This is a genomic window from Helicobacter sp. NHP22-001, from assembly GCF_030270165.1.
In the GTDB taxonomy this organism is placed as follows: domain Bacteria; phylum Campylobacterota; class Campylobacteria; order Campylobacterales; family Helicobacteraceae; genus Helicobacter; species Helicobacter gastrofelis.
This window is the reverse complement of the sequence record NZ_BSWS01000001.1, coordinates 1-57671: the sequence shown is the minus strand read 5'-3', so window position 1 is coordinate 57671 and position 57671 is coordinate 1. Positions and strand designations below refer to the sequence as shown.

Sequence of the window (57671 nt, the reverse complement as noted above, 5' to 3'; positions counted from 1 at the left end):
TTGTAGGGGGTGGCCGAGAGCAAGCCGGCTAGGATGAGGCTAAGTGAAAAAAAGCGCATAGTGTTCCTTTGTGTTAAAAATGGGGCTTACTATAACATTATTTGGCCTTAAGCGAGAGGGCTTGACAAGGGGGAGTTAAATTAGCTATAATAGCAGCTTATTTTGCGCTGGCTTAGCTCAATTGGTAGAGCAGCTGCCTTGTAAGCAGCAGGTTGGGGGTTCGATTCCCTTAGCCAGCTCCAGTAGGTGAGATACTCAAGTGGCCAACGAGGGCAGACTGTAAATCTGCTGACTTTCGTCTTCCGTGGTTCGAATCCACGTCTCACCACCAGTGCGGGAATAGCTCAGTTGGCTAGAGCATCAGCCTTCCAAGCTGAGGGTCGCGGGTTCGAGCCCCGTTTCCCGCTCCAGTGTAGGGAGAATGCCCATATAGCTCAGGGGTAGAGCACTTCCTTGGTAAGGAAGAGGTCGGCGGTTCAATCCCGCTTATGGGCTCCAGTTTCCCCCTTAACACAATGCTTTAAATTCTATAAGAGGAGTTAAAACAATGGCAAAAGCGAAGTTTGAACGAAACAAACCCCATGTCAATGTGGGTACCATCGGGCATGTGGACCATGGCAAAACCACTTTGAGCGCGGCGATCTCTGCGGTGCTCTCTTTAAAAGGTCTAGCTGAACTGAAAGATTATGACAACATTGACAACGCCCCAGAAGAAAAAGAAAGGGGCATCACCATCGCCACTTCTCACATCGAGTACTCTACAGAAAACCGCCACTATGCGCATGTAGACTGCCCCGGCCACGCCGACTATGTCAAAAACATGATCACCGGTGCCGCCCAAATGGACGGCGCGATTTTAGTCGTGTCTGCCGCTGATGGCCCCATGCCCCAAACCCGCGAACACATTCTACTAGCCCGCCAAGTGGGTGTGCCCTACATCGTGGTGTTCTTAAACAAACAAGACATGGTCGATGATCAAGAGTTGTTAGATCTTGTAGAAATGGAAGTGCGCGAACTTCTAAGCACTTATGAATTCCCCGGCGATGACACCCCCATTGTGGCGGGTTCTGCCCTAAAAGCCCTAGAGGAAGCCAAAGCGGGCAACATCGGCGAGTGGGGCCAAAAAGTGCTTAAACTCATGGAAGAAGTGGATAAATACATCCCCACTCCTAAGCGTGACATAGAAAAAGCCTTCTTAATGCCCGTAGAGGATGTGTTCTCCATTGCCGGGCGGGGCACCGTGGTGACCGGTCGTATTGAGCGTGGCACTGTGAAACTCCAAGATGAAGTGGAAATTGTGGGCATTAAACCCACCCAAAAAACCACTGTGACCGGTGTAGAAATGTTTAGAAAAGAGCTTGAAAAAGGCGAAGCCGGGGACAATGTGGGCGTGCTTTTGCGTGGCACTAAAAAAGAGGAAGTCTTTAGGGGCATGGTGCTTTGCAAACCCGGCTCCATCACTCCACACAAAAAATTTGAGGGCGAAGTGTATGTGCTCTCTAAAGAGGAAGGCGGCCGCCATACCCCCTTCTTCAACGGGTATCGTCCCCAATTTTATGTGCGCACCACCGATGTAACCGGCTCTATTACCTTGCCTGAAGGCACTGAAATGATCATGCCCGGGGACAACACTAAAATCGTGGTAGAGCTCATCAGCTCTATTGCCCTAGAACTTGGGACAAAATTTGCGATCCGTGAAGGCGGTAAAACCGTGGGCGCGGGTGTGGTTACCAAAATCATCGAGTAGGACGCATTGTGAAAGTTAAGGTAGGATTGAAGTGTGCGGATTGTGCTGAGATCAATTACAGCACAACCAAAAATGCCAAGACAAACACAGAGAAACTGGAGCTCAAAAAGTTCTGCCCTAGAGAGAATAAGCACACGATCCACAAGGAAGTGAAGCTTAAAAGCAGCTAGGCAATAGGAGGGGGGTTGTAGGTCAGTAGCTCCAATGGTAGAGCACCGGTCTCCAAAACCGATTGTTGGGGGTTCGAGTCCCTCCTGGCCTGCCAGGGGTGAAATTTAAAGTAGGTGGCATGGATAAGTTAATAGCACAATACAAGCTGACAAAAGAAGAGCTATCAAAGGTGATCTTTCCGCTCAAAGAGCAGATCAGAAACGCTTTGGTGTCCGTACTCATTGTCGTAACCATCATTACGCTGTTTTTGACTTTGATCGATTTTGTTTTGTCGTCTTTTGTTGCGAGCATCCTTTAAGGGGTTAGCGTGGGTATGGAGTGGTATGCGATCCAAACTTATTCAGGCAGCGAGCAGTCCGTGAAAAAAGCCATTGAAAACATGGTGCGTGAAAACAATATCAGCGATCGGGTGCAAGAGATCATCGTGCCCACCGAGGATGTGATCGAGCTGTCTAAAAAGAGCAAGAATAAAGTAACCGAGCGTAGCCTATACCCCGGCTATGTGTTCATTAAAGTGGATTTAGACACCGTGCTTTGGCATAAAATCCAATCTCTGCCCCGTGTGAGCCGTTTTATCGGCGAGAGCAAGAAACCTACGCCTTTAAGCGATGCGGACATCGGCAATATCCTAGAGAAAATGACGAACCGCGCCGCCCCCAAACCCAAGATTTACTACGAAAAAGGCGAAGTGGTGCGCATCATTGAAGGTCCCTTTGCAAACTTCACCGCCACGGTGGAGGAATACGATGTGGAGCACCGCAAGTTGAAACTCAATGTGTCCATCTTTGGGCGCAACACCTTGATCGAAATTTTATATTCTCAAGTGGAAAAAATCATTTAAGGAGAGTGCATGGCAAAGAAAGTTGTCGGGCAGATTAAATTACAAGTCCCCGCCGGTAAGGCAAACCCCAGCCCGCCCATTGGTCCTGCTTTAGGCCAAAGGGGCGTGAATATCATGGAGTTTTGTAAGGCGTTTAATGAGAAAACCAAGGACATGGGAAGCTTTAATATCCCCGTCATCATCACGGTTTATCAAGATAAAAGTTTCACTTTTATCACCAAAAAGCCTCCTGTTACAGACTTGATTAAAAAAGCCAGTGGGGTGGCTAAAGGTTCAGACAACCCCCTAAAAAATAAAGTGGGCAAGCTCACCATGAAGCAAGTGGAAGAAATCGCCCAAACTAAAATGGAAGATCTCAACACCACCACCCTCGAGGCGGCAAAAAAAATCGTCATGGGGAGTGCGCGCAGTATGGGGATTGAGGTAGAAGGATAACTATGGCAAAGCTGGCAAAACGGGTAGAAAAGTTAAACTCTCAGTTTGACAGAGAGAAAGTGTATAGCCTTGAAGAAGGCATTAGCGTAGCAAAGTCTTTAGCGTCTGCGAAATTTGATGAAACCGTGGAAGTGGCTTTGCGTTTGGGCGTGGATCCAAGGCACGCCGATCAAATGGTGCGTGGGGCGGTGGTTTTGCCCCATGGCACGGGTAAAAAAGTGCGTGTGGCGGTCTTTGCCAAAGATGTCAAATTAGATGAGGCGAAAGAAGCCGGGGCCGATGTGGTCGGGGGCGAGGATTTGGCTGAAGAAATTAAAAACGGCAACACGAATTTTGACATGGTGATCGCCACGCCAGACATGATGGCGATCGTGGGTAAAGTGGGGCGTATTTTAGGGCCTAAGGGGCTGATGCCTAATCCAAAAACCGGCACCGTAACAATGGATGTCAAAAAGGCGGTTGGCAACGCTAAAAGCGGACAGGTGAATTTCAGGGTGGATAAAAAGGGCAATTTGCACGCCCCCATTGGCAAGGCGAGTTTCAAACAAGAGCAACTCCAAGATAACATGCTAGAGCTTGTAAGAGCGATTAACCGCTTGAAACCCAGCACTTCTAAGGGCAAGTATATCCGCAACAGCGTGGTGTCCTTGACGATGTCGCCCGGGGTGCGTTTGAATTCTCAAGAACTTATGGATGTGAAATAGTTTATCTTTAACTGAAGAAACAAGGGCTTTAGGGCTTAATCGCTTTGCGCCTTGTGGAAGTTAGTTGGAAAGGAGGAAACATGCATAAAGAACAAAAACGAGAGCTGGTTTCTAAGCTCACCGATGCCTTTAGCCAAATGCAAGCCCTTGTGGTGTGCGATTACAAGGGTTTGCAAGTGCAGCATTTAGAAAAGTTGCGTAACGCCGCGAGAGTGCAGGGCATCAGCGTCCAAGTGATTAAAAACACCCTTGCGTCTTTGGCACTAAAAGGGGCGAATCTAGAGCCCTTAGAACTCAAAGAAACCAATGTCTTCATTTGGGGCGCGGATCAAATCGCGTTGTCTAAATTAGTCATGGGCTTTGCTAAGGAGCATAAAGAACGCTTCATTGTCAAAATGGGGCTGTTTGAAAAGCAAGCGGTGGATACAAAGCACATTGAAGCGGTGTCTAAGCTGCCCAGCAGAGAAGAGCTTATTGGCATGTTGCTGTCTGTTTGGACGGCACCGGCGCGCTACTTTGTGACGGGCTTAGACAATTTGAGAAAAGCAAAAGAACAAGAATAAAGGATTTGCATGGCAATTAGTAAAGAGGATGTATTAGAGTACATTGGTGGTTTGAGTGTTTTAGAACTCAGCGAACTTGTGAAAGCCTTTGAAGAAAAATTTGGCGTGAGTGCCGCCCCCACTGTGGTGGCCGGTGCTGCTGGTGCTGCCCCTGCAGAAGCGGTTGAAGAGAAAACCGAATTTAGTGTGGTGCTCGCTGAAACCGGGGCGGAAAAAATCAAAGTCATTAAAGTCGTGCGTGAAATCACCGGCTTAGGGCTTAAAGAGGCAAAAGAAGCCACCGAGAAAACTCCCCATGTGCTCAAAGAGGGCGTGAATAAAGAGGAAGCCGAAACCATTAAAAAGAAACTTGAAGAAGTCGGGGCGAAGGCTGAGATTAAGTAAAGATTTTTAAAAAAGGAGGGGACAAGGAGGGGTAAGCGTGTATTAAGGGGAACACCGCCAAATGGATTTAAATTGAACTTAATTTTTATGTGTGTGTCGTTTCCAGCCTCCAATCTCCATCAAAAAGGTTTATTGACATGAAAACTTTAAGAAATCGGTTGCGTGCAGATTTTACAAAAATGCCCCAAGACTTGCAGGTCCCTAATCTCTTGCTCCTACAAAAGGACAGCTATGAGGCGTTTTTATACGCCAAAGAGGGCAGAGAAAGTGGGATTGAGCGGGTGTTTAAATCCGTCTTTCCCATCCACGATAGCCAAAACCGCATCACCTTAGAATACGGGGGCTGTGAATACGGCGAGCCCAAATACACCGTGCGCGAGGCGATGGAGCGGGGCATCACTTATTCTGTCTATCTTAAAATCAAAATCCGCCTCATTCTTTGGGAGAAAGACCCTAAAACGGGCGAAAAACTAGGTGCGAAGGACATTAAAGAACAGAGCATTTTTATCCGCGAAATCCCTTTAATGACCGATCGCACTTCCTTTATTATTAATGGAGTTGAGCGGGTTGTGGTCAATCAACTGCACAGAAGCCCGGGGGTGATTTTTAAAGAGGAAAAATCCACCACCAGTGCGAATAAACTCATTTACACCGGGCAAATCATCCCCGATCGCGGCTCTTGGCTGTATTTTGAATACGATGTCAAAGACATCTTGCATGTGCGCATCAACAAACGCCGCAAGGTGTCTGCCACTATTCTTTTTAGAGCCCTAGGCTATAGCAAACAAGACATCATCCGTATTTTCTATCCCTTGCTCAAAGTGCGCTACAAACCCGAAGGAGAAGAGGGGCGTTACTTCATCTCCTTTGAAAGCATCGCCACAGATAGCCGCTTGGAGTTTGATTTAAAGGATGAAAAAGGGCAGGTGCTTTTAGCCGCCAGCCGCAAACTCACCGCTAAAAAAGCCAAGGAAATTAGAGAAAGTGGGGTTGAGTGGGTAGAATATCCCACTAAAATTTTACTGAGCCGTTACCTAGCCGAACCCATTTTAGACAAGAACAAAGAAACCCTTTTAGACGCTTTAACCCTCTTAGAACAACCCAAACTTGACAAACTCAAAGAAGCGGGCGTGAAAGAGTTTGTCATCGCCAATGACCTAGCCCTAGGCCATGACGCCTCCATCATTAGATCCTTTAGTGCTGACAACGAGTCGCTTAAAAGCGAATCGCAAAAACTTTTGAAACAAAGCGAAAAAGTGGAGGATGAAAACGCTTTGGCGGCGATTCGCATTTATAAAGTCATGCGCCCGGGCGATCCCGTTACAGCCGAAGTCGCCCAGCAGTATGTGCAACAACTCTTCTTTGATCCTGAGCGCTACGATTTGACAATGGTTGGGCGCATGAAAATGAACCACAAATTGCATTTAAAGGTGCCTAACTATGTTACGGTGCTCACCCACGAGGACATCATTGAGACCGTGAAATACCTCATTAAAATCAAAAACGGGCAAGGCCGCATTGACGATCGCGACCACTTAGGCAACCGCCGTATCCGCGCCGTGGGTGAGCTTTTAGCCAATGAGTTGCACGAGGGCTTGATGAAAATGCAAAAGACCATTAAAGACAAGCTCACCACCATGAACACCAACCTAGATGCGCTCATGCCCCACGACTTGGTGAATTCTAAAATGATCACCAGCACCATTTTAGAGTTTTTCATGAGCGGGCAACTCTCCCAATTCATGGACCAAACCAACCCCTTATCTGAAGTTACCCACAAACGCCGTTTATCCGCTTTGGGTGAGGGCGGTTTGGTGAAAGATCGCGTGGGCTTTGAGGCGCGCGATGTGCACCCCACGCACTACGGGCGCATTTGCCCCATTGAAACCCCAGAGGGGCAAAACATCGGGCTCATCAATACCCTATCCACTTTCACAAGGGTGAATGAACTAGGCTTCATTGAAGCCCCTTATAAAAAAGTGATAGAAGGGCAGGTGAGCGGGGATGTGGAGTATCTCACCGCCATTCAAGAGGAGGGGCATGTCATCGCGCCCGCCAGCACCGCACTAGACGCCAAAGGGCATATCCAAGAGGACTTGGTAGAAACGCGCGTGGGTGGGGAAATTGCGCTCAATGAAAAGAGTAAAGTAACCCTTATGGATTTAAGCTCTAGAATCTTAGTGGGTGTGGCCGCCTCTTTGATCCCCTTTTTAGAGCATGACGATGCCAACCGCGCGCTGATGGGGACGAACATGCAACGCCAAGCCGTGCCCCTGCTTAAAGCCGAAGCCCCCATTGTGGGCACGGGCATTGAAAGCGTGATTGCCAGGGATTCTTGGGGGAGCGTGAAGGCGGAGCGTAGGGGCGTTGTGGATGAAGTGGATTCAGAGAACATCTACATCGTGGAAAAAGACCCTGAGAAGGGACCGCACATCAGCTCTTATTTATTGCAAAAAAACCTACGCACCAACCAAAACACCTGCTTTAACCAAGTTCCCATCGTGAAAGTGGGCGATGTGGTGGAAGAGGGGCAAATCATCGCCGATGGACCAAGCATGGATCAAGGCGAACTAGCCCTAGGTAAAAATATCCGCGTGGCGTTCATGCCCTGGAACGGCTACAACTTTGAAGACGCGATCGTGGTGAGCGAAAAAATCACCAAAGACGATGTCTTCACCTCCGTGCACATCTATGAAAAAGAGATCGAGGCTAGGGAGCTTAAACACGGGATTGAGGAATTCACCGCCGATATCCCCGATGTCAAGGAGGAGGAAGTCGCTCACTTGGATAACGGGGGGATCGTTAAAATTGGGACTTATGTGAGCGCAGGGATGATCTTAGTCGGCAAGGTTTCGCCCAAGGGTGAAATGAAAAGCACACCTGAAGAGCGGCTACTACGCGCCATTTTTGGGGACAAAGCCGGGCATGTGGTGAATAAGTCGCTTTATTGCCCTCCTTCTTTAGAGGGCGTGGTGATCGGGGTGAAAATTTTCACCAAAAAAGGCTATGAAAAGGATGCACGCGCCACAAGTGCCTATGAAGAGGAAAAATGGGTCTTAGACGATCGCCACGATAAACATTTTAAAATGCTAGATAAAGAAGAAGCCCTACAAATCAGTGCGATTTTCTCCCAAGAGCCTTTAGAGGAAGAAGTTACCTTAAACGATGTTACCTACCCCAAAGGGAGCAAAATCCCCAAAGAAGTCGTGGAAAGCACTAACCGCTTTGGCTTGATCTCTTTGTCTAAAAAGTTCAGCAAGGAAGTGCAAGAACGCTTCGAGCAAATCAAGCTCAACATTTTAGAGCAGAAGAAACTTCTAGGGCAAAGCCACGAGAAAAAGCTCTCTATCCTAGAAAAAGACGACATTTTACCCAATGGGGTGATTAAGCAAGTCAAAATTTACATCGCCACGAAGCGCAAGCTCAAAGTGGGGGATAAAATGGCAGGGCGGCACGGGAATAAAGGCATTGTGTCTAATATCGTGCCCATTGCCGACATGCCCTACACTGCCGATGGCGAGCCCATCGACATTGTGCTAAACCCCTTAGGCGTGCCAAGCCGCATGAACATCGGGCAGATTTTAGAAGTGCATTTAGGGCTTGTAGGTAAGGAATTAGGCAAACAAATCCAAGCCCTTTTGGCAGAGCACACCGCCGACATGCTAAAAAAACTGCGCACTAAAATGCTAGAGATTGCCCATGTGGTAAATGTCCATAACCACGACTTGGCAAAAATGCTTGAAAAATGTAGCGATGAGCAACTTTTAGAATACGCCCGTGATTGGCAAAATGGTGTGAAATTTGCCATCCCCGTCTTTGAGGGCATCAGTCAAGAGCAATTCATGGAACTTTTCAAGCTTGCCAAGATCGATCTAGATGGCAAAACCGAGCTGTTTGACGGGCGCACGGGCGAGAAAATGAAAGAGCGCGTCAATGTGGGCTACATGTATATGTTAAAACTCCACCACCTCGTGGATGAAAAGGTGCACGCCAGAAGCACGGGACCCTACTCTTTGGTAACCCACCAACCTGTGGGCGGGAAGGCACTTTTTGGGGGGCAACGCTTTGGGGAAATGGAGGTGTGGGCTTTGGAGGCTTATGGGGCGGCGCACACTTTAAAGGAAATGCTGACCGTGAAATCCGATGACATCAAGGGCAGAGAGAATGCCTACCGCGCGATCGCCAGAGGCGAGCATGTGGGCGAGAGCGAAATCCCCGAAACCTTTTATGTGCTCACCAAAGAGTTGCAATCTTTGGCTTTGGATGTGAATATCTTTAATGAGGAAGTGGATGAATTTGGCATGCCAAAACCCATTGTCATTAAAGAGGACGAGCGCCCCAAAGACTTTAGCTCGTTCCAGCTCACTTTAGCCAGCCCGGATAAAATCCGCGAGTGGAGCTATGGGGAGGTGAAAAAGCCAGAGACCATCAACTACCGCACGCTCAAACCCGAGAGGGACGGGCTCTTTTGTATGAAAATCTTTGGACCCACGAAAGATTACGAGTGCCTGTGTGGCAAGTATAAGAAACCCCGCTATAAAACCATTGGCACTTGCGAAAAATGCGGCGTGGCGATCACCAGCTCTAAAGTGCGTAGTTTTAGAATGGGGCACATTGAGCTAGCCACCCCTGTGGCGCACATTTGGTATGTCAATTCTTTGCCTAGCCGCATTGGCACGCTTTTAGGCATTAAAATGAAAGATTTAGAGCGCGTGCTCTACTACGAAGCCTACATTGTGAAAGACCCCGCCAGCGCGTGTTACGACATCGAGGGTACAAAACCCGTGTTGAAATACGACATTTTAAACGAGGAGCAATTCCAAAGCATCCAACGGCACAACTCCGATCCCGACTTCAACGCACAAATGGGCGGGGAGGTCATTAAAGAGCTCTTGGAGGAATTAGACCTTGTCGCCTTGCTTGAGGCGTTAAAAGAAGAGGTGAAAAACACCAATTCGGATGCTAAGAAAAAGAAACTGGTAAAACGCCTCAAAGTCGTGGAAAGCTTCATCAATTCAGGCAACCACCCCGAGTGGATGATGCTAACAGCCTTGCCCGTGTTGCCCCCAGATTTACGCCCCCTTGTGGCGTTAGATGGCGGTAAGTTTGCCGTGAGCGATGTGAATGAGCTTTACCGCCGCGTGATCAACCGCAACCAACGCTTGAAACGGCTTATGGAGCTGGGTGCGCCCGAAATTATTGTGCGTAATGAAAAGCGCATGTTACAAGAAGCCGTGGATGCCTTGTTTGACAATGGGCGCAACGCCAATGCCGTGAAAGGCGCAAACAAACGCCCCTTAAAATCCCTAAGCGAGATCATCAAGGGCAAACAAGGGCGTTTCCGCCAAAACTTGCTGGGTAAACGGGTGGATTTCTCGGGCCGCAGCGTGATCGTGGTGGGGCCCAATCTCAACATGGATCAATGCGGGTTGCCTAAAAATATGGCATTGGAGCTCTTTAAGCCCCATTTGCTCTCTAAGTTAGAGGAAAAGGGTTTTGCGACTACATTCAAACAAGCCAAACGCATGATTGAGCAGAAAACCAACGAGGTTTGGGAGTGCTTAGAGGAAATTGTGGAGGGCTATCCGGTGCTCTTAAACCGCGCGCCCACACTGCATAAACAATCCATCCAAGCCTTCCACCCTAAACTCATCGATGGCAAGGCGATCCAACTGCACCCGCTGGTGTGCTCTGCCTTCAACGCCGACTTTGACGGCGACCAGATGGCTGTGCATGTGCCCCTAAGCCAAGAGGCGATCACCGAATGCAAGGTTTTAATGCTAAGTTCCATGAATATCTTGCTACCAGCTAGCGGTAAGGCTGTGGCTGTGCCTAGCCAGGACATGGTGCTTGGAATTTACTACTTATCCTTAGAAAAAAACGGGGTGCTGGGCGAGCATAAACTTTTCTCTAGCGTGGCGGAAGTTTTAATGGCAGTGGATGCCAAAGAATTGGATGTGCATGCCAAGGTGCGGGTATTACAAGAACGCCACATTTTGCAAACCACTGCCGGGCGGCTGGTGATTAAATCTATTCTACCTGACTTTGTGCCCACTCACTTGTGGAATAAGGTCCTTAAGAAAAAAGACATCGGGGCGTTGGTGGATTTTGTTTATAAAGAGAGCGGGATCGGGCAGACGGCTAAATTCTTAGACAATCTTAAAAACCTAGGCTTTAAATACGCCACCAAAGCGGGGATCTCTATTTCCATGGAGGACATCATCACTCCCGCTAATAAAGTGCATATGGTGGAGGTGGCTAAAGGGCGGGTCAAAGACATCCAAGCGCAATTTGAGGGCGGGCACTTGAGCGAGCAAGAACGCTACAATAAAATCATTGACATTTGGACCGAAGTCAATGACGCCATGAGCCAAGAGATGATGGCAGCCATTGCCAGCGATAAGCAGGGCTTTAACTCCATTTATATGATGGCTGATAGCGGGGCTAGGGGTTCAGCCGCGCAAATCCGCCAACTCTCTGCCATGCGTGGGCTGATGACTAAACCCGATGGCTCGATCATTGAAACCCCCATCATCTCTAACTTTAAAGAGGGGCTAAATGTGCTCGAGTATTTCAACTCCACACACGGGGCGCGTAAAGGGCTAGCCGACACCGCTTTAAAAACCGCCACCGCCGGTTACCTCACCCGCAAACTCATCGATGTTGCCCAAAATGTTAAGGTCGTGCAAGAGGATTGCGGCACACACGAGGGCATTGAGATCACCGACATCACCGTGGGCAGCGAGCTCATCGAGCCACTAGAAGAGCGCATTTTTGGGCGAGTGCTGGTCGAAGACATCATCGATCCGCTCACAAACGAAGTGTTGTTAAATGCCGACACGATGGTGGATGAAGAGAAAGCAAAACGGGTTGTCGAAGCTGGGATTAAATCCGTAACCATCCGCACGCCAGTAACTTGTAAGGCGCAAAAGGGCGTGTGCGCCAAGTGCTATGGCTTGAATCTAGGCGAGGGCAAAATGGTTAAGCCGGGCGAGGCTGTGGGCGTGGTGGCGGCGCAATCCATTGGCGAGCCGGGCACGCAATTAACTTTGCGCACCTTCCATGTGGGCGGGACGGCTTCAAGGAGCCAAGAGGAGCGCGAGATTGTGGCAAGCAATGAGGGCTTTGTGCGCTTTTTCAATGTCAAAACCTACCAAAACAAAGAGGGCAAGAACATCATCGTGAATCGCCGTAACGCCGCGATCTTGGTGGTTGAACCCAAGATCAAAGCCCCCTTTGCCGGCACGCTTAAAATCGACAGCGCGCACGAAGAGGTGGTCTTAAGTGTGAGCGATGGCGACAAAAAAGCCAAGTTTGTGTTGCGTAAAAGCGATGTGGCTAAACCTAATGAACTTGCCGGCGTGAGCGGTAAAATTGAGGGCAAAATTTACCTGCCCTATAGCAATGGGCATGTTGTACATGAGGGGGGCAGCATCGCTGACATCATCAAAGACGGCTGGAATGTGCCAAATCGCATCCCCTACGCCAGCGAGATCGCCGTGCAAGACAACGACCCCATCACCCAAAACACCCTTGCCAAAGAAAAAGGCGTGGTGAAGTTTTATAACCTCGTGGGCGATCACTTAGAGCGCGCGCGGGGCATTAAAGCCGGCGATATCGTGGAGGAAAAGGGCTTATTTGCCGTGGTTGCCGATGAAAACGACCAGGAGGCGATCCGCCACTACATCGCGCGCAACTCTTTGGTGCAAGTGGACGACAACAGCCCCGTAAAAGCCGACACGCTTTTAGTCAAACCCAGCACTGAAAGTAAAAATGTCATCGCCAGCTGGGACCCCTACAACACCCCCATCATCGCCGACATTGCCGGCGTGGTGCGCTTTGTGGACATTGTGGCGGGGGTGAGCGTGACTGAGACCGAGGATGAAAACACGGGCGTGCACTCTTTAGTGGTGAATGAATACATCCCTACGGGCTTTAAACCTAGCTTAATGATCGAAGCAGAGGGCCAAGAACCCCTTCACTACCCCCTAGAGCCTAAAACTTCGATCACCATTGCCGATGGTGCGCAAGTGGAGATTGCCGATGTGCTCGCCAAAATCCCCAAAGCCACCGCCAAATCTAAAGACATTACAGGCGGCTTGCCCCGCGTCTCCGACATCTTTGAAGCACGCAAAAGCAAACCTAAAGACTTAGCGATTTTAAGCGAAATTGACGGGCAGGTGAGCTTTGATAAACCCGTGCGTAATAAAGAACGGGTGTGTATCACCGCAATCGATGGGCGCAAAGCTGAGTATTTCATCGACAAGGGCAAGCAAATTTTGGTGCACCCGGGCGAGTTCGTGCATGCCGGCGAGGCGATCACCGATGGCGTGGTGAGTAGCCATGACATTTTGCGCATCAGTGGGGAAAAAGAGTTGCATAAATACATCGTGAGCGAAGTGCAACAAGTCTACCGCCGTCAAGGGGTGAATATCGCCGACAAGCACATCGAGATCATCGTGTCGCAAATGTTGCGCCAAGTGCGGATTTTAGACAGTGGGAGCACAAAATTCATTGAGGGCGATTTGGTGAGCAAAAAGCACTTTAAAGAGGAAAACCAACGGGTGTTGCACTCTGGGGGCGAGCCGGCCATTGCTGAGCCCGTGCTCCTTGGCATCACCCGTGCGGCGATTGGTAGTGATAGCATCATCTCTGCGGCTAGCTTCCAAGAAACCACTAAGGTGCTCACAGAGGCGAGCATTGCCATGAAAAAAGACTTCTTAGAAGATTTAAAAGAAAATGTTGTCCTAGGGCGCATGATTCCTGTAGGCACCGGGCTTTACAAAGATAAAAAAGTGGGTGTAAAAGTAGATAATTCACCGCACCATTTGGGTTAAACGATGTGCTCACTCAAGGCTTGACTTGTGGTTCCGATGTGGGCTTTGGTGGAAAGAGTCTTGATATAGCGGTGAGTTTGGAAATGAGAGAGGGCACCCGTTAGACTTGGTTGGGTGCACAATCCTCACCCGATTTAAGGTATAAGTTGGGTTTTTTGAGCGGAATTTAGGGCTGTTGGTGCTGTAATGCAGCTGGGGTTATCTGGTTTAGCGCAACAAGGATCACAAGCGGCTTAACAGCTTGGGGTCTGTTGTGGGTGCTAGCTAGCTGCTGGTTTAGGCGTTGTGGCTACTAATCCACCTTGAGGATCGCTAAAAACGCCTCTTGGGGTAGGTGGACCTTGCCGATCGCCTTCATGCGTTTTTTCCCCTCTTTTTGCTTTTCTAAGAGTTTGCGTTTTCTAGTGATGTCGCCCCCATAACATTTCGCCGTAACATTTTTTCCCACCGATTTGACCGTCTCTCTGGCGATGATTTTATTGCCGATGCTCGCTTGGATCGCCACCTCAAAAAGTTGGCGTGGGATCAAGGTTTTCATGGTTTCGACCAAAGCCTTACCCTTTTCATAGGCTTTAGAGCGATCTACAATGATAGAGAGCGCATCCACAACTTCATTAGCCACCCGTATATCTAGCTTAACCAACTGCCCCTCTTTGTAGCCGATAGGCTCGTAGTCAAAGCTGGCATAGCCCTTCGTGCAGGATTTGAGTTTGTCGTAAAAGTCCATGACAATTTCATTGCTCGGCAAATCGTAGGTGAGCAAAACGCGGTTTTGGTTTAGATATTCCATTTTATCTTGCACCCCCCGTCTGTTGTTAAGTAAGCTTAGTAAATTGCCTAGATATTCGCTAGGGGAGATGATGCTCGCGCGCACATAGGGCTCGTCAATGTTCTCTATCGTGCTCTCAGGCGGCAGCTGGCTAGGGTTTTGCACGGCGATCACCTGCCCATCTGTCAAATGCACTTCATACACCACCGTGGGCGCGGTGGCAATGAGGTTTAAATTAAACTCCCTTTCTAAGCGTTCTTTAATGACCTCCATATGCAACAAGCCCAAAAAGCCCACCCGAAAACCAAAGCCCAAAGCCACGCTGCTTTCTGGCTCAAATTGCAAAGACGAGTCATTGAGTTGGAGTTTTAGCAGGGCTTCTCTTAGCTCTTCAAATTGGTCGCTTTCAATGGGGTAAAGCCCGGCAAAGACAAAGGGTTTAGCGGGTTTAAAGCCCTCTATGGGCGTGGTCGTAGGGGCTTTTGCGTCTGTGATAGTGTCGCCCACAGCGATGTCGGTAAGGTTTTTAGAGCCCAAAGAGATGATGCCGATTTCTCCGCATTCAATGGAGTTTGTGGGGATTTTGTGTAGGGGGTTTGGGTAGTAAAGCCCTAGCACTTGGTGGGTTTTTGCACTGCCCATGACTAAAACCTCTTGATTGATACACAAGCGCCCCTCTTTTAAACGCACCAACGCCAAAGCCCCCAAATAGTTGTCAAACCACGAGTCGTAAATCAGTGCCTTTGTGGGGGCTTGTTTGTCGCCTGTTGGGGGGGGGATTTTGGTGATGATCGCCTCTAAGAGTTCGTTGATGCCTATTTGTGCCTTTGCGCTTACGCAATTTGCCTCAGCGCAATCTAGCCCGATGGTGTCTTCAATGTCTTCTTTCACCGCCTCTACCTCAGCGTTAGGCAGGTCTATTTTATTTAAGACGGGCAAAATTTCTAGTTGGTTGTCTAGGGCGATATAAACATTGGCGATCGTTTGTGCTTGCACGCCCTGCGTGGCATCCACCACCAACAACGCCCCCTCGCACGCCGCCAAAGAGCGCGACACTTCATAGCTAAAATCCACATGCCCGGGGGTGTCTATGAGATTTAAAATATACTCTTGCCCTTGGTAGCGGTAGTTTAAGCGCACGGATTGCGCCTTAATGGTGATCCCCCTTTCTTTCTCAATATCCATTGTGTCTAGGACTTGGCTTGTCATTTCGCGCGTACTTAGTGCCTTACAGGCTTGGATCAAGCAGTCGGCGAGTGTGCTTTTGCCATGGTCGATGTGGGCGATGATGGAAAAATTACGGATATGCTCTTGCATAAACTCCCTTAAAAAGCGTTCTTAAACTTAGGATATGCAATAATACCCTATTGTGCTAAAAACGGAGTTCTTAAAGTGAAGATTTTTGTCAGTTGTCGCTCTTTATTGCTCGGGCAAGTTTTGGAAAGCTACCTGCAAGAGTTCTTAGCCACTGAAGAAAATTGCGACTTTATCCTAAGCGACCATCCCATTAAAAACCCCTACAAGGCAACTTGCCTCATCGGCTCGGACTCGAGCGCATACATTTTAACCCCCTTCACTAAGGCGGAGTTGCTCCAAAAATTACAAGAGTTTCACGCCAATAAAGCCCAAAGCGAAAGTTTAGAACACAAGGTGCAATCTTTATTGCAAGAATACACCTATAAACTCTTGGACTTGTTGCAGGATTATAAACGCTGATGTCCCTTAGTTTAAAGATTTTGGGTGGGGCGTGCAAGGGGCTAGCTTTACAAATGCCCGCCAAAGCCACCACCCGCCCCACCAAGGCGATCATTAAGGAGTCCTTTTTTAATGTGCTGCAAGGTTCGATTTTGCAAAGCACTTTCATAGAAGGCTTTGGGGGCAGTGGGTCTATGGGTTTGGAGGCGTTGAGCCGTGGGGCATTTGAAGCTTTGGTGTTTGAAAAAGACAAAGAAGCCTTTGGGGTGCTGCAAACAAACGCCCAAATTTTAAAAGCGCGCGTGCCAATGGTGCGCTTAAGGACGATCCACGCGGATGTGTTTAGTGCCCTAGTGGGGTATTTAGAGGGTTTAGAGCCAAGGGGTTTAGTGGTGCTGTATTTAGATCCGCCTTTTATGGAGGGCATTTATGAGAAATGCTGGGCGTTGGTGGCGCGTTTAAAGGGTTTGGAGCGGTTTTTGCAACATGGGCTTTTGTTGGTGTTCGAGCATTTGAGTGGGGCGCACATGCCTAGAAATACACCAAGCTTTAGTATAATCAAAGCTAGGAAATTTGGCAGAACAACTTTAAGTTATTATCTTTATACAAAGGAATAGAGCATGGCAGACGAAGCCAAAGAGCAACCCAAAAAGAGTAAGGCCCTTTTGTTTGTAATTATAGGCATAGTTGTGATAATGATCGCTTTGATCGGGGTGATCGCTATTTTATTGCTGAATAAGAATGGCAATAAAGACGGGGCTAAGGGAGGCGTGGTAGGCGATAAAATGCGCCAAATTAGGGAGAGCTCCAAATTAAACGAGAATGGGGGGCAATCGGATTTAATGGTGCACTCTTCAGATTATCTCTCTTTGGGGCCACTCTACCCCCTAGATGCGCCCTTTGTGGTGAACTTAATCACCCAAAGTGGCCGCCGCTATTTGAAGACAAGCATCACCTTGGAACTTAGCGATCCCAAATTACTCCAAGAGGTTAAAGTTAAAGAAACGGCGATTAAAGACACCATCATTGAAATCCTTTCGTCTAAGTCCATTGAAGAGATCAGCACCCTAAAGGGCAAAAATAAACTCAAGGAAGAGATCCGCAACAATGTCAATAGCTTTTTAATTGATGGCTATGTGAAAAATATTTTCTTTACCGACTTTGTGATCCAATGATAGGCTTAGACATTGTTGCTATTGAGCGTATAGAGCGCAATGTCCGTCGCTATAAAGAGCACTTTTTAAACCGCTTTTTAACTTCCCAAGAACAAAGACTTTTTGCTAAGCCAGCTAGCCTTGCTGGAGCTTGGGCGTGTAAAGAGGCTTGCTCTAAGGCTTTGGGCGTTGGCATAGGCGCAAGGTTAAGTTTCTTGGACATACAACTTTCTAAAAGCTCCTTAGGTGCACCCTTGCTCAACCTTAGCTCTGCTAAACAAGCCGAATTTAATGTCAAAAGCTTGCATGTCAGCATCACCCACGATGGTGGGTTTGCCGCCGCTGTGGTGTTCGTGCAACTTAATCCCTAGTTTATAGGCAAGCTATACAGACTTAGAAATCACTTAGCACATTGAATAGGTGCAAATTAAGAGTTCGGTTAGTCCATGTGGATGTAAGGACCACCCAATAACAAGGCACCACAAGGTTATCCCACACCTTAAGCTGTTTAAAATTTTGCACTACAATAGCCCCCCATGGCGCAAGAGAGAAAAGAAAAACTCGCAAAGGGGCTTGAGGTTTTGGCGATGGTTCTTATGTGCGTGGCGTGTGTGAGCGCGCTCATTTGGGGAGTTGTGGTGCTTTTTGAGCCCATTAAGATCGACACCATTTTGCATGTGAGCTACACTCTGCCCCCCTTCATTGTGGCGCAATGCTGTTTGCACTTTGCAAGGGTGTTAAAAACCCCGAAAAACCCCTAGTTATGCTATTCTCTTAGCATGAATTACATAGGTTCTAAGCAAAGGTTATTAGGGTTTTTATTCAAGAGTGTTAAACACAGCTTAAAATCTCAGGGCATGGATTTAAAGGATTGCGTTTTTACGGATTTGTTCTCAGGCACGGCAGCGGTGGGGCGGCTCTTTAAAAACCACGCCAAACAAGTCATCAGCAACGACAAAGAGTTTTATAGCTTTGTGCTCGCCAAGCACTACATAGAAAACACTAAACCCCTAAAACGGGCGCAAATGCTCATAAATGAGCTCAACCACTTGCCCCCCCTAGAGGGCAAAATCTACCAACACTACGCTTTAGGGGGCGGGGAAGGTAGGCAGTATTTTAGCGACAAGAATGCCTTAAAAATCGATGCCATGCGCTCCAAAATCCAAGAGTGGCATGCCACAGGGGCGACTAGCCTAGCCGAGCATTATTTCTTGCTCACTTCGCTTTTAGAGGCGGCGGATAAAATCGCCAACACCGCCTGCGTCTATGGGGCGTTTTTAAAGAAGCTCAAAAAGAGCGCACAACAAGAGCTGATCCTAACTGCTGCCCCCCTGATCTTAAGCCCCAACCTACACCATGCCTACCACACAGACGCTAAAGAGCTGATCTCCCATTTGCAAACCGATATTTTATATCTAGACCCCCCCTACAACCAACGCGAATACGGGGCAAACTACCATATCTTAAACAGCATTGCCCTTTATGACGACTTCACCCCCAAGGGCAAGACGGGACTTAGGGCTTACAACAAGTCGGCTTGGTGTAAAAAGTCCTTGGCTTATCAAAGTTTAGAGCATGTGCTGCAACACAGCAGCGCGCGCTTTGTGTTCTTAAGCTACAACGATGAGGGCTTGCTTAGTTTAGAGGAAATCAAGTCCCTTTTTAGCCAATATGGCACATACCACCTCAAAAGCCAAGATCACAGCCGTTTTAAAGCCGACTCCAAACGCCCCCAAGCCAAAGCGCGCACTACCGAGTATTTGCACATGCTCATAAGAGGCTAGTATGCGCTTGGATCAATTCCTAGTGCAACAAGGAGTTGCTACCAGTAGAGAGCATGCCAAGAGCTTGATTTTAAAGGGGCAATTTGGACTGGGGCTAAAGCCGAGTTTGCAAGTTACACAAGAATTAGCCCAAGAATTGCAAACTCTACCCCCACAGCCTAAACGCTTTGTGGGGCGGGCGGGTGCGAAGTTGTGGGGCTTTTTAGAGCAACACCCCCTAGAGTGCCAAGATAAAGTCGTTTTGGATGTGGGCTCAAGCACGGGAGGGTTTGCCCAAGTCTTGTTAGAAAAGGGGGCTAGGCGTGTAGTGTGCGTGGATGTGGGGCAGGGACAATTAGCCAAAGAATTAAGGGCAAACCCAAAAATTGAGTTGCACGAGTCTTGCGACATTCGGGCATTTCAAGCAAGCTGTATTTACGACTTGTTGGTGTGTGATGTGAGTTTTATCTCTTTGCGCCTGCTCTTAGCCACCCTAGCCCCCTTAAGCCCACAACTTCTCTTACTTTTTAAACCGCAGTTTGAAGTGGGTTTGGGGGTGAGGCGCAATAAAAAGGGCGTGGTGCTAGACAAAGAAGCTATTAGCCAAAGCCTAGAGGCGTTTTTAACTTTGGCACAAAATATGGGCTTAAAGGTGCTATGTATATGTGAGTCTGCCTTAAAAGGCAAGGAGGGCAACACAGAGTTTTTTATTCTCCTAGAGCGTGGCTAGGTTGTCTATGAGTTTTTGGGGGGTTAGGGCGTAACTTGTGGGCTTTAGACTACCGGCGATGGCGTGGGCGAGGCTCGCATTAATTGTAGCATCTAATGGGCTGTAGCCTTGTGCCAAAAGGGCAGCAACCATGCCACTTAGCACATCTCCGCTCCCTGCTTTGGCTAATGCGCTAGATCCTAAAGGGTTGATATACATTTGTCCACTGTAGGCGATGATGGGGTTTGCGCCCTTTAAGAGCAGCACGACATGCGGGTAGGCTTGGCTAAATTCATGCGCCCATTTGAGCTTAAAGCGCAACAACTCGGGCAACTCCACCTCATAGCCGAGCATATTTAGCAGGCTTAAAAACTCTTTAGGGTGTGGGGTTAACACCATTTGGTAAGGCTTGTCTAACACCCCAAGCAGCCCCCTTTCGTAAAACACTCCGGCATCGAGCACACAAGGGGCAAGCTCAAGCATTTGCTCTAAGTTTTCAGGCAAACCCTCTAGCCCCATGCCCAGCGCAAAGGCGCTTATTTGTTTGGGGATTGTGGGAGCATACATGATTTCGTGGGGCTTTGTGTGTTGCAGCTCAGGCGCGCCTAGCACGCTCACAAGCCCCGCGCCAAAGGCCAGCGCGCTTTTTGCGCTCAAAAACCCCGCCCCGCAGTGTGCCCCCACCACCACGCCCACATGCCCAAAGTAGCCCTTGTGGGTATTTTGCTTAAAACGCAGGGGCAAGACCAAATCGCTTTTTTCTAACAAGAAAAGGGGGCTCTCAGCTTCATACAAGCCCCGTCCCACGCCTAAATCCCCCACCACCACTTCGCCCACAAAGTCCTTTGCATAGTCGCTAAAGAGCCCACTTTTTAAAGCCCCCATTGCCACGCACACATCTGCCCTAAAGGCTATGTTTTCTATAAAGCCTTGAGAATCTAGCCCGCTAGGCACATCACAAGCAATTTTTAAGGCATCTAGGGCGTTTAGGGCGTGTATCAAGTCTTGCAATTCTTGGCTCAAAGCCCCCTTAAACCCTGAGCCAAATAAACAATCTATGACAATTTCAGGTGATTGGCACAACTCTAAGTGAGGCAAGACCTCTATATGGCTAGCTAGAGCGCGCTGGTATTGGATTTGGCACAGCGCGCTTTTAGGCTCTTTGACGCTTAAAATTTGCACCTCATAATCGCTTAAATGCCGCGCCAAAGCGTAGCCATCCCCCCCATTATCCCCCCCTCCACACACAATTAAGATTTTTTTTAAGCCCTTTGCCCTTTGCACCACTTCGTGGTACAGGCTAGTAGCGGCATTCTCCATGAGTAGGCTAGACTCCAGCCCATAGAGCGCACACGCCCGATTGTCTAATTCTTGGGTGTTTTCATACAGATTTTGCATGTCCTTGCCTTTCTATAAAATCCACAACTCTTTCTATTTCCTCCTCACCCACAAACGCCCCGTGTAGCCTTATGGGCGCGCTACTGCCCGGCGCGATCAAGAGCATATCCCCCCTGCCTAAGAGATTTTGTGCCCCTTCAGTGTCTAACACCACCCTTGCATCCACCTTAGAGGCGACTTTAAAGCTGATTTTGCAGGGCAGGTTTGCTTTAATGAGCCCCGTTAAAATATCCACGCTGGGGCGCTGTGTGGCAATGACTAGGTGCAGCCCGCTTGCCCGCCCCATTTGGGCGAGACGGATTATGGGAGTTTCTATGTCCTTGCCTCCTGCAAGCATTAAATCCGCGAGCTCATCGATCAACACCACAATGAAAGGCAGTTTTTGGGGGGATTTTTGGTTGTAACTGTCTATGTTTTTGGCCCTTTTAGCACTCAGTAAGTCGTAGCGTTGCTCCATTTCGCGCACCAAATCATCTAGGGTGCTCTGCGCCTCGCTAGGGTCTGTAATGATAGAGGTTTTTAAATGGGGCAGGTGTGCGTATAGGCTAAATTCCACTCTTTTAGGGTCAATCATTATAAATTGCAAATCTTGGGGGCTGTGCTTGTAAAGCAGGGATAAAATCAAGGCGTGCATCGCCACGCTTTTGCCGCTACCCGTGCTGCCCGCTATGAGCAAGTGGGGCATGGCTTTTAAATCTAGGACATAGGGCGCGCCCGTAGTGCTTTTGCCAAGAGCTAGGCTTAAACCTGCACTTTGTAAAAAGGCTTGGCTCTCTAGGATTTCTCTTAGGGCAATGGGGGCTAGATTGTCATTGGCAATTTCAATCCCCATCACATCCTTACCCTTTATGGGGGCTTGTATGCGGATCGACTGCGCGCACAGCACCATCGCCAAGTCGTCAGCAAGGCTTAAAACCTTACTCACCTTGACATGCCCGGCGGGGCGAAACTCAAAAGTCGTAACCATCGGGCCTATACAGGTATTGACGACTTTGCCCTCAATTTTAAACATTTTGAGCTTGTTTAAGAGGTTGTGGATTTTCTCTTGCAAGTTGTCGGTTTGGGCGGCTTGGGGTGCGGGCGAGGTTAAAAGATCTAGGCTAGGCAACGCATTTTGTTTAGGCTTTTGCAAGGCGTGGCGTTGTTCTAATAAATCCTTATGGGCGGACAAATCTAAATGAAAATTTGGAGCAGGTGGGGGGTTTTTGGGCTCTTGGCTCTCTTGGTTTTCTTGGGGCTCTTTTGGCACAAGACGCACGCCATGATCTAACTCTTCTTGGGCTTCTTGGGGGGCTGCTTGGCTCTCTGCTTGGGGGTCTTGGGATTTTTGCACAAGGCGCACGCCGTGATCGAATGCCTCTTGGGTTTCTTGGTAGTGACTCACCTTGATTTTAAAACTTTTAGGACGGGCACTCTCAAAGTCTTTAGGCTCAAAAGGTGTATGTGGGGCTTTAGGCGTGAAGAGCGTTTGATCCCTAAAATGCGCCTTTCTAGGGGGGCTTTTAAACCCTTGTAGGAGTTTTAACAGAGCTTCGCCCCCCTCTTTGCTCTTTTCAAGACCTAGGCGCACTAGGCTAGGCAACTTGTCTTTGCACTTGGCAAAACTCTTAGGAAAAAGCACACCAAAGGCATAAAGCAGAGCCGCTAGCACCACAAACCACGCCCCGAGCGCGCCAATGGGTTTAGCGATTAAACTAAGTAGGATTGCGCCCACAAGCCCTTGTTTAAAGAGCAGAGCTTGCCCCACCAGCAAGCCCAAAAACCCAATGAGGCTTGCCAAAATCGCCTCCAGTCCCTTTAAACTCTTCAAGCTTGCCCAGCGCCACACAAAGAACAAATAAATCGGGTCAAGGTAGGCAATTGGTCCAAGGTAATTTAAATGCCAAGAGGCGATCCCCACACCCAAAGCCCCCAAGTTTCCACTCTCTCCTAAGCAGGTGGCAAGAAAAAGCCCGATTAAAAAGGCGAAAAACCCGAGTTTAATAGCCCTTCCTTTCTTGATACTCCACCCCACAAATGTCCTGGTAGGCGCAATACTGGCAATTTTTCTTGCTAGGGTTTTTCACAAAGTCAAAGGGCTGTTTCAAGGTGTTTAAAATCTCTTTTAAGCGCTCTTGTTTGGCGTGCAACACCTCTTGGCTCTCGTATTTTAGCTCTCCGTCTTTTAGGCTGTAAAAGCCCGCTTGCAAGGGTGCGCTCAGCTCTTGCTCGAGGGCTAGGGCGTATAGGCTTAATTGGAAATCTTGGCTCTCTGACACGCTCTCTAGGTTGTCGGTTTTTAAATCCTTAGAAGACTTGTATTTGTAATCAATGAGCGCATAAGAGCCATCGTCTAACGCATCTATGCGATCAATCTGCCCTCTCAAGCTAAAGCCCTCAAAAGAAAAAACAAAGGGCTTTTCACACGCCATTACCCGCCCCTTTTCCAGTCTTTCGCTCTCCTTGGCAAAAAATTTTTCCATTTTATCCACCGCCACTTCAAAGCTTAGTTTTTCTAAGGTGCTCATCTCTTGCCATTTTGGGGTAGTGGGGGCGAGCTCTAGTAAAATCCTAGCACTGATGGGGGTTTTGGGGCTGTGGGTGTAGTGCGCCCTTAAAAGGGCGTGCAAGAATGAGCCCATTTGTACGTTGTTATTCTCGGGGGCTTTGAGCCCTTGCAGGTATTTTAAATAAAAACGCCGAGGGCAGGTTAAAAAGTCGTTTAAATTCGTGGCACCGAAGGCAAAATCTTTAGGGATAGGGGCGATGCAGCTGTCTTCAATGTAGTCGTGCTTGTTTTCAGGGGGGAAGAGCGTAAAAGCATTTTCCATAATGCACCCCTCCAGCCCAAGTTCTAAGAGCATTTTAGAATAGGTGGTATCGTTGGCGCTGTGGTAGGCAATATCCACCTCTTGGCTGTTTTGCAGGATTTGATAGTAGTAGTGCTTTTGTAGGTTCTGTTTGTCTTTTAAGGTGGGCATGTTTAAATGCGTGCGGATTTTGCTATTTAGAAAAAGGTCGTAGTCGTTTAAGTTTGGCACGAATTGGTCGGTAAAATCCAAGATCACCACCTTATCAAACTCTAGCCCCCGACACTCCAAAACATCCAACACCTTGACTTTGCCCCCCGTGGTGTCGTCCACCCGCTCTTCTTTGAGCGCACGGGTATAAAGCTCCAACCAATCCATAAAGCCATAATCCAACACCTCTTGCACCTTGGCGTGTGCGCTGTAAAACTCTTGGTGGAAGTCTTGTAAAGACTTCAGGGCATTTAATTGCTCTAAGAGAGCCAAACACTGCGTGTTTAAGTCCTCTAGGGGAGGGGTGCTCGCAGTGGGTTTTAAATTTTTGAGGGCTTCAAAGTAATCTTGATACACCCATTTGGCATTTTGCCCGTGAGCGAAGTTTAAATTGCGCTTAGTGTCCAGTAGGTGCAAATGAGCGGTTAGGCTTGAATCGGGGGTGATGATGGCTAACTTCGTGCTCTCAAGCCCTGCTTCTAGCCACTCTTGCACCTTAGCTAGGGCAAGCCCCACTTGCTCTAAGCGGGTGTTGCAGTGGTGGATGGTTATGTTTTTGGTGGGGGGTTTAGGGGTGCTTTGCAATATGGGGTTCTCGCCCTTTAGTAGGGCTTGTAGGTCAATTTTATAGTAAAAGTCCTCTTTTAGCTCCAAGTGCAGAAAGTCTAAAAACCTTCTGTTGTAACGATCTACGCTTAAATGCAAGAAAATAGGCACAATTGCGCCCATTGCAAAAAGCAGTTCTTGCTCATAGAGGTTTAAAGAACCGCCCAAATAAAACTCAATATGCGAGAATTTTTGTAAAACCTCGGGGAGAATCTCTGGCTTTAAACGCAAAATGGGATCGTAAAAGCCAAGCTCTTTTAGCTGTGTGGTGTAGTGGGTGTAAATGCGCTCTAGCACCTCCAAATGGTGGGTGTAGTCGCCATAAATATCGCGCTCTTGGATAGAAAAAATGTCCAAATCAAATTTGGCAAGCTCATTAAAAAAGTGCCCCACAAAGTTACTGCTCTCTAAGTAGCCTAAAAAGCTTGTTTCAAAGACTAATAAGGATTTGTCCTTTTCGGGCAGTTCTTTTAACACCTTTTCAATGGCATTGGCCAAGAGCAGCTGGCGCACACTTTTGGGGATTTTGACGAGGTTTGGGACATAGCTTGCTTGGGCGTAAAAGTCCTTCACGCTCAGGGTGGCGGGCAAAAAGCCCTCGGGTTGTTTGGCTAAAAACGCCTTACACGCCCTTTGGTGGCTAAAGACATACAAGGACTCTTTCATAGTAATGCCCTAGCCTTACTGGCGATATTCTCAGGGCTAAAACCAAAATGCTTAAACAAATCCGCCCCCTTGCCCGACTTGCCAAAACTCTCCATGCCTAGCACGCTATCAGCAAATTTAAACCACTCTAACCCCCTGCTTGCCTCCACGGCCAAAACCTCTCCCACTAAGAGCGTGTTTAAGTAGTCTTGCTCTTGTCGCAACAAGAGATCAAAGCAAGGCACGCTGACCACTTGCACCCCGATGTTCTCAGCCTCCAAAAGGGCGGCGGCTTTTAAACAAGGCAACACCTCGCTCCCACTGCTAAGTAGGCTTATCTGTGGTTCTCTTGCGCTTTTGTGTAGCACATACCCCCCCCTTTGCACCTGCTCTAGGTTCGCACTGCTTGCCACCTCTAAATCCTGCCTAGAGAGCATAAAGGCGGCACTTTTGTTCCTTTTTAAAGCCACTTGCCAACATAGCACATTTTCATGCGCGTCCATAGGGCGGTAGACCTCAAAGTTAGGAATCGCCCTTAAATGGCTCAACTGCTCTATGGGCTGGTGGGTCGCTCCGTCTTCACCCACGCCGATGCTGTCATGCGTGAAAATGTAATAGACTTGGTTTTGCATGAGCGCACTTAGGCGCAAAGCGGGAGCTAAATAGTCGCTAAAGACAAAGAAGGTCGCACAAAAGGGCACAAACAAGCCATAATTAGAAATCCCATTACAGATTGCCCCCATCGCATGCTCTCGTATGCCAAAGTGCAAGTTGCGCCCACACTGCCCCTTTAAAAAATCCCCCTGCTCTTTTAAGCGGGTGTTGTTAGAGGGGGCTAAGTCGGCACTGCCCCCTACAAAACCCAAATACGCTTGGCTAATGGCGTTTAAAATCGCCCCATTGCTCGCCCTTGTGGCGCATTTTTGCCCCAGCTCAAACACGGGGTAAGCCACCTTGCTAAAGTCCTTGGCTTGCAAATGGGCGATTTTTTCTTTTGTTTCAGCACTTAAGTCTTGCGCCCAAAGCTTTTCTTCCCCCTCTCCCCTTTGCATGCTAAAGTGTAGTTTCACCTCTTCGGGGATATAAAAAGGGGGGTGCGCCCACCCTAAAGCCTCTTTGGCTCGTTTTAACACCTCAGCCCCCAAGGGCGCGCCGTGTGTCTTTGCGCTGCCCTCTAGCTCTAACGCCCCCTTGCCTATGGTGGTGTGGGCGATGATTAAAGTCGGCTTGTCGCTTTGTTTAGCGGTGTTTAAGGTGTTGTCAATGTCTAAGAAGTTATGCCCTTGACACTCAAGCACCGCCCACCCTTGAGCCTCAAAGCGCAGGCGCACATTTTCGCTAAAAGCTAAGTTTGTGTCCCCCTCAATGGTGATGGCATTGCTATCATAAAGCACAATGAGATTATCAAGCCCCAAATGCCCCGCTAAGGACGCACTCTCATAACTCACCCCCTCTTGCAAGTCCCCGTCCCCACATAAGCAATAGACTTTATGGCTAAACGCCGCGCCTAGCGTGCCTTGGGCTAACTTGCTTGCCATGGCTAACCCCACGGCATTGGCAAAGCCCTGCCCTAGTGGACCTGTGGTAACCTCTATGCCCTCCGTGTGTTGATACTCGGGGTGTCCTGGGGTTTTAGAGTGCAATTGCCTAAATGCCTTTAAATCCTCTAAAGTCACATTAAAGCCCCATAAGTGCAGGAGCGCATAGACAAGTGCGCTCGCATGCCCTCCGCTAAAAACCAGGCGGTCGCGCTCCAGCCATTTAGGGTTTTTGGGGTTTAAGTGCAAATGGTGGCTTAAAACAACGGCGATGTCGGCTAGACCCATCGCCACGCCGGGGTGTCCGCTATTGGCTTCTTGCACCATGTCGGCGCATAAAAAGCGCAAAGTGGTTGCCATTTTCTCTAAAGTAGGGGTGTCTTTCAAGTCCATAAAATGCCTTTAGTGGAAAGTGGGGCTATTCTAACAAACTTGCTCTTACTCGGGCTTTAAGAGGGCTTTGGCTTGCTGTAAGTCCTTACTGATTTGTACCTTCAAATCGGGCAGATTGTCAAAAAAGACATTATCCCTGATTTTTTGGATAAAGGACACCTTTAGGGCTTTGGGGGGGGTGGGTAGGTGGGCGTTGATGAGGTGGGTTTCTAGGGCTAAGTGCCTATCTGTGCTCAGCCTCTCGCCTAAAAAGCTCACACCCGCATAAATTTGAGAGCTGCCCTCCAGCTGCACCTGCACGGCATACACCCCAAAGGCGGGCAGTAGGGCATTTGGGGGAATCGCCATGTTGAGTGTGGGGTAAAGTTGGTTGCTGCCTAAGTGTTGCCCTGAGATCACCGCCCCCTCTAGGCTAAAGGGGCGGGTGAGAAACTGCGCAGCGAGCGCAACCTCACCCCTCTTAAGGCAGGTGCGGATATGGCGGGCGTGCAAGACCATGCCCTTGATTTTAAAGGCGGGCATGATCTCTAGGCAAATTTGGGGGGGCAAGAGATTTTGCAAAGTTTGCGTGTCTCCCATTTTATTAAGCCCAAAGTGAAAATCATAGCCCACAACAATTTTTTGTAAATGCGGGCATTTAGCTAACAAGAGCGCAACAAACTCCCCGGGCAAGAGCGTACAAACCTGTTCTAAAGGCAAGAAATACACCCTCTTGGCATGGGCTTTAAGCAGGGCGATGCGCTCTTTTAAGGAAGTCAGCACCCCCTTAGTCCTCTGCCAATCCACAATCAGCACCGCCCCCTTGTCGTCTAGCAAGCTCAATAATTTTTGGTGCGCCAAATGCACGCCGTCAAACTTGCCTATGGCTAGGCTCGTGTTCTCTGTATCTTTAAAATCTTTAGCAAAAAAAAGAGGCATATACTAGCCCAAATGCAGGGCTTGGGTCAAAAGCTGCAATAACTGCCCCGTGTTTTCAGTCGTGGCGGCTGAAATGGGCAGCACAAACTTAGCCTTTGGGTCGCTAAATTCGGGAACTTGTCCTGTATCCATTTTGTTTAACGCCACGCCAAAATCTTTTTGCGCTAACTCACTAGAGAAGTGTGCCAATTCGTGGCGGAGTTGCGTGTATTGCTCTTGGACATCGTAAGTGGTGTCGAGGACAAACAATAAAAACTTCGTGCGCTCCAAGTGGCGCAAAAAGTCTAGCCCCAAGCCTTTGCCCTCGCTTGCCCCGGAAATGATCCCGGGAATATCCGCCATCACAAACTCTTTAAACTGCCCAGCCTGCACCACGCCCAAATTGGGGATTAGGGTTGTGAAAGCATAGGGGGCGATTTTAGGGCGGGCGTTTGAGAGCACACTAATGAGCGTACTTTTACCGGCATTTGGAAAGCCCACTAGCCCCACATGGGCGATGAGCTTGAGCTCTAGGCGCAGGTTTAGGCTCTGCCCTGCCATGCCCTTTTGGGCGTAGGTGGGGCGTTGTTTGGACGCGCTCTTAAAGCGCACATTGCCAAGCCCCCCCTTGCCCCCTTTAAGCAGGGTGATTTGTGCCCCACTCTCCACTAAATCGCAGAGCAACTCCCCCGTATCGGCGTTGAAAATTTGCGTCCCGGGAGGGATAGAAATCACCAAATCCTGCCCCTTTTTGCCGCTGCAATTTTTAGGCCCCCCGGGCGCGCCATTTTGCGCCTTGTAGTGCTTCTTGCCCCTAAAGGCACTCAGTGTGTCGCTGTTGCTATCCACTTTAAAGACAATGTCGCCCCCATCGCCCCCATCGCCCCCATCCGGTCCGCCCTCCATGACAAACTTTTCGCGCCTAAAGCTCACACAGCCCGGCCCCCCCTTGCCCGAAGCCGCCACAATCTCTACGCAATCTACAAACATTGAAATAGAACCCTTTTTAGTCTTTGAATCGTTGTAACATTTTGTCTAGGTGGGGGACGGCGTTTAAAAGCTTCTTAGTATAGGGGTGTTTGGGGTTGCCTAGCACACTCTCTACGCTGCCCTCTTCCACAATCACACCCCCCTCCATCACCAAAATGCGATCGCTGATGTGCTCCACCACGCCCAAATCGTGGCTAATAAAAAGATAGCCTAAGTCCAGCTGGGCTTGCAAGTCTAGAAGTAAGTTTAAAATCTGCGCTTGGATAGACACATCTAGGGCAGATACCGGCTCATCGCAAATGAGCACTTTAGGCTTTAGGATTAACGCCCTTGCAATGCCGACTCTCTGCCTTTGTCCTCCGGAGAATTGGTGCGGATACCTTGTCGCCCACTCCTCTTTTAACCCCGTTTGCGCCATGATTTCTAGCACCCGCTTGTGCCTTTGGCTCTTGCTTAAATTCGTGTTTAAGAGCAAGGGTTCGGCGATGATGTCTTGGATACGCCAACGGGGGTTAAGGCTAGAGTAGGGGTCTTGAAAGACCATTTGCACGCTTTGGCGGTAAGCGTGCCACTCTTTAGCCCCAAACTTGCTTAAAGGCTTGCCCTCAAAGAACACCTCTCCCTCGCTGGCCGGCTGCATCCCCACGCAAATTTTAGCCGCCGTGCTCTTGCCACACCCGCTCTCACCAACTAAGCTCAAAATCTCTTTAGGCTCTAGCGTGAAGTTGATCCCTTTTAGCACCTCCAGCGCACCATAGGATTTTTTGAGATTTTCTGCTCTTAACATCGTATCTCTTTGGGGAAATCTAGGTAATTGACATTTTCATCCACGCTAGCTAGGCGGACTTTTCTTTGCCCGGGCTTTGGGATCGCCTCTAATAATGCCCTCGTGTAGGGGTGGCGTGGGTCGTTAAATAGGTCTTTGGCGCTGGCTTTCTCCACCACCTCGCCCTTGTAAAGCACGACCACGACATCGGCAAGTTGTGCGACCACGCCCAAATCATGCGTGATGAACAGCATGGCCATTTGCTTGCTTTGTTGCAGGCCTTGCATTAAATCTAGGATTTGGGCTTGGATTGTAACATCTAGGGCTGTGGTGGGCTCATCGGCGATGAGTAGATCCGGCGCACACGCCATTGCCATTGCGATCACCACCCTTTGGCGTTGCCCTCCGCTCAAATTGAAGGGGTAGGCGTTGAATTTATCTGCCCCAAGCCCAACCTGCCCCAAAGCCTGCATGCTCTTCTCTTTAACTTGCGCCGCGCTTAGGGTGGGCTGGTGGATTTTAAAGACCTCGGCGACTTGGTAGCCAATCGTGTAGCTGGGGTTTAAACTTGTCATAGGCTCTTGAAAGACCATGCCAATTTGGCTGCCCCTTAAGGCCTGCATTTGCTTGGGGCTAAATTCTAAAAGGTTTTGCCCCTTAAAGAGAATCTGTCCGCCCACGACCTTGCCCGGGGGTTTAACAAGCCCCATGATCGACCATGCGCTCATGCTCTTACCGCTCCCACTCTCGCCCACTAAACACACACTTTGCCCGGGTGCGACTGAAAAGCTCACCCCATCCACGGCTTTAATCAGCCCGTTCTTGGTGGAAAAGTAGGTCTGTAAGTCGGTAACTTCTAAGAGATTTGCCACGCTAAGACCTTTTGGGATCGAGCGCATCCATGATCGCATCGCCCACAAGGTTAAAGCCCATCACGGTTAGAAAAATCATGCACCCCGGGAAGACTAAAGTCCAAGGTGAAGTGGTGATGAATTGCAAAGCGTCCATGAGCATCGCACCCCACTCGGGGCTGGGTGGCTGGGCGCCTAGCCCCAAAAAGCTTAAACCCGCCGCTTCCAACACCGCCCCGGCAAAGCCCATAGTGGCTTGCACCACAAGTGGGGCGGTGCAATTAGGCAAGATCACCACAAACATTAAACGCCCATGCGAAGAGCCGTTGAGTTTGGAGGCTTGGGTGTATTCTTTTTGCTTTTCTGCCAACACGCTAGCGCGCACAATGCGGGCAAACCCGGGCACGCCCACGATCCCAATCGCCAGCATGGCATTGGTGAGCGAGGGCCCCAAGATCGCCACCACGATGATGATGAGTAGAATAGAGGGCAGGGAGAGCATGAGGTCCATAAAACGCATGGTGAGCATGTCGATCAAGCCGCCAAAGTAGCCCGCCACAAGCCCAAAGATGACCCCAAAGAATACGGCAATGCCCACTGCGACTACGCCAATGGTTAAGGAAATGCGCGCCCCATAGAGCAGGCGCGAGAGAATGTCGCGCCCCAAATCGTCCGTGCCCAGCCAATGCGCCCTACTGCCCCCCTCTACAAAGAAAGGCACCACAAGCCGTGTTTTAGCGTCTTGCAAAGTGGGGTCATAGGGGGCGAGCATGGGAGCAAAGAGGGCGCAAAAGACCAACACCACAAGCAAAAACAGCCCGACTAGACCGGCTTTGTTCTGTTTAAAGTTCTCCCAAAAGGCCTTGAAACGCTCCATTAACTCAGCCTGATCTGCGGATTGATGAAGGCGTAGAGAATGTCCACAACTAAATTCGCCCCCACGAAGATCACCGCCACAATGAGGCTAGAGGATTGGATGATGGGAAAATCCCTTTGGTTCAAGGCATTGACCATCCAGCGCCCCACGCCCGGCCACGAAAAGGTGGTTTCCGTGAGGATACTGCCCGCCAAAAGCCCGGCGAGCATGAGCCCCACCACGGTGGTTACTGGGATCAAGGCGTTTCTTAGGGTGTGGATAAGGATCACGCGCCAAGGGGGGCAGCCCTTGGCTTGTGCAGTGCGCACATAGTCCTCTTGCAAAACTTCGAGCATGCTCGCGCGGGTCATGCGCGCGATGATGGCAGTGGGGATCGTGGCTAGAGCGATGCTAGGCAACACCAAGTGGCGCAGCGCGTCAAAGAAGGCGGGCAAATTGCCGGCGATCAAACTATCGATCAAATAAAATCCCGTGGGTCCGTCTAAGTAGTAGGCATCGTTGAGCCGTCCAAAGACGGGAAACCAGCCCAGTTTCACGCTGAAAAAATAGATCAGCATTAGCCCTAGCCAAAACACGGGCATGCTCACCCCGGCCAAAGCAAAGCCCATGCTAAGATTGTCAAAGAGGCTATAGCGTTTAATGGCGGCTAAAATGCCTGTGGCTAGCCCCACAATAAGGGCGATAAAAAGCGCGCTTAAAGAGAGCTCCAAAGTTGCCGGGAAGCGTTGTAAAAACGCCTCGAACACACTCTCACCTGAGACTAAAGAAGTGCCCAAATCTCCGTGCAAAATGTGGTTTATGTAGCTCAAATACTGCTCTAAAAGGGGCTTGTTTAAGCCCATTTGCTCCCTCAAGGCTTCTAGGGCTTCCTTATTGGCATGTTCGCCTAAAATCACCAAAGCCGGATCGCCCGGGACTAAATGCACCATGGAAAAAACCAAGACACTCACCCCAAATAAAGTGGGGATCGTCCATAAAATCCGCTTGAGCAAAAAAAGCAACATTTTTATTTAGAGAAGTAGACATGCGCAAAGCGGTTGATCTGCACCCCACTCACTTGATAGCCTTGCACACTCTTAAGCCGCGCCACAATGCTATAAGGGTAGGCTAGGGGCACCCAGGGGGCGTCGTTGTGGAAGACCTCTTGGGCTTTTTGATAAAGAGTGGCGCGTTTGGCTTGGCTGGAGAGATATTTGGCTTTTGTAACCAGCCTAGAGTAGGCATCACTCTTATAAAAAGAGCCGTTGCGCGTGGGGATCTCTGCCGCCGCCTCTTTGCTCCATAGAATATATAAAAAGTTGTCCGGATCGGGCGTGTCTGCCTTCCAGCCACTGAACGCCATTTTATGCTCGCCCATCGCCACTTTTTTAAGGTAGGTCCCCCACTCAAAAAATTCAATCCTCACCTTAATGCCGATCTTTGCCAATTGCGCTTGTATAAACTCGGCGGCTTGTTTGTTGTATTTGGAGGCGGTAAAAAGCGTGGTTTCAAAGCCATTAGAGTAGCCCGCCTTGGCTAAAAGCTCTTTGGCGACTTTTAAATCGTAGCCATAGGGTTTTATATCCTTGTTATACCCCCACATGGAGGGGGGCATGGGGTTGATGGCCGGCGTGGCGTAGTTTTCATACACGATTTTGACATAATCTTGTGTGTTGATGGCGTGGTTGATGGCTAGGCGCACGAGGCGGTTGTCAAAGGGCTTTTTCTCTAAATTTAAACTCATCCAAGTTACAAACAAGCCGGGTTTTTCATCCACAGCGATCCCGGGCAAGCTTGCCAAGCGAGGGATTTCGTTGCGATTAGGCGCGCTAATGATAGACACCTCCCCTCTTTGCAAAGCTAGGGCACGCACAGAGGGGTTAGGGATCACCCTTAGCACCACGCGGTCTAAATGCGCCTTAGGACCCCAATAGTCGTTGTTTTTTAAAAGCACGATTTTATCGTCCCTAAACCAGGTCGCTAATTTAAAAGGCCCCGTGCCTATGGGCTTTCTAGTAAGCTCATCCTCTTTATTTAGGTCTTTTAAGTGGGCGGCGTAGTCGGCACAAAGCACGCTTAAAAAATCCATGCCCAAATCCGCCAAAAAAGGGGCTTCGGGGTGTTTTAAGGTGAAGCGCACCGTGTATTTATCTAAGGCTTCGATTTTTTTAATGATGGAGGACATGCCCATGCTCGCCCAGTAGCCATAGGATTTTGCCCCTTTGTAGTAGGGCACTTTCCCCGTCTGCCGCTCAAAGGAAAAGAGCACATCTTTAGCGGTGAGCTCAGACTTTTCATCCCAGTAGCGGGTGGTTTGGAAGTAAACCCCGTGGCGTAAGTGGAAGGTGTAGGTGAGGCCATCTTTAGAAATCTCCCAGCTGCTTGCTAGGGCGGGCTCAATCTCAGTCGAGCCGTATTTAAAGCGCACTAAAGTTTCATAAATATTTGAAGTGGCGGCATAACTCTCCCCATCCACGACCAGCGCCGGGTCCATCCCCGAGCCATCCGCCCCCCTGGCGTAAATCAAGGTCCCGCCCTCTTTAGCCCACAAGCACAGACAGCTGAGGCAAAAAAGGGTTAGACTTCTCATATCAAGCCAATTTAGGAAATACGGAAACTTGTTTGCGGTGTTTGTCTTTGTGGCTGAAGTGCACCACGCCATCGATCAAGGCAAAAAGGGTATGGTCTTTGCCCAACCCCACATTTTTGCCGGGGTGCACTTTTGTGCCCCTTTGGCGCACAATGATATTGCCCGCCCTCACAAACTCTGCTCCAAACTTTTTAACGCCTAGTCTGCGCCCCGCAGAGTCGCGGTTATTCTGGGTGCTACCCTGTCCCTTCTTGTGTGCCATGCTTTAATCCTTTATGCTACGATTTTTGTGATTTTGACGCGGGTGAAATCCCGGCGAAAGCCTCGTTTAGTTTTGCTGTCCTTGCGGCGGCGTTTTTTAAAGATCACGACCTTTTTGCCCCGCCCCTCGTTGATGACCTCCGCCTCAATTTGCGCTCCACTCACAAAGGGGCTGCCATAGGACATTTGTCCCTCTTTAGCAACGGCTAAAACTTCGTGGATTTGAAAATGCGTTTTAGGCTCTAAGCCCAGCCTGTCTAGCAAGACAACATCGCCCTCTTGCACCTTGTATTGCTTGCCCCCATTTTTAAAGACCGCATAAAACATATCTCCGCCTAAAATTAGAAATTAAAATTAGGGTCTATTCTAGCACAAGAAACCTAAAATTTTTCCTTAACGAAGTGGTATATATATTGCATGTTTGTATGGTAGATAATTGAAAAGGAAGTCTTATGCGCATCACCGATGGCAACCGCTACAACCAAATCAACTACTACCAAAATGCGCTCCAAAATAAGCTCAACACCGCCAACAACCAAATCGCCTCGGGGCTTAAGGCCGAGTATGGCTACCAAAATAGCCAAGTCAATAACCAAAACTTGAAATACGGCTTTGAATCCAACACCCTCGATCAAGCCCACGATGTCGCCCAAAGCGCCTACACTTCCACGCTCAACACCGACAAAGCCCTAACCGAGCTCTCCAGCACGATGGAGCAATTTAAAACGAAACTTATCCAAGCTGCCAGCGATGCACACTCCACGACCTCCCGCCAAGCCATCGCCCTAGACTTGCAAAAACTCAAAGAGCACATGATCAATGTTGCCAACACCTCGGTGGGGGGGGAGTATATTTTTGGCGGGAGCAAGGTCGACCGCCCCCCCTTTGATCAAGCGGGCAATTACTACGGCAACAACGAAAATTTAAACGCCCTGGTTGGCTCCAATAATTTAATCCCCTACAATGTCAGTGGGCAGAACCTCTTTTTAGGTAAAGATGTGGACCGCCAAAAAATCATCACGGCCAACATTAAAAAGCTCAACCAAAGCAAGTTGCACCCGGATATCATGGACGCCTACAACCGCACCCAAAACCCGCAGGAAGTCTACATCAACGCCCAAGACACGCTGCGCGATCTTATTGGCGACACCGACAACGACCCTAGAAATGACAAACCCGAGATTTTTTATTTGCAAGGGGTGCGCCCCGATGGCAGTGCTTTTAAGGCGAAGTTTGCGCTGGATAAGGGCTACAATAATAAAGACGATGCCACAAGAGTGCAAGATTTGCTCGATCAAATCGGTAAGGCGTATGGCAACACTTCCACAAACCAAGTCGTGCAAGTGTCCTTAAACGCATGGGGGGAGATTGAGATCAGAGATTTAACCCCGGGGCGCGCCACTTTAGACTTTCATATGATCTCTAGTGATAAAAATGTAGACAATTTAAATGATTTGTTCGCAAGTGGGGCAAGGGTGAGCACCTATGTAAAAAGTGCATTTGTGGCTAACCGCTCGCTAGAGAGCTTGCAAAGCACGCTTTACCCCTACGATCACCGCATGCACGACATCAAAAGTGCCTTCATCACCACAGATGACAACACCCCCGCCACCAGAAACACCCCCTTAAAGGACATTCTAGGTCCTAGTGTGGCAAGCCTTAAAATTGAGGGCACGCGCCCCAATACGCCCGATGGTCACGTGGATGAAACCCCTCTAGAGCCCTTGATTTTAGCCATCACCCCCAACACCACCATGCAGGATTTAATGGATGGGATCAAAAGCCACTTTGGGGGCAAGCTGGATGTGGAGCTCTCTAACGATGGACATTTAAGAATCGTGGACAACAATGTCCGCAACAAGGCGCACGATAGCAACAAACCCCCTTTTGATGGCCCAAGTGGCTTTAGCCTTAAAATCACCAGCCTAGACGCAAAAGGTGCGCCAACTAAAGCCCTGCCCCTAGATTACGCCGACACCTACAAGCAAACCTACTTCAGCCGCCAAGGGGCGTATTTACACAGCAATGTGTCCCAAATCGTGCCTAAGAGCATGGATTATGCCACAGGAGCAAGCACCCTAGCCTCTGTGATGGGCGCAAAAATCACCCAACAAGACTACACCATGGTGCTTAAAGACGACAACGGCGTGGATATAACCGCCCAGCTGCACCTAAGCCCCGGGGGGGCATTTTTAGATCTGCCCAAAAAAGAGGGCGGGGTGTATCACATTCCCCTTTATAATAGAGATGATAAAACCCCCAGCTTGACTAAACCCAACGACTTCACCTACCGCCAGCTGATGGATGCGATGAGCCTAGCCTTTAATTTCAGTAACAGTGACCCCAAGGAATACGAGCAAGCCCAAAGCAACGCCCCCTCTAAGGCGAGCAAGGACGCGTTTTTATCCCTCTTAAAACAGGCGGATGCAAGGGTGGATGTTAGCCTGAATGATCGAGGGCAGGTGCAAATCCACGACAAAATACACTCCCAGACCCCCATGCAATTTATGTTTTACGACAACAAGGCGAGCGACTTTAGCCCCGAGAGCTTAAGACGCGACACGCCTGCCATCCGTCTTAATGCCAACAACGCCCCCACGATCGACACCCCCCACATCCACTTTTTCAAGCAATTAGACCAAGTGATCCAAGCGGTAAGCGAGGGGATCGACCGCCCTGATAGCTTGCAAGGCTATGGGCCAGAAATGCGTAACATTGGGATACAAAATGGGATCGCCTTGATCGATCACTTGAGCGATCACATTGAAAAGATCATCGCCTCCAACGGGGCACACAGCCGCAACTTCTCCCATGTCATGCGCCGCAACGAGGTGTTGAAAAACCAAGTCGAGTCGATCCGTGCCGACACCACCGGCACCGATGTTGCCCAAACTTATAACAAGTTCGCCCAACTGCGCAACAATTACGACGCGTCCTTAGCCTCAGCGAGTAAAATCAACCAAATGAGCCTCACAAATTACATGTAAGCCTCAAGCCCCTATTTTAAAATGGGGCCTTTAAAGAGATAGTGCCAGCTAAGGCCATTGGCAATTTGTTTTTTATCCTTAAGTTCCTTAGCTAGGGTGGTGTCTGCCTCTAAAAGCGGGGCTTTCACCCATGCGTGCTCTTTGACATACAAGAGCGCGCCGCTATCTGTATAGACAAAATCCAGCCCGCTTTTTTGGCTCTGTCCTGCCACCGCCTCAAAGCCTAGGGCAAAATCCTTAGATTGCCCCCACACAAAAGGTTTTCTAATGGCGCAATCTTTGCCACCACTGCTCGCGTTGCTAAAAAGGGGTTTGCCAAAGCTCGCGTATTTGTAGCCCTTGGGGGCGACCAGCTCCATGATTGTGGGGGCGATGTCTATGTGCGACCCGATGCATGTGGCAAGTTTGGGTGTGAGGCTGGGGGCATAGATGATTAGGGGCACGCTCTTGGTCCAATAGTAATTGTCCTTGGCGTAAATAAAACTGCGGTCAAAGTGATCGCCGGTGATGATAAAGAGTGCATTGGGGAATTTGGCACTGGCTTTTTTAATGAAGTCCACTAGGATTTTGTCATACCAATACACATGCCCTAAGAAAATTGCATCTGGCATGTTTTTGTCCTTAGAGTGGGCGACAAAGTCTTTGATCTTCTCTATAGGCACGCCAAAGGCTTTTAAATTGACATTGCGAGTGGGGTGGTTACTTAGGGTCATCACCATGCTAAAGGTTTTCTTATCCGTGGGGGTGTTGTTTAAGATGTAATCAAAAAGCACATTGTCGTGCACGCCCCAGTCGCTTTCTAAGGGGCTGGGGTAAGCTTTGGGGTTGATCTTTAGTTGTTCTTTTGCAAAGTCTGTTAAATAGGTGTTGAACACAAAATGATCAAAACCTTCTTTCTTGCTGAAACGATCGAGCCTATTCCAAATCCCGCTGCCCCCATAGTAAAAGGTGGTGTCAAAGCCTAGCCCCTTCATTTGGTTACCGATGGCAGTGGGTAGGCTTGGGATATTCACGCTCATATTGACAAAGTTCGTATCGTTGAGGTCAAAGAGCCCCGTGAGCTGCACATCGAGGCTTTTAACCGTGCGTCTGGCATTTTCTATGAATAGGGGGAAGATAAAGCCGTGTTGCTGGTCATTGAGGCTCTTTAGGGCACTGACTAAGTGGATCGCATCAAAGCGTGGATCGAAGTGCCAGCTAGAGAGCGATTCGGACACGATGTAAAAAACATGTTGGATCGTGGGGGGAGTAGGGTTTTGGCTAGTGTGGCTTAAGAGTTTTCTTAAATCTAGGGGGAGCTTGGTGGTGGGGGGCAGATTGAAGTAGTCGATACTGGCTTGCAATAAGCTTTTATTAGTGAAACTAGAAAAGTGGATATTTTGGCTACTCTTATAACCCTTAAAAACCAAATAAAGGTTTCTAAAAGCCCCTATGGTTACTTGGCGCAAAAAGGGGTCTTTGGCAGGTTTAGTGATGAGATCTAGCGACACTTCAGTTAAAGCCAAACGCGAGTTAATGCAATAAAGAGTCCACACAGAGAAACTAGCCACTAAAAGACCGCACACGGGCTTAAAGGGTAGGCTTTGAAACCCACTAGCAAGTTGCTCCACTTTATGCGCAAATTTATGGTAGATAAAGCCCACCAGTAGACTACATACAATCCACACAAACACTTTAGTGGGGATATGGTATTCGCTATGCAAAGCCATGCCCATTAAGATTTTGGGGGTTTGGTTAAACGCATCTAATAAATTCATGTCGAACGCCACGCCATAAATCTCGTAGTAAGTGATGTTTGCCACTTGCAAGAACAAACAAAGGACCAGCACAAATAGGGCAAAAATGTGGGCGGCTTTGGCACGCACTAGGGCAAGGATTAAGAAAATCAAAGAAGCCGCCGCCGCAACTCTATTGTCGTATTTAAAGCCATCTTTGAGCACTTGAGCGATTTGATCGAAGGGTAGGGGGTGGCTAAGCGCGCCCTCGTAAAGCCCGCTATAAAGAATGAAACCTAGACGCAGTAGGCTTAAAAAGAAACTCAAAAAAAGGCTAAAAGCAAGGGCAGTTAAAAGGGCTTGGATTGCCCGTTTAGCCCAATCTAAACGGGGAGGCAACATCAGTATTTGCGTTGGGCTTTTAGATCAGCAATGTCTTTAGCGTAGGCTTGGATCTTCTCTTGGGTCATTTTGGCGTCAATTTTGGCGAGCACAGCGCTAAAGATCGTGTTCAGTGCCTTTTTTACGGCATCGTTGGAGTCGTCTTTACCTTTATACAGCGAGCTTAAAAGCCCTCCGGTGTGCTCGGAGCGCGTGGATTTTATAAAAGGCTCTCTCACATCAATTTCGCTCAGATCAATCATGAACGAATCCACTGCCTCCCCACTCTCGGGCTCAATGAAGACCACTTTAATGTAGCCCATTGCCAAAAGTGCACCTTTGGTTACATCCATGCCTGTGGAGAAAATAAGCCCGGGGCTAGATTTCTTCTGCTCTGTGGTTTTGGGGTCGGGTCTTAACACCACCTCCCCGCTGATCTCTAGTCCTAAATAGTTATCGCGTTTTTGCGAAAAGGTCAAGTCATTTTTATCGCTCACATCTAAGATCGTGGCTTTGTAGCCTTGATTGTCTAGCAGAGCTTGGATTTTTAGAGTGAGCTGCTTTTTAAAGCGGGCTTCATACTCTTTAGCGATGTTGTCGCTGTATTGCAACAAGGGCTTTAAGATCATGATCTGTTTGTGCGTGGCGGGGGCTTTAGCGGTGCTACTCTTATAAGCCAAGCGCAGAGGGACATTATTTGTAACCGTAATATTTGGCCCACAGCCCACAAAAGCGACAGCCAACCCCACCCCGATAAGCCATGTTTTTAGTCGCATCTGTTCTCCTTGAATTAGCGTAGATTTTTTAGATAAAGCCCTTATTATAGCGCATTTATGCTAATAGCTTAAGAGCCCTTATAATCCCCACTTTTGCCCCCACTCTTAGATTCTAGGCGCACATCGCTAATCACCATGCCCTTATCCACCGCTTTAGCCATGTCATAAATCGTTAAAAGCCCCACACTCACGCCCATAAGTGCCTCCATTTCTACGCCCGTTTGCCCCGTGTAGGTTACAGATACAAATAGCTTAAAGGCACAAAGTTCTTCTAACTCCTGCACCTGCACCTGCACGCTAGAGAGGTTTAGAGGGTGGCATAGGGGGATTAAAGAGCTGGTTTGTTTAGCCCCCATGATCGCAGCGATGATGGCGGTTTGCAGCACGGGTCCCTTTTTGATGGTCTGCCCCACAATGGCGTTGTAAGCATCAGCGCTCATAGAAATCTGCCCGCTGGCAACCGCCTTGCGCTCTGTGTGCGCCTTGTCCCCTACATGCACCATTGTGGGGTGTTGGTTGCTGTCTAGGTGGCTAAGCATTTTTGGGGCGAAAGACCTTAATGTTCTCAGGGTTTGCCTCAATGTAGGGACCCCCGATCAAATCAATGCAGTAAGGAATGGCCGGAAACACCGCCTCTAAACACTCCCTAATGCTCTTGGGCTTGCCGGGCAAATTGACAATGAGGCTAGAACCGCAAATGCCCGCACTTTGGCGCGATAAAATCGCCGTGGGGACATATTTTAAGCTCGTGGCGCGCATCAGTTCCCCAAAACCGGGCAACATTTTAGAACACACCGCTTTAGTGGCTTCGGGTGTAACATCCCTTGGGGCGGGTCCTGTGCCCCCTGTGGTGGCAATCAATGCGCAAGTTTGGCTAAGCTCTTTTAAAGTCTGCTCTAATACAGTCTGCTCATCTGGCAAGAGGCGGTAGATAAACTCTAGGGGGTTTAAAATGTATTCACTTAAAACTTCTTTAATGGCTAGCCCGCTCAAATCCTCGTAAATACCCGTGCTGGCGCGATCGCTTGCCACCACCACGCCGATATTGATTGTTGTCATTGCAGTAATCCGCTCCCTTTCAATGGATGGCTTCGATCCTTGGCGTAAATCTTTTGCCCATTTCTTAAATCGTATTTGTAAATGGGGGCGTTGTGCTTGAAATCCTCAATAAAGGGGGCGTACAGCTCCAACGCCTTTTGGCGGTGTGCGCCCATTAGCCCTGTCATGTAAGAGCCTTGCCCCACCAAGACATCGCCCTTTGAGTGCGCCAAACACAAATACACCCCTTGCGCTTTCGCCCGCTCTTGCCATGTGCCAAACCACGCCTCAAATAAGGGCATGAACACCTCAAAACTCAAGCCCTCTAGCCCCTCTTCAGGGCGCACAAAGCCGCTAAAGACGCACAACGCCCCTAGATTTTGCTCCACACAGAGTTTAGACCAAGCTCCATAAAGGGCGTTTGTGTTAAGCGCACCCTCCACAACCTCCAACACGCCTAGCCCCCGCACACGGGCGGTAAAATGACGACCTCATCGCCCGCCTTTAAGGGGGTGTTGGCATCCTCCACGAGCACGCCATTAATGGCAACCGCGCTCATCGCAAGCCATGGCTTGATCTGCGCCTTTTCGTGCAAGATTGCCCGCAAGTCCTTTAAATTCGCAATGTCTAATTCTAGGCTCTCCTCTTTGATCGGCCCTAAAAAACGCACAGACACCATATCAAACTCCTTAAAAAATGTAGTGCAGCAAGAGCGGCACAGCACTGCCCTTTTTGTAAGTCCGCCCCCCCTCTTCAAGCACCAACAAGCCGCTGTGGCCATCGTGCAAATGCGCCCTAGGGCGTAGGCTCGCAAAGTAGCGTCCCCCTTTCAAACACACCGCACACGCCAAAAACTCCATGCGTTCCTCGTGCTTTTCAAAATCCTCCTCTAAAGTGGCTTCTTGGAAGGGTGGGGCGTAGGGGGTGTTGAAGAGTTTGGCAAAGACCGCCGCCCCAAAGAGATAAAAAGTGAGCGCAGCAGCGGGGGGGTTGCCCGGTAGCGCAAGCAAGGGCTTATGCGTGCCGTCTTTGGCGCAAATGCTGTAAGCCAAGGGTTTACCCGGCTTGATCTTTGCCCCCTTAAAGGCGATCTCGCTCACATTGGCGATCGCGTGCTGGGTGAAGTCAAAATCCCCCTTGCTCATCCCCCCCGTGGTCACGACCATGTCGCAATCTCTAAAGGCGTGGCATATGGCTTGCTCGATGCTCTCTTGCTTGTCGGGCAAGAGCGGGTAGAGCACGCCCTCGCCCCCTAGACTCTCAGCCATCGCCTTTAGCATGTGGTTATTCACGCTGCGCACCCCCTCAATGGGCGCACCCACCTCCACAATCTCTGCCCCCCCGCTTAAAATCCCCACACGAGGCCTTTTATACACCTGCACGAAGACTTGGTTGTGCTCGGCGAGTGCACCTATGCCATAGGGTGTGATTTTATCCCCTTTGGCAAGCACCACCGCCCCCTTTTTATACTGCGAGCCTATGGGGCGAATCCAATCGTACTTGCCACTTTTATGTGTTAAAAATATCCGCTCGGCCTGTTCTTGCACCTCTTCCACAATGACAAGCGCGTCCGCCCCGATGGGCATTTTTGCCCCAACAAAGCTTTTAAGGGCGCATCCGGGCTTTAACATGGGAGGCTCTTGCAAGCTGGCTGGGTTGATCCCCTGCACCAAGAGCCCTTGGGTTTGTAACAAGTCCAAATCCTCTAACCTAAAGGCGTAGCCGTCCATACTGGCGGTGGTATGGGTGGGGCTGTCCTTAGGGGCTAAAATGTCCTCAGCCAACACACGCCCTAGGGCGTCTGCAAACAAGACCTTTTCACTGCCAAGAGGGGTTAAAAAACTCGCCCCGATGACCTCTAGGGCTTCATTAAAGCTTAGCATTAAAGCAAATGCCCCATTTTGAGCTTCTTAGTCTGTAGGTAAGCGTGGTTGTGGCAGTTGCTGGGCACTAAAATGCTGCAACGCTCGACCTCTACAAACGCCTCAAGGGCTTCTATTTTCTTGGGGTTGTTGGTGAGTAGGCGGATTTTACTAATGCCGTAGTGCGTGAAAATATGTTTTACGATCGTGTAGTCACGCTCATCATCTTTAAAGCCGATCGCCTCGTTCGCCTCGATGGTGTCATAACCTTGATCCTGCAAAGCGTAGGCGTTGATTTTGTTAAACAGCCCAATGCCCCGCCCCTCTTGGCGTAGGTAAATGAGCATCCCCCCCTCTTTGCTGATGCGCTCGAGTGCCATTTTCAACTCCCCCCCGCAGTCGCATTTTTGCGAGCTAAACACATCGCCGGTGAGGCATTCTGAGTGCACCCTCACTAAGGGCAGATCACCCAAATCTTTAGTGAAAACCACCAAATGGTCTAACTCCAACGCCCCCTGTTGTTCTTTAAAGGATTGTAAGCAGAAGTCGCCAAAGGGGGTGGGCAACTTGGCTTGGTTAGAAACTTGAAATTGCATTAAAACCTCACTTCATGGGAGTTGAATTTAGCATTTTGGGGTGTCTTGTTGGTAAACGGCGTTTTTATTGCATATCCCACAAGCTCTAGCAAAGCCGAGTTTTTGGATGCTAAAGCCGATGAAATCTAAGAAAAAGAGCGCACAGCCCACGAAAAACTTAGGCAGTTTTTTGGACCTTTGTAGCCTCTGGCTGATGCGGTAGAACACCTCGCCCACGAGCGGACCTAGGGTGGGGGTGCAAATCAAGTCTTGGACGCTGGGGATTTCGACAAAAGCCTCCAGTCCATACTCCCAAAAGAAGGTCGACACCAACGCCGTGAACAACACCCCCGTAAAAAACTTATACCCCGCCACACGGGCTTGCATGAAATAAATCGCCCCAAAATAGGGGTGCAAGACCCAATTAAAAATGAAGAGATCGTTGTCAAACACAGGGCCTAAATGGACATTCTCAAGCCAACTCATCAGCCCGAATTTTTGCTTTGTCCAATGCGTTACGCTCTCTGGCATTAAATACAGCCCAATGATGCCTATCACGAAGGCGATCCCCAAGCACGCCACACTCAAACTTAAATAGCGCAGGCGGTGGTTAGGCACAAAGGCTAAACCTTTTTGAAAGAAATAACGGGATAACAAAAAACACCTCTTGACCTAAGTTTTAGCCTATAAAGTTTCGATTTTTGCACAAAGAAACTTAAAACAAGCCCAAAGCTTGACTTGGATCACATTATTAGGTTTTCTTAAAAGAGATATAAGGCCATCATCACTTTGCACGCTACAAACAACGAGTATTAGAAAATAAGATCTAATCTAACCTCAAGGGCTGCACAAAGCCTACAAGTGTCATCTAAACTCTCCTTAACGGATACATCTCTTTGGGAAACCTAGAGCTAGAGCCTACACACCAAACTACCGCCCCTAACTAGATCCATATAGTGGTTAGCAGGGGGAAAGATAAGTATCAGTGATGGCAACTACTGCAAACAACAGTGAGTAAAAGCTTGTAAGCTAATACTAGCGGAAATGGAATTGTAAGCAATATCGATGAGAAATCAACAAAAATAAATTTTAGATAGCTTGTTTGACAAGTATTATTGTAGAACTGTCGCTTATTTTTTGATCCGTATCTTGGTTTAATCCCTCGAAGTTGCGATTTTTGAAAAAAAGATGCATAGGGAGCTAGAGGCTATTAAAACGCAAAGTGATAAGAAAATAGCTGAACGGCAAGCGGTCGATGAGGTTTTAGATCAGCGCATTTATAACAGGAGGGCAAGAGCCCAGAGAAGTTAGGGTAACAAAAGAAACACAAAGGCTCCAAGAGCTCAAACAAAACCTTGCTAAACCCCAACCAAAAACAAGACAATCTTACAGCTTTAAAAAAGCCTGATTAATGGGCAACATTGCCTCCATCAACTTCAAGCCCACAAAGAACCCTATCCAAGAGAAACACAGCGATCGCTGTGTTGCCCCTAGTCATGTGCTCAAGAGTGGGGTAACATCAAGCGCATCCGCACTGGTAGAATTTACCTTAATTTTAGCCGTTTGTGCCTCCAAATTTAGAGTATTTTGCGCCTTAACCTGTGCCGTGCCGCACTCTACCTCAACACTCTTTTGTGCCTTGAGTGTGGCGTTTCACATTCAATGACCAAGTCTTTGAGGCTGAGAACCTTTAACACCTCATCTCAATAAGTGGTGGTTGTGCCATCCTTGTATTTGATGATCTGGATGTCCTCTTTTTGGCTGTCCTCCACCTCTTGGGGCAAAATAGAAGTGCCCAGCACGAGCCCAAAGCGCCCCATTTTAAGATAAAGGGCGGTTTCGCCGATTGTGGGTGGGCTGTAGCTGGCTTTAAACTGATTATGCACCTGCGTATATGGGACAAAATCGCCAATCGTGTTATTGTAGCGGACCTTCACGCTGGATTTTTTGACCTCGACAATTAACAGGTGCTCTTTAAAGATTGCTTGTTTTACCATAAAACTTTCAAAAGTGTTACGCACTACAAAGTGCAAAAGCCCATTTTTAGCCACAGCTTGCTAGAATAGAGAAATGCGTATTGATAAATTTTTAAACGCCACCAACATCACCAAAAGGCGCGCCATTGCGCTGGACATGCTAAATGAGGGCGTGGTTGCCTTAAATGGGCTCAAAGTCAAGCCGAGCAAAGAGGTCAAAGTCGGGGATATCATCGCCATCACCTACTTAGAGCAAACCAAACGCTACGAGGTTTTGGCGATCCCCACGCTCAAAACCATCCCCAAAGCTCAAAGCCATCTATACATTAAAATTTTGGATTAACAATGGACTACAAAGACACCCTGATTTTACCCACCACCTCCTTTCCCATGCGCGCAAACTTGGGCGCAAACGCCCCGAAAGTCTATGTCAAATGGCAAGAAGAGAGCGTGTATGCCCACATGCAAGCCAAGCGCAAGGGGCAAGAGAGCTTTAACCTGCACGATGGCCCGCCCTATGCCAATGGGCATTTACACATCGGGCATGCCTTGAATAAAATCCTCAAAGATGTCGTGGTCAAGCACCGCTATTTTGCGGGCTTTTGCGTGGATTACACCCCCGGTTGGGACTGCCATGGCCTACCCATCGAACAGCAAGTGGAGAAAGAATTTAAAGATAAGGACAATGTCCTAGAGTTTCGCAAACGCTGCTACAGCCACGCTAAAAAATTCATAGACATCCAAAGAAATGAGTTTTTACAGCTGGGCGTGGTGGGCGATTATGAAAAACCCTATGAAACCCTAGACTACGCCTTTGAGGCGAGCATTTATGGCATGCTTTGCATTGTGGCGCAAAAGGGGCTACTTAAACAACGCTTTAAGCCCGTGTATTGGAGTTGGGCGTGCCAAAGCGCGCTGGCAGAGGCCGAGGTGGAGTATAAGGACAAGCAGTCTGATTCGATCTTTGTCGCCTTTAATTTAGCCCCCCAAAGTGCCGCCTTTTTAGCTAAAGAGGCGCATTTTAGCGTCGAGCAAACCCCTAAAGACTTCGCCCTAGTGATTTGGACCACCACGCCTTGGACTTTGCCTGCCAACGCTGCCATCGCCCTAAAGCCCAAGACCACCTACGCCATCACTTCAGCCGGGCACATTGCCGCCCTAGAGCTCGCCCCCAAACTCTTAGAAAAGGGGATTTTAAAGGGTGAGATTGTCGGCAGTTTTGAGAGCGATCTTTTAGAAAAACACGAGGCGATCAACCCCTTAAATGGGCGCGCTTCGCTTGTGGTGCTAGGTAACCACGTGAGCCTAGAAGAGGGCAGTGGAGCGGTGCACACGGCCCCCGGGCATGGCGAAGAGGACTATTTTTTAGGGCTGGATTATGGCTTAGAGGTGCTCATGCCCGTGGATGACTTCGGGCGTTATGATGAAGAAATCCTAGAAAAAAAGCTTTTGCCACAGGAGTTTTTAGGCGCGCATGTGCTTAAAATCCAGCCCAAAATCCTAGAGCTCTTGGGTGAAAATCTCTTGCACCACAGCGTGATCACCCACTCCTACCCGCATTGCTGGCGCACCCATGAGCCGGTGTTATACCGCGCCACCACGCAGTGGTTTATCCTCATGGACGAGCCCTTTTTACAGCCCGACGGAAGCAAAAAAACCCTAAGACAGGTCGCCTTAGAGGCGATCGAGGCCGTGGAGTTCTACCCCAAACAGGGCAAAAACCGCCTCAAGGCGATGATCGAGCAGCGCCCCGATTGGTGTGTGAGTCGGCAGCGCAGTTGGGGCGTGCCGATGGCGTTTTTCGTGGATAAGGAGAGCCAAGAGCCCTTGTTTGAGCCTGCGATTTTAGAGCATATCAAAGGTATTTTTAGCCAAAAGGGGTGCAATGCGTGGTGGGAGGCTAAGACTGCCGACTTGCTGCCCCAAGACCTCAAGCACCTCGCCCCCAAGTTGGAGAAAAACCCACATATTTTGGATGTGTGGTTTGACAGTGGGAGCACCTTTAAGGCGGTGTGTGAGGAACGCCTGAAACTCTACCCCAGCGGCCTTGTGCTTGAGGGCAGCGACCAGCACCGTGGGTGGTTTCAAAGCTCCTTGCTTTTAAGTTGTATCGCCCACTCTAAAGCCCCCTTTAAAGCAGTGTTGACCCACGGCTTTACGGTGGATGAGAAGGGGCATAAAATGAGTAAATCTAAGGGCAATGTCATTTCCTTAGAGCATATCTTAAACACTTATGGCAGCGATATTTTGCGTTTGTGGGTGGTGCTGAACGACTATCAAAACGACCTAAGCGTGAGCGATGCCTTCTTCAAGCAAACCGCCGACAGCTACAAAAAAATCCGCAATACCTTGCGCTTCTTGCTCGCCAACATTGCGGATTTAGAGAGTTTAAGCCCCCTAAACCCCCTAGATGAATGGATTTTGGCCCAAAGCGCGCAAGTCTTTAATCAAGTGCAGGCGCATTTTCAAGGCTACGACTTTGTTAAGGGCTTGCAAAAACTCTTGGCGTTCATCGCTAATGAGCTGAGCGGTATTTACATGGACATTTGCAAGGACAGCTTGTATTGCGACGGCAAAAACAGCCCCAAAAGACGGGGGATACAAACCGCCATGTTGCACTTAGCCCACCAACTCAGTTTTACCTTAGCCCCCATTTTGACCTACACCATTGAGGAAGTCTTTAGCCACGCCAGCTCCCTATTTAAAGAGGTGGCATTAAGCGGAACAAGCGTCTTTGATTTAAAAGAGCCCACCCTACACCCCAATGAGGCTCTGCTTGAAGAGTTTAAAGCCCCCTTGCACCTACGCACCCTCTTTAGCGAAGCCCTAGATTGCCTCAAAAAAGACAAGCAGGTTAAAACCTCTTTAGAGCTAGAAATCCATCTCAAAGAGCCGGACGACTTCAAGCATTACGCCGAATGGCTGATGGTTTCTAGCGTGTGCGCCAAGCAAGACAACGCCCTACTAGACACCTCCGCCTTCACGCTTTACAAAGCCAAAGCGCATAAATGCCCCCGCTGTTGGCAATTTACCAGCCACAGCGCGCTAGAACCCTGCGCTCGTTGCGCTAAGGTGCTAGAACATGCCTAATTACGACCTACACCACTTGGGGGCTAAAACCCCCTACATTGACAAATACGACCCCACCCTACTAGAGGCCTTTGCCAACCCCCACCCAAGCCTAGACATTTTCACCCGCTTAGTGAGCGCGGAATTTACCAGCCTCTGTCCCATCACCGCCCAGCCCGACTTCGCCACCATTTACATTAACTACATTGCCGACTTAAAAATGGTGGAGAGTAAGTCCTTAAAACTCTACCTCTTCAGCTTCCGCAATGAGGGGATGTTTGGGGAGGATTGCGTGGGTAAAATCTTAAACGACCTAGTCGCCTTACTTCAGCCCAAATATTTAGAGGTGTTAGCCAAGTTCACCAAGAGGGGCAGCATTGCCCTAGAGCCCTTTGTCAACTACGCCACCCCCGACTATGCGGATTTAAAAAGGCAGAGATTAGGAAGATATTAGGGATTATCAAATTCTTTAAACACGCAACCCCCCCAAACTTTAGCCCTTTTGTGTTAGGATAGCCCTTTACTTTTGGCTAAAGGACACCTATGCAAACCCTCATTTGCCCCCACTGCTCTAAACCCATTGACGCTAATGATGCGCTCTTAGCCCCCTTAAGGGAGCAGTTTAAAAAGGAGGTGGAAGACAAACGCCACGAATATAAGCAGGCATTTAAAAGACTTGAAGAGCAACAAGAAGCCTTTGATAAGAAGATGCAAGAGGGCATTAACCAAGCTTTGCAGGAGCAAAAAGCCCGACTAGAGGCTGAGACAAGTGCCCAAATGGCAAAAGAGAGGGCAAAAATGCAAGCAGACATTAAAGCCCAAATGCAAGCCGAACAGCAAAACGCCTTCAAGGCGATGGAGCAAGAGTTGCAAGAAAAATCTAAGCAACTGCAAGAATTGCACGCCCTGCAAGCCAAAAACGCCCGTTTAGAAAGAGAGAAAGAGGAGATGAAATCAAAAATCGAGGCAGAAAGTGCCTTGAACCTAACCGCCCAGCTAGAGGAGGAGAAGGCGAAACTACAGGCTTTCTTTGAGGTGCAATTCACGCAGTTAAAGGAGGAGAACCGCAAGCTCAAAGAGGGGATCAGCCAAGTGAATAAGCGGGCGGAACTCACCTCCCAGCAACTGCAAGGCGAGGCACAAGAATTAGCCATTGAGGCGTATTTGAAAGCCCAGTTCCCTAAAGACACCATTGCCGAAGTGCCAAAGGGGCAGAAGGGGGCGGATTGCTTGCAGAAGGTGCATAATGAGAGGGGGGTGTGCTGTGGGGTGGTGTGCTATGAGAGCAAGCGGACCAAGAATTTTGACCACAAGTGGATCGCTAAGCTTAAGGCGAATGTGCTGGAGGCGGGGGCTGAGGTGGGGGTGTTGGTGAGCGAGGCGATGCCTAAGGGTTTAGATAGGATGGGCTTATTAGAGGGGGTGTGGGTGTGTAGCTTTCAAGAGTTTAAGGGGCTTAGTGTGGTGCTAAGGGAGATGGTGGTGCGCTTGCACGGGGCGTATAAGAGCCAAGAGAATAAGGCGGATAAAATGCACTATCTTTATGACTATCTCACTAGCCAAGAGTTTAGCCAGCATGTGCAGGGCTTGGTGGAGAGCTTTGTCGCCTTGCAAAGGGATTTAGAGGATGAAAAGCGGGCGATGGAGAGGCTTTGGAGCAAAAGGGAGAAGCAGATTAAAAAAATCTTATCCCATGTCAATAAAAGCTACGGCTCTTTAGAGGGCATTGCTGGACTGGACATGCCAGCAATGCCGGCGTTGCAACTACCGGCTGAGGGGTAGGGGGGTTAAAGGTCGAGTTCTAGGTATTGCAAAGTTCGCTCACCTAGCCCAAAACTTTGCCCCGCAAAACTTTTACCTTTGATTTTCAATGTGCGTGTGATGAATAGCCAAAGTGGGATATGTTTAAGTGGTTGGTTATTTTCGTCCATAGGTTCTATTCCAAAAGAGAAGTCTATAGACGCAAAACAAACAATCTTGCCAAAATCGTGGGCTTGTGTTTGTAGTGCATGAAAATCTAAAGTGATTTCGCAGATCTCGGTGTATCTGTCCATGCTTAGCATGTCGGCTAGTTCTTCGATAGTGCCGGCAATTTGTAACTTTTCTATCCATGCCTTTTCAAGCTCACTTGCCTTAAAGACAGGGCTTGCTAACAAATAAAATAGGAGTGCTCTAAAGGCTTGTCGGTCGCCATTTTTATTTTTTGTGAGTGCTCCTAAATGGTCTGCAATTTCGTTTTTGTCTTTTCCCAAAAAATCCGCATAACCTTTAAGCAACTCTTTTAGGGTCGCCTTGCCTGTTACTAAACCTTTAGCGTTGAGAAGTTTATATTTGAGTGCCTTATAATCCCACGACCTTTCTTCAAGTGTTTTATAGTGGCTGACTAATGTTTCGCTAGGCTGCGTTGGGGTTTGCGTGTGAGGGGGGGGGGGGGGGGTAACTAGGGCATTTTGCGTGATAGTGGGGATTAGGGCTTGTTCTTTAGGGGCAAGGGGGATTAAGGATTGGGCTTTAACTTCAGCTTTTGCCCTCTCTTGCTCTTGGGCGTGCTCCTCTAAAATGGCACTGATTGTTTCTAAATCCGCCTCAATGCCAAAGACCCCACAAAGGGCATTTAAAATTTCTGCGTCCTCTGTGGCATTAATGGCTTCTATGCCTTGTAGCTCGTTTTCATACCCTCTTGAGCGTAACCAACGGCTTAAAGTACCGCTTTTGTAGTGCTCCAAAATGTCTAAGAGATTAAAATGCTCTTTCAACTGCTCTAAACTCGTAACTTTAACTCCATCGCAACTTAGGGCAAACTTGGCTAATTTCATGGGCTCTCCTTAAAAAATAAGACCTATTATAGGATTTTTTGCTTTAGCTTGTGGCTTAAAGGTTTAGGATAGGCAAGGTGTGCATTATTTTAAGACTCAAAGAACTTTTGGGGGTGTGTTTGAAGTCTTGTAGGGGGATTTTGACTAGGTTGGTGGGGTCTAGGTCTGCTAGAGTGGCTTGGTAGATTTTAGCACTTAGGCGGTATTTGGTGTAGCTGTGGCGCACTTGGGCTAGTAGGGGCAAGTTAATATGTTCTTGTTCTTTAAGTAAGGGGAATTGGTGCAAGTGTGCGTATAGCCCCTTTTTGGCGCAAGTTAAATATAAAAACCCCTCTTGCACACACACACCGTAATGCTTGGTGATGGGGGTGCTTGGGGGCTTTTTTGCCACGCTAAAACGCGTTAAATTGTGTTTGCCCTTGCAGGCTTGTTGGAGGGGACATAATAAACAAGCGGGGTTAGCGGGGGTGCAAACAAGTGCGCCTAAGTCAATCAAGGCTTGGTTATGATCAAAGGGGTTTTCTTGGTTTAAAAACTCTAGGGCTTTAACTTGCAAGAGTTTGGCTAGATTTGGGCTTTTAGGGTCTATGCCAAAAAGGCGCAACAGCACCCGGGCAACATTGGCATCCACCACCCCCACCGCCTGTTTGTAACCAAAGCATAAAATCGCATTGGCGGTGTAATCGCCCACGCCCGGCAAGGCTCTTAGGGCGTTGTAGTCATTGGGTAGTTCGCCCCCGTGCAATTCACAGCAAATTTTGGCACTCTTGTGTAGATTCTTTGCTCTTGCGTAGTAGCCTAGCCCTTGCCACAATAATAAAACTTGCTCTAGCTTGGCTTGGGCTAAGTCTTTGAGAGTGGGCATGGCTTTTAAAAAAGGGGGGTAGAATTTGTCTAGCACCACGCCAATTTGGGTTTGTTGGGACATGATTTCGCTGACATAGACTTCATAGGGGGCGTTTTCACCTTTTAAGTGGCGGATAGGCAGGTCTATGCGCCCACTGGTGGCATACCACTTTAAAAGGGCGGTGTGGTGGGGTTTAAACATGGCTTCTCCAAAAGTGGGTATTATAATGCTTTTCTCTTAAAGGGGTGCTATGGAGTTTCAAATCGATTTAATCGATGAAGTGCAAAGTGGGCTAGGGGATTTAAGGGCGCACTTAACCCCACTTATGGCGCATTTAGGCAAGGCGGGGGGGGTGGAATTGGTGTTAGTATCTGCTGAGCGCATACAAGAGTTGAATCATTTATATCGTGGGTTCAATAAGCCGACAGATGTTCTAAGCTTTCCCATTTCCATGCCCTTTAATGATTTTTTAGGCAGTGTGGTGGTGAATATCAAATTAGCTAAAGAAGAGGCGCAAAAGCGTGGGCATAGCCTCTTAGATGAGGTTACGCTATTGTTCTTGCACGGCTATTTGCACCTACTAGGCTACGACCACGAAAAGGACAGCGGAGAGCAAAGAGCCTTAGAGCAAGAGATCATCAACACCTTTAACCTACCCCCTAGTTTGATTGTGCGGACTGAAAGTCTTTAAGTGTTGCTAGAGTGTTTTCCCACTCTTGGCTAAAGAAAAGGGGACGCACCAAAGGGGGGATCTGTAATTTACGGCAAGCCTCTTTAAAAGGTTTTGGCAAGCTGGGCTTAGCCTCCAAAGCCCTAGCCACATAGACAAGCCCCCCTCCACACCCCACCACAAACCCCCCCCCCACGACCCCGTTAAAGTTATTTTGTGCTAGCTCTAGGCGTTGTTTGGCACTTAAAACATAGCCTAGTTTTTTAAGCAGGCTATCTATGTAGTAGAGATTTTGCCCCCCCGCTTTAAACACAAACACGCCCTTAAGCTCAAGATAGTTTAGGGGCGGGTAAAGGCTTTGTTTTTCTAGCTCTAGGGCTTGAAAACTGCGCACCACCCCCCTAGCCCCCATCAAGTCTAAAAAAGGCGTGGCTAGGCTATGGCGGATTAGATTGCGTTTAAAGCGCAAATCGTTGTTTGTGCTGTCTTCAAAGTAGCGGTGCTTATGGGCGTGTAGATAGTCTAGTAGGGCAGCCTTTGGGGTGTAAATTAAGGGGCGCACTAGGGTGTAGTTTGTGCGTGGCTCTAGGGCACTAAAGCCTAGCAGGGTTTGCAAACTCGCCCCCTTGGCTAGTTGCATCAAAAACCACTCTAATTTGTCGTTCAAGTGGTGGGCTAAAATTAAATGCGTGTAGCCAAACTCCTTTATCAAACCCTCAAAGAAAAGGTAGCGTGCTTGGCGCCCCTTGGCTTCTAAATTGCCCCCTTGTAGGTGCACTTTTTTTACATGGACTTTTTTACCATGCCTTGCCCCTAACTCTTTGGCATAGGCGACCTCTAAACTTGCCTGCGCCCTTAACCCATGATTTAGAATCGCTAAATCAAAGGGCAGTCCCCGTTCCAAGAGTAAATAAAACAACGCCACGCTATCGCCCCCCCCCGAAAAGCCTAACAGTCCTAGCCCCTCTAAGCCCTCTAAGCCCTCTAACACCACTATTTAAGCCCTATTTTAGTTTGCTTCAATACAATGCCCCTTATTGTTGCTCCATTTACCCTAGATTAACTTTAACCCATTCTACAAATAAGGAGCAACCCGAGTATGTTAGCGTTTTTGTCCAAGTTTTTCCACTTCAAAGAGCGCAACACTTCGCTAGGCATCGAGACCCTAGCTGGCTTGACCACTTTCGTAACCATTTCTTACATTGCCATTGTCAATCCCGCCGTGTTGCAAAAAGCGGGCATGGATTTTGACGGCGTGTTTGTGGCGACCCTGCTAGCCACCATTGTTGGCACTTTGATCATGGGGGTTGTGGCAAATTATCCCATTGCCATCGCTCCGAGTGTGGGCATGCACGCCTATTTTGCCTTTGTGATCGTGCTTGGCATGGGCATTTCATGGCACACCGCCCTAGGCAGCGTCTTTTGGGCTTCTTTGATTTTCTTAGCCCTGTCCTTGACGGGCTTTAGAGAGGCTTTGATCAAGGCGATCCCCACCTCCCTAAAAGCGGGCATCACTTCAGGCATCGGGCTTTTCATCGCCTTCATTGGCATGCAAAACGCCCATCTAGTCGAGCCCTCCAGCGCGACCATCATCACGCTAGGCAACTTCTCTAAGCCCATCGCCTATATGTCCTTAATCGGGCTGTTTGTTACCATTGTTTTATTAGTGCATCGCGTCAAGGCGGCGATCTTCTTAGGCATTTTGATCACCGCCCTTTTAGCCCTGCTCTTAGGGCATTTAAAACTGCCTGAGCATTTGTTTGAATTGCCTAAGCATTGTGATAGCACCTTTTTTAAGCTAGACCTCTTGGGGGCGTTAAAACTCGACCTTGGGGCGGTGATCTTCACCTTTTTTTTAGTCATGCTCTTTGACACCACGGCAACCATGATCGGAGTGGCGCAACAAGCCAATTTAATGCAAGGCGATCGCTTCTTAAACGCCAAAAGTGCGCTTTCTGCAGACGCGATCGCCAGCGCAGTGGGGGCAATAGCCGGCACTTCACCCACCTCTACCTACATTGAATCGGGGGCGGGAGTGAGCGTGGGCGGGCGCACGGGCTTTACTTGCGTCATTGTTGCCTTGCTCTTTGCCTCTTTAATCTTTCTAGCCCCCCTAGCAAAAGCTCTAGCCAGCGTGCCCGCCATCACCTCCCCGGCCCTCATCATTGTGGGCTTTATGATGATGAGCCATTTGGGCGAAATCGATTGGAATGATTTAGAAGAGGCCCTGCCCGCCTTTTTCGTATTCTTTTGGATCCCCATTTCTTTTAGCATCACTAATGGCGTGGGCATCGGGCTCATTGTCTATCCGCTCATTAAAATTGTTCGGGGCAAGTTCAAGCAAGTCCACCCCTTGCTCTACCTCTTCGGGGCGTTGTTTGTGGTGCAGTTTGTGATTGATATGCACGGGTGATTAGATAATGTTGCGTAGCCAGTTTTATGAGTAAACTCGCACACAAGGGGACCATTGCCTTAGAATAAATTGAGTGCAAAATATGGGGTAATCTAAGCTCCAAGTAAATGGAAACGAAACGACTAGGGGGACTTTCTAATCCCTATATTTTAGCGAGCGTTGGTGGCAAAGCCGTATCTCAAGGATGACAAGGCTAATCTACTCCACACTTCACTAAAATCAATCTTGAAAAAAGGATTAGAGAATTATGAGTAAAAACAAACAAGATCCAAAGCTCACAACTTGCAGTGTATTGATTAGAATACAAGAGAGTTAGACAATAAATCTCACACCAAAAGGCTTAAAACCATAAGATCCAAAGGTCAAGAACGCACCTAAATTATCAAAGTGAAACATGGTACAGATAATTTGTAATTTTTAATTGACAAGTTAAAAAAGATAACAGATAATTTTATTAGTCTAAAAGTCTAAAATGAATACCTAATCCATTTTAGAATATATATCCAAGGCTAAGCATAAAGTAGCCAAATTGCAAAACATTTGCAGATGCAGAGCCTTTTACTATCGAAGTGGGTATACTTCAACTATGTTTAACCTAGAAAATTCCATGCAAGACTTAAATCTCGACTTTGATCTTGCCAAAAAGTAATGGGGCGATCGAGTGGCGGTGGGTAGTGGGGCGTTTCGTGAGCATTCTTGACTTTTGTGGAGAAATTGCTGGAGTATTTCCACTTTGAAACTTAGCGAGAAATGGCAATCGCTTTTGGGATTTAGATCGGTATTTTCTTCACCATCTGCACTATCAAAAAATAGTATATAAACATGAAAAATAATATGAAAATATAAAAAAAATGCTATAATGCACCCTGATAAACCTTAGAAACTTTGGCTTTCTTAAAGTTTCTTGGTTTGTTTGATTCTTAGAAACTAGGGGTTTGACATGTGCCTAAGAAGCGTAAGTGCGTATTTTGAAATGGCTGTGATCGCTTGCACTTGTAGAGATTATAACAAGGCTAAAGATCTTTACTCTAAGGCGGGAGAGTTAGCCTACGCCCGAAAATGTTATCGATTGGGGATGTTGTATTTTAAGGGTGATAGCGTGGTGGAAGACAAGGATATGGCTTTTAGCTATTTCCTCAAAGCCATTAAACACGGAGAGGTGAGAGCCTATCACTCCTTGGGGCTTATCTACCAATACGGGTATGGAAGATCACAAGATGTGGCTAGAGCCGTGAAGTGCTTTCAAAAGGGAGTAATGATGGGAGATGCTCTTGCACAAGTTGCTTTGGAAAAAATCTTAAAAGGCCATGCACGCTATCTTATACGAGCAACGTAGTGGCTCGTATTGTCTTGTTTGTCTTCGTGCCGCAATTGGTTATTGCCATAGGGGGCTCTGCGCTTAGTGCCTAACTTGAAGGGAGATTGAGCACTAGGGGGTTTTCCGTATCTTGTCTGTAACCGCTTGTAGGTGTTGAAGAGTTCTTTGCTCCAATGGTCGCGTTGGTTGTCATCTTTATATTGTCTTAGATACCGCAGCCGATTGATTTTTTACGCTAATGCGTTGTATTTTTTTTTGCGTTTGCCACACTTAAAAGAACCACCATAAAACTAAAACCAAAAGACATTAAAGCATGGTTTTTAAGAAAATGGTGGATCTGGGAGAGTAGGTAGGGGATCTGAAACGAGAGTTTGCATGCGCACTGCAAGATAAAGCATTTTCAACTTTTATGGGTATTTTTGGACTAGGCTGGGTAAAGGTTCGTATACAAAATACATAATGTAATTACAGCGTAGTATGAACTATGACGCACTGCGCGTAAATTGTACACAAATTGGCTATAAATTAGCTGCTAAAGTAATAAGATTCTATATAGTGAATCACCCACCCGCTAAAGACGGGTGGGCTTCTTGCTTCAACGATCCATAACTAGCTATATCCAGTATGTAGCCATACTTGGTTACAACCCCATCAGCGGAATCTCCA

The 57671-nt window shown here is 48.6% G+C and carries 53 protein-coding genes and 5 tRNA genes (1 of these 58 running past the window's edge); 30 read left to right on the top strand and 28 right to left on the bottom strand.

Translation table 11 applies throughout. The features are described from left to right. Nucleotides 1-59: the beginning of a YceI family protein gene (locus QSJ47_RS00290; RefSeq protein ID WP_053828462.1), read on the bottom strand. 493 nt of this gene lie to the left of the window's left edge; 59 of the gene's 552 nt are visible here — the first part of the coding sequence; it begins with the start codon at nt 57-59; its stop codon lies off the left edge, out of view. Nucleotides 60-166: 107 nt separating this feature from the next. On the opposite strand from QSJ47_RS00290, the gene QSJ47_RS00285 reads away from it, so the two are divergent. From QSJ47_RS00285 to QSJ47_RS00220, 14 genes are all read left to right on the top strand, one after another. After that, nucleotides 167-242, top strand: a tRNA-Thr gene (locus QSJ47_RS00285). Nucleotides 243-245: 3 nt separating this feature from the next. Next, nucleotides 246-331: transfer RNA gene (locus tag QSJ47_RS00280), tRNA-Tyr, on the top strand. Between the two features lie 2 nt (nt 332-333). Continuing rightward, a tRNA-Gly gene (locus QSJ47_RS00275) sits at nt 334-410 on the top strand. 13 nt (nt 411-423) lie between these two features. Continuing rightward, nucleotides 424-498 (top strand) — tRNA-Thr (locus QSJ47_RS00270). Nucleotides 499-547: 49 nt separating this feature from the next. Next, nucleotides 548-1747, top strand: coding sequence for an elongation factor Tu (gene tuf, locus QSJ47_RS00265; RefSeq protein ID WP_285602084.1), 1200 nt, complete (start codon nt 548-550; stop codon nt 1745-1747). Nucleotides 1748-1755: 8 nt separating this feature from the next. Next, entirely contained in the window at nt 1756-1917 is a 162-nt protein-coding gene (gene rpmG, locus QSJ47_RS00260) for a 50S ribosomal protein L33 (RefSeq protein ID WP_015107255.1), read from the top strand. 19 nt (nt 1918-1936) lie between these two features. Then, a tRNA-Trp gene (locus QSJ47_RS00255) sits at nt 1937-2012 on the top strand. A 24-nt stretch (nt 2013-2036) separates the two neighbouring features. Then, nucleotides 2037-2216 carry a preprotein translocase subunit SecE gene (secE, locus tag QSJ47_RS00250; RefSeq protein ID WP_053825715.1) on the top strand — a complete coding sequence of 60 codons (180 nt, stop codon included), beginning with the start codon at nt 2037-2039 and terminating at the stop codon, nt 2214-2216. 15 nt (nt 2217-2231) lie between these two features. Then, nucleotides 2232-2759 carry a transcription termination/antitermination protein NusG gene (nusG, locus tag QSJ47_RS00245; RefSeq protein WP_221272623.1) on the top strand — a complete coding sequence of 176 codons (528 nt, stop codon included), beginning with the start codon at nt 2232-2234 and terminating at the stop codon, nt 2757-2759. A 9-nt stretch (nt 2760-2768) separates the two neighbouring features. Continuing rightward, nucleotides 2769-3194, top strand: a complete 426-nt coding sequence (gene rplK / locus QSJ47_RS00240) for a 50S ribosomal protein L11 (protein WP_104742012.1) — start codon at nt 2769-2771, stop codon at nt 3192-3194. A 2-nt stretch (nt 3195-3196) separates the two neighbouring features. Beyond that, nucleotides 3197-3898 carry a 50S ribosomal protein L1 gene (gene rplA, locus QSJ47_RS00235; protein WP_104742013.1) on the top strand — a complete coding sequence of 234 codons (702 nt, stop codon included), beginning with the start codon at nt 3197-3199 and terminating at the stop codon, nt 3896-3898. Between the two features lie 80 nt (nt 3899-3978). After that, nucleotides 3979-4461 carry a 50S ribosomal protein L10 gene (gene rplJ, locus QSJ47_RS00230; RefSeq protein ID WP_285602083.1) on the top strand — a complete coding sequence of 161 codons (483 nt, stop codon included), beginning with the start codon at nt 3979-3981 and terminating at the stop codon, nt 4459-4461. A 9-nt stretch (nt 4462-4470) separates the two neighbouring features. Continuing rightward, nucleotides 4471-4845 (top strand): 50S ribosomal protein L7/L12, encoded by a 375-nt coding sequence (gene rplL, locus QSJ47_RS00225; RefSeq protein WP_285602082.1) that lies wholly within the window; start codon nt 4471-4473, stop codon nt 4843-4845. A 137-nt stretch (nt 4846-4982) separates the two neighbouring features. Then, a complete protein-coding gene (locus QSJ47_RS00220) occupies nt 4983-13682 on the top strand; it encodes a DNA-directed RNA polymerase subunit beta/beta' (protein ID WP_285602081.1) in 8700 nt (2899 codons plus the stop codon). Nucleotides 13683-13974: 292 nt separating this feature from the next. Here the strand turns inward: QSJ47_RS00220 and lepA are convergent, their stop codons facing one another. Beyond that, entirely contained in the window at nt 13975-15768 is a 1794-nt protein-coding gene (gene lepA, locus QSJ47_RS00215) for a translation elongation factor 4 (RefSeq protein ID WP_285602080.1), read from the bottom strand. Nucleotides 15769-15843: 75 nt separating this feature from the next. Between lepA and QSJ47_RS00210 the strand changes: the two genes are divergently transcribed. The 7 genes from QSJ47_RS00210 (at nt 15844) to QSJ47_RS00180 (ending at nt 19793) form a co-directional block, all read left to right on the top strand. Then, the gene (locus tag QSJ47_RS00210; RefSeq protein ID WP_053830031.1) at nt 15844-16167 is read left to right on the top strand and encodes a hypothetical protein; all 324 of its coding nucleotides are present in this window, start codon (nt 15844-15846) and stop codon (nt 16165-16167) included. After that, nucleotides 16167-16763, top strand: a complete 597-nt coding sequence (gene rsmD, locus QSJ47_RS00205; RefSeq protein ID WP_221271638.1) for a 16S rRNA (guanine(966)-N(2))-methyltransferase RsmD — start codon at nt 16167-16169, stop codon at nt 16761-16763. The genes QSJ47_RS00210 and rsmD overlap by 1 nt, the downstream gene beginning before the upstream one ends. Nucleotides 16764-16766: 3 nt before the next feature. Beyond that, nucleotides 16767-17321 carry a flagellar basal body-associated protein FliL gene (gene fliL / locus QSJ47_RS00200; RefSeq protein WP_285602078.1) on the top strand — a complete coding sequence of 185 codons (555 nt, stop codon included), beginning with the start codon at nt 16767-16769 and terminating at the stop codon, nt 17319-17321. Beyond that, nucleotides 17318-17671 carry a holo-ACP synthase gene (gene acpS / locus QSJ47_RS00195; RefSeq protein ID WP_221271633.1) on the top strand — a complete coding sequence of 118 codons (354 nt, stop codon included), beginning with the start codon at nt 17318-17320 and terminating at the stop codon, nt 17669-17671. The genes fliL and acpS overlap by 4 nt, the downstream gene beginning before the upstream one ends. Nucleotides 17672-17836: 165 nt before the next feature. Continuing rightward, nucleotides 17837-18061: a hypothetical protein gene (locus tag QSJ47_RS00190; protein ID WP_221271632.1), complete on the top strand. Its 225-nt coding sequence runs from the start codon at nt 17837-17839 to the stop codon at nt 18059-18061. 18 nt (nt 18062-18079) lie between these two features. Further along, nucleotides 18080-19084, top strand: a complete 1005-nt coding sequence (locus QSJ47_RS00185) for a DNA adenine methylase (RefSeq protein ID WP_285602077.1) — start codon at nt 18080-18082, stop codon at nt 19082-19084. 1 nt (nt 19085) lies between these two features. Beyond that, entirely contained in the window at nt 19086-19793 is a 708-nt protein-coding gene (locus QSJ47_RS00180) for a TlyA family RNA methyltransferase (RefSeq protein WP_285602076.1), read from the top strand. Here the strand turns inward: QSJ47_RS00180 and QSJ47_RS00175 are convergent. The 13 genes from QSJ47_RS00175 to rplU are packed head-to-tail and all read right to left on the bottom strand — an operon-like array spanning nt 19779 to nt 34889. Further along, nucleotides 19779-21170: an NAD(P)H-hydrate dehydratase gene (locus QSJ47_RS00175; RefSeq protein ID WP_221271627.1), complete on the bottom strand. Its 1392-nt coding sequence runs from the start codon at nt 21168-21170 to the stop codon at nt 19779-19781. The two genes, QSJ47_RS00180 and QSJ47_RS00175, sit on opposite strands and share 15 nt — an antisense overlap. Continuing rightward, nucleotides 21154-23184: a DNA translocase FtsK gene (locus QSJ47_RS00170; RefSeq protein WP_285602075.1), complete on the bottom strand. Its 2031-nt coding sequence runs from the start codon at nt 23182-23184 to the stop codon at nt 21154-21156. The genes QSJ47_RS00175 and QSJ47_RS00170 overlap by 17 nt, the downstream gene beginning before the upstream one ends. Continuing rightward, on the bottom strand, nt 23150-25441 hold the full coding sequence (locus QSJ47_RS00165) for a PD-(D/E)XK nuclease family protein (RefSeq protein ID WP_285602074.1): 2292 nt from the start codon (nt 25439-25441) through the stop codon (nt 23150-23152). The genes QSJ47_RS00170 and QSJ47_RS00165 overlap by 35 nt, the downstream gene beginning before the upstream one ends. Further along, complete coding sequence (gene tkt, locus QSJ47_RS00160; protein ID WP_285602073.1) at nt 25438-27351, bottom strand: transketolase; 1914 nt, start codon at nt 27349-27351, stop codon at nt 25438-25440. Before tkt ends, QSJ47_RS00165 begins: the two co-directional genes overlap by 4 nt. 45 nt (nt 27352-27396) lie before the next feature. Then, nucleotides 27397-28269, bottom strand: coding sequence for a bifunctional riboflavin kinase/FAD synthetase (locus QSJ47_RS00155; protein WP_221271621.1), 873 nt, complete (start codon nt 28267-28269; stop codon nt 27397-27399). A 3-nt stretch (nt 28270-28272) separates the two neighbouring features. Beyond that, the gene (obgE, locus tag QSJ47_RS00150) at nt 28273-29238 is read right to left on the bottom strand and encodes a GTPase ObgE (RefSeq protein WP_285602072.1); all 966 of its coding nucleotides are present in this window, start codon (nt 29236-29238) and stop codon (nt 28273-28275) included. A gap of 16 nt (nt 29239-29254) precedes the next feature. Then, on the bottom strand, nt 29255-30025 hold the full coding sequence (locus tag QSJ47_RS00145; protein ID WP_285602071.1) for an ABC transporter ATP-binding protein: 771 nt from the start codon (nt 30023-30025) through the stop codon (nt 29255-29257). Continuing rightward, nucleotides 30019-30876 (bottom strand): ABC transporter ATP-binding protein, encoded by an 858-nt coding sequence (locus QSJ47_RS00140; protein ID WP_285602070.1) that lies wholly within the window; start codon nt 30874-30876, stop codon nt 30019-30021. Before QSJ47_RS00140 ends, QSJ47_RS00145 begins: the two co-directional genes overlap by 7 nt. Nucleotide 30877: 1 nt before the next feature. Further along, nucleotides 30878-31732 carry an ABC transporter permease gene (locus tag QSJ47_RS00135; RefSeq protein ID WP_285602069.1) on the bottom strand — a complete coding sequence of 285 codons (855 nt, stop codon included), beginning with the start codon at nt 31730-31732 and terminating at the stop codon, nt 30878-30880. Next, entirely contained in the window at nt 31732-32736 is a 1005-nt protein-coding gene (locus QSJ47_RS00130; protein ID WP_285602068.1) for an ABC transporter permease, read from the bottom strand. Before QSJ47_RS00130 ends, QSJ47_RS00135 begins: the two co-directional genes overlap by 1 nt. Before the next feature lie 2 nt (nt 32737-32738). Further along, nucleotides 32739-34301, bottom strand: a complete 1563-nt coding sequence (locus QSJ47_RS00125; protein ID WP_285602067.1) for an ABC transporter substrate-binding protein — start codon at nt 34299-34301, stop codon at nt 32739-32741. 1 nt (nt 34302) lies between these two features. Beyond that, nucleotides 34303-34563, bottom strand: a complete 261-nt coding sequence (rpmA, locus tag QSJ47_RS00120; RefSeq protein ID WP_285602066.1) for a 50S ribosomal protein L27 — start codon at nt 34561-34563, stop codon at nt 34303-34305. 11 nt (nt 34564-34574) lie between these two features. Continuing rightward, complete coding sequence (gene rplU, locus QSJ47_RS00115; RefSeq protein WP_285602065.1) at nt 34575-34889, bottom strand: 50S ribosomal protein L21; 315 nt, start codon at nt 34887-34889, stop codon at nt 34575-34577. Nucleotides 34890-35014: 125 nt separating this feature from the next. Between rplU and flgL the strand changes: the two genes are divergently transcribed. Further along, nucleotides 35015-37549, top strand: coding sequence for a flagellar hook-associated protein FlgL (gene flgL / locus QSJ47_RS00110; protein WP_285602064.1), 2535 nt, complete (start codon nt 35015-35017; stop codon nt 37547-37549). Nucleotides 37550-37560: 11 nt separating this feature from the next. Here flgL and QSJ47_RS00105 read toward each other — a convergent pair whose 3' ends face one another. From QSJ47_RS00105 to QSJ47_RS00065, 9 genes are all read right to left on the bottom strand, one after another. Then, nucleotides 37561-39630: an LTA synthase family protein gene (locus tag QSJ47_RS00105; RefSeq protein ID WP_502875102.1), complete on the bottom strand. Its 2070-nt coding sequence runs from the start codon at nt 39628-39630 to the stop codon at nt 37561-37563. Nucleotides 39631-39665: 35 nt separating this feature from the next. Then, on the bottom strand, nt 39666-40421 hold the full coding sequence (locus tag QSJ47_RS00100) for an HpaA family protein (protein WP_285602062.1): 756 nt from the start codon (nt 40419-40421) through the stop codon (nt 39666-39668). A 68-nt stretch (nt 40422-40489) separates the two neighbouring features. After that, nucleotides 40490-40960, bottom strand: coding sequence for a cyclic pyranopterin monophosphate synthase MoaC (gene moaC / locus QSJ47_RS00095; RefSeq protein WP_221271605.1), 471 nt, complete (start codon nt 40958-40960; stop codon nt 40490-40492). Continuing rightward, nucleotides 40953-41480, bottom strand: a complete 528-nt coding sequence (gene mog / locus QSJ47_RS00090) for a molybdopterin adenylyltransferase (protein ID WP_221271604.1) — start codon at nt 41478-41480, stop codon at nt 40953-40955. Before mog ends, moaC begins: the two co-directional genes overlap by 8 nt. Continuing rightward, entirely contained in the window at nt 41477-41914 is a 438-nt protein-coding gene (locus tag QSJ47_RS00085) for a molybdenum cofactor biosynthesis protein MoaE (RefSeq protein WP_221271603.1), read from the bottom strand. Before QSJ47_RS00085 ends, mog begins: the two co-directional genes overlap by 4 nt. 2 nt (nt 41915-41916) lie before the next feature. Continuing rightward, entirely contained in the window at nt 41917-42138 is a 222-nt protein-coding gene (locus QSJ47_RS00080; RefSeq protein WP_221271602.1) for a MoaD/ThiS family protein, read from the bottom strand. A gap of 10 nt (nt 42139-42148) precedes the next feature. Then, entirely contained in the window at nt 42149-43342 is a 1194-nt protein-coding gene (locus tag QSJ47_RS00075; RefSeq protein ID WP_285602061.1) for a molybdopterin molybdotransferase MoeA, read from the bottom strand. Then, entirely contained in the window at nt 43342-43917 is a 576-nt protein-coding gene (gene ribA / locus QSJ47_RS00070; RefSeq protein ID WP_285602060.1) for a GTP cyclohydrolase II, read from the bottom strand. The genes QSJ47_RS00075 and ribA overlap by 1 nt, the downstream gene beginning before the upstream one ends. 27 nt (nt 43918-43944) lie before the next feature. Continuing rightward, complete coding sequence (locus QSJ47_RS00065) at nt 43945-44553, bottom strand: DUF3943 domain-containing protein (protein ID WP_285602059.1); 609 nt, start codon at nt 44551-44553, stop codon at nt 43945-43947. Nucleotides 44554-45307: 754 nt separating this feature from the next. On the opposite strand from QSJ47_RS00065, the gene QSJ47_RS00060 reads away from it, so the two are divergent. Further along, nucleotides 45308-45562, top strand: coding sequence for a hypothetical protein (locus QSJ47_RS00060; RefSeq protein ID WP_285602058.1), 255 nt, complete (start codon nt 45308-45310; stop codon nt 45560-45562). A 37-nt stretch (nt 45563-45599) separates the two neighbouring features. Here QSJ47_RS00060 and QSJ47_RS00055 read toward each other — a convergent pair whose 3' ends face one another. After that, nucleotides 45600-45917, bottom strand: coding sequence for a hypothetical protein (locus QSJ47_RS00055; RefSeq protein WP_285602057.1), 318 nt, complete (start codon nt 45915-45917; stop codon nt 45600-45602). Nucleotides 45918-45966: 49 nt separating this feature from the next. Between QSJ47_RS00055 and QSJ47_RS00050 the strand changes: the two genes are divergently transcribed. From QSJ47_RS00050 to QSJ47_RS00035, 4 genes are all read left to right on the top strand, one after another. Further along, complete coding sequence (locus QSJ47_RS00050) at nt 45967-46215, top strand: RNA-binding S4 domain-containing protein (RefSeq protein WP_221271597.1); 249 nt, start codon at nt 45967-45969, stop codon at nt 46213-46215. A gap of 2 nt (nt 46216-46217) precedes the next feature. Further along, the gene (gene ileS, locus QSJ47_RS00045; protein ID WP_285602056.1) at nt 46218-48962 is read left to right on the top strand and encodes an isoleucine--tRNA ligase; all 2745 of its coding nucleotides are present in this window, start codon (nt 46218-46220) and stop codon (nt 48960-48962) included. Beyond that, nucleotides 48955-49395, top strand: a complete 441-nt coding sequence (gene queF, locus QSJ47_RS00040; RefSeq protein WP_285602055.1) for a preQ(1) synthase — start codon at nt 48955-48957, stop codon at nt 49393-49395. The genes ileS and queF overlap by 8 nt, the downstream gene beginning before the upstream one ends. Nucleotides 49396-49484: 89 nt before the next feature. Further along, nucleotides 49485-50723, top strand: a complete 1239-nt coding sequence (locus QSJ47_RS00035) for a DUF2130 domain-containing protein (RefSeq protein ID WP_285602054.1) — start codon at nt 49485-49487, stop codon at nt 50721-50723. A gap of 5 nt (nt 50724-50728) precedes the next feature. Here QSJ47_RS00035 and QSJ47_RS00030 read toward each other — a convergent pair whose 3' ends face one another. Beyond that, nucleotides 50729-51757, bottom strand: a complete 1029-nt coding sequence (locus QSJ47_RS00030; protein WP_285602053.1) for a hypothetical protein — start codon at nt 51755-51757, stop codon at nt 50729-50731. A gap of 55 nt (nt 51758-51812) precedes the next feature. Then, a complete protein-coding gene (locus QSJ47_RS00025; protein WP_285602052.1) occupies nt 51813-52805 on the bottom strand; it encodes an A/G-specific adenine glycosylase in 993 nt (330 codons plus the stop codon). Between the two features lie 124 nt (nt 52806-52929). Between QSJ47_RS00025 and ybeY the strand changes: the two genes are divergently transcribed. After that, nucleotides 52930-53295 carry an rRNA maturation RNase YbeY gene (gene ybeY, locus QSJ47_RS00020; protein ID WP_285602352.1) on the top strand — a complete coding sequence of 122 codons (366 nt, stop codon included), beginning with the start codon at nt 52930-52932 and terminating at the stop codon, nt 53293-53295. On the opposite strand, the gene tilS is transcribed toward ybeY, so the two are convergent. Then, nucleotides 53264-54268 (bottom strand): tRNA lysidine(34) synthetase TilS, encoded by a 1005-nt coding sequence (tilS, locus tag QSJ47_RS00015; protein WP_285602051.1) that lies wholly within the window; start codon nt 54266-54268, stop codon nt 53264-53266. The genes ybeY and tilS overlap by 32 nt on opposite strands. 105 nt (nt 54269-54373) lie before the next feature. On the opposite strand from tilS, the gene QSJ47_RS00010 reads away from it, so the two are divergent. Both QSJ47_RS00010 and QSJ47_RS00005 read left to right on the top strand, forming a co-directional pair. Further along, entirely contained in the window at nt 54374-55687 is a 1314-nt protein-coding gene (locus tag QSJ47_RS00010; RefSeq protein WP_285602050.1) for an NCS2 family permease, read from the top strand. A gap of 940 nt (nt 55688-56627) precedes the next feature. Next, entirely contained in the window at nt 56628-57023 is a 396-nt protein-coding gene (locus QSJ47_RS00005; protein ID WP_285602049.1) for a tetratricopeptide repeat protein, read from the top strand. Nucleotides 57024-57671: the final 648 nt, after the last annotated feature.

Excerpts from the sequence above, each read along its gene's own strand:
- tuf (WP_285602084.1), top strand. The coding sequence starts at position 548 with ATGGCAAAAGCGAAGTTTGAACGAAACAAACCCCATGTCAATGTGGGT.
- secE (WP_053825715.1), top strand. The coding sequence starts at position 2,037 with ATGGATAAGTTAATAGCACAATACAAGCTGACAAAAGAAGAGCTATCA.
- nusG (WP_221272623.1), top strand. The coding sequence starts at position 2,232 with ATGGAGTGGTATGCGATCCAAACTTATTCAGGCAGCGAGCAGTCCGTG.
- rplK (WP_104742012.1), top strand. The coding sequence starts at position 2,769 with ATGGCAAAGAAAGTTGTCGGGCAGATTAAATTACAAGTCCCCGCCGGT.
- rplA (WP_104742013.1), top strand. The coding sequence starts at position 3,197 with ATGGCAAAGCTGGCAAAACGGGTAGAAAAGTTAAACTCTCAGTTTGAC.
- rplJ (WP_285602083.1), top strand. The coding sequence starts at position 3,979 with ATGCATAAAGAACAAAAACGAGAGCTGGTTTCTAAGCTCACCGATGCC.
- rplL (WP_285602082.1), top strand. The coding sequence starts at position 4,471 with ATGGCAATTAGTAAAGAGGATGTATTAGAGTACATTGGTGGTTTGAGT.
- QSJ47_RS00220 (WP_285602081.1), top strand. The coding sequence starts at position 4,983 with ATGAAAACTTTAAGAAATCGGTTGCGTGCAGATTTTACAAAAATGCCC.
- lepA (WP_285602080.1), bottom strand. The coding sequence starts at position 15,768 with ATGCAAGAGCATATCCGTAATTTTTCCATCATCGCCCACATCGACCAT.
- rsmD (WP_221271638.1), top strand. The coding sequence starts at position 16,167 with ATGTCCCTTAGTTTAAAGATTTTGGGTGGGGCGTGCAAGGGGCTAGCT.
- fliL (WP_285602078.1), top strand. The coding sequence starts at position 16,767 with ATGGCAGACGAAGCCAAAGAGCAACCCAAAAAGAGTAAGGCCCTTTTG.
- acpS (WP_221271633.1), top strand. The coding sequence starts at position 17,318 with ATGATAGGCTTAGACATTGTTGCTATTGAGCGTATAGAGCGCAATGTC.
- QSJ47_RS00190 (WP_221271632.1), top strand. The coding sequence starts at position 17,837 with ATGGCGCAAGAGAGAAAAGAAAAACTCGCAAAGGGGCTTGAGGTTTTG.
- QSJ47_RS00185 (WP_285602077.1), top strand. The coding sequence starts at position 18,080 with ATGAATTACATAGGTTCTAAGCAAAGGTTATTAGGGTTTTTATTCAAG.
- QSJ47_RS00180 (WP_285602076.1), top strand. The coding sequence starts at position 19,086 with ATGCGCTTGGATCAATTCCTAGTGCAACAAGGAGTTGCTACCAGTAGA.
- QSJ47_RS00175 (WP_221271627.1), bottom strand. The coding sequence starts at position 21,170 with ATGCAAAATCTGTATGAAAACACCCAAGAATTAGACAATCGGGCGTGT.
- QSJ47_RS00165 (WP_285602074.1), bottom strand. The coding sequence starts at position 25,441 with ATGAAAGAGTCCTTGTATGTCTTTAGCCACCAAAGGGCGTGTAAGGCG.
- tkt (WP_285602073.1), bottom strand. The coding sequence starts at position 27,351 with ATGGACTTGAAAGACACCCCTACTTTAGAGAAAATGGCAACCACTTTG.
- QSJ47_RS00155 (WP_221271621.1), bottom strand. The coding sequence starts at position 28,269 with ATGCCTCTTTTTTTTGCTAAAGATTTTAAAGATACAGAGAACACGAGC.
- obgE (WP_285602072.1), bottom strand. The coding sequence starts at position 29,238 with ATGTTTGTAGATTGCGTAGAGATTGTGGCGGCTTCGGGCAAGGGGGGG.
- QSJ47_RS00145 (WP_285602071.1), bottom strand. The coding sequence starts at position 30,025 with ATGTTAAGAGCAGAAAATCTCAAAAAATCCTATGGTGCGCTGGAGGTG.
- QSJ47_RS00135 (WP_285602069.1), bottom strand. The coding sequence starts at position 31,732 with ATGGAGCGTTTCAAGGCCTTTTGGGAGAACTTTAAACAGAACAAAGCC.
- QSJ47_RS00130 (WP_285602068.1), bottom strand. The coding sequence starts at position 32,736 with ATGTTGCTTTTTTTGCTCAAGCGGATTTTATGGACGATCCCCACTTTA.
- QSJ47_RS00125 (WP_285602067.1), bottom strand. The coding sequence starts at position 34,301 with ATGAGAAGTCTAACCCTTTTTTGCCTCAGCTGTCTGTGCTTGTGGGCT.
- rpmA (WP_285602066.1), bottom strand. The coding sequence starts at position 34,563 with ATGGCACACAAGAAGGGACAGGGTAGCACCCAGAATAACCGCGACTCT.
- rplU (WP_285602065.1), bottom strand. The coding sequence starts at position 34,889 with ATGTTTTATGCGGTCTTTAAAAATGGGGGCAAGCAATACAAGGTGCAA.
- flgL (WP_285602064.1), top strand. The coding sequence starts at position 35,015 with ATGCGCATCACCGATGGCAACCGCTACAACCAAATCAACTACTACCAA.
- QSJ47_RS00100 (WP_285602062.1), bottom strand. The coding sequence starts at position 40,421 with ATGCGACTAAAAACATGGCTTATCGGGGTGGGGTTGGCTGTCGCTTTT.
- moaC (WP_221271605.1), bottom strand. The coding sequence starts at position 40,960 with ATGCTTAGCCACCTAGACAGCAACCAACACCCCACAATGGTGCATGTA.
- mog (WP_221271604.1), bottom strand. The coding sequence starts at position 41,480 with ATGACAACAATCAATATCGGCGTGGTGGTGGCAAGCGATCGCGCCAGC.
- QSJ47_RS00080 (WP_221271602.1), bottom strand. The coding sequence starts at position 42,138 with ATGGTGTCTGTGCGTTTTTTAGGGCCGATCAAAGAGGAGAGCCTAGAA.
- QSJ47_RS00075 (WP_285602061.1), bottom strand. The coding sequence starts at position 43,342 with ATGCTAAGCTTTAATGAAGCCCTAGAGGTCATCGGGGCGAGTTTTTTA.
- ribA (WP_285602060.1), bottom strand. The coding sequence starts at position 43,917 with ATGCAATTTCAAGTTTCTAACCAAGCCAAGTTGCCCACCCCCTTTGGC.
- QSJ47_RS00060 (WP_285602058.1), top strand. The coding sequence starts at position 45,308 with ATGGGCAACATTGCCTCCATCAACTTCAAGCCCACAAAGAACCCTATC.
- QSJ47_RS00050 (WP_221271597.1), top strand. The coding sequence starts at position 45,967 with ATGCGTATTGATAAATTTTTAAACGCCACCAACATCACCAAAAGGCGC.
- ileS (WP_285602056.1), top strand. The coding sequence starts at position 46,218 with ATGGACTACAAAGACACCCTGATTTTACCCACCACCTCCTTTCCCATG.
- queF (WP_285602055.1), top strand. The coding sequence starts at position 48,955 with ATGCCTAATTACGACCTACACCACTTGGGGGCTAAAACCCCCTACATT.
- QSJ47_RS00035 (WP_285602054.1), top strand. The coding sequence starts at position 49,485 with ATGCAAACCCTCATTTGCCCCCACTGCTCTAAACCCATTGACGCTAAT.
- QSJ47_RS00030 (WP_285602053.1), bottom strand. The coding sequence starts at position 51,757 with ATGAAATTAGCCAAGTTTGCCCTAAGTTGCGATGGAGTTAAAGTTACG.
- QSJ47_RS00025 (WP_285602052.1), bottom strand. The coding sequence starts at position 52,805 with ATGTTTAAACCCCACCACACCGCCCTTTTAAAGTGGTATGCCACCAGT.
- ybeY (WP_285602352.1), top strand. The coding sequence starts at position 52,930 with ATGGCGCATTTAGGCAAGGCGGGGGGGGTGGAATTGGTGTTAGTATCT.
- QSJ47_RS00010 (WP_285602050.1), top strand. The coding sequence starts at position 54,374 with ATGTTAGCGTTTTTGTCCAAGTTTTTCCACTTCAAAGAGCGCAACACT.
- QSJ47_RS00005 (WP_285602049.1), top strand. The coding sequence starts at position 56,628 with ATGTGCCTAAGAAGCGTAAGTGCGTATTTTGAAATGGCTGTGATCGCT.